General features: G+C 72.5%; 54 protein-coding genes (2 of these 54 only partly in view). 33 read left to right on the forward strand and 21 right to left on the reverse strand.

Translation table 11 applies throughout. The features are described from left to right. The 4 genes from tilS to folE all read left to right on the forward strand — a co-directional run. Positions 1–657, forward strand: partial view of a tRNA lysidine(34) synthetase TilS gene (tilS, locus tag ACZ7EC_RS15655; protein ID WP_471062778.1) — the 3' portion only. Its footprint begins 411 nt before the window's first position; the window shows 657 of its 1,068 coding nt (coding positions 412–1,068); its start codon lies off the left edge, out of view; its stop codon occupies positions 655–657. 89 nt (positions 658–746) lie between these two features. Further along, positions 747–1,307 (forward strand): hypoxanthine phosphoribosyltransferase, encoded by a 561-nt coding sequence (hpt, locus tag ACZ7EC_RS15660; RefSeq protein ID WP_397987222.1) that lies wholly within the window; start codon positions 747–749, stop codon positions 1,305–1,307. A 220-nt stretch (positions 1,308–1,527) separates the two neighbouring features. Continuing rightward, entirely contained in the window at positions 1,528–3,567 is a 2,040-nt protein-coding gene (gene ftsH, locus ACZ7EC_RS15665; protein ID WP_471062780.1) for an ATP-dependent zinc metalloprotease FtsH, read from the forward strand. 122 nt (positions 3,568–3,689) lie between these two features. Further along, a complete protein-coding gene (gene folE, locus ACZ7EC_RS15670; protein ID WP_471062781.1) occupies positions 3,690–4,295 on the forward strand; it encodes a GTP cyclohydrolase I FolE in 606 nt (201 codons plus the stop codon). A gap of 36 nt (positions 4,296–4,331) precedes the next feature. Here the strand turns inward: folE and ACZ7EC_RS15675 are convergent, their stop codons facing one another. The 6 genes from ACZ7EC_RS15675 to ACZ7EC_RS15700 all read right to left on the reverse strand — a co-directional run bounded on the left by ACZ7EC_RS15675 (position 4,332) and on the right by ACZ7EC_RS15700 (position 9,463). Further along, entirely contained in the window at positions 4,332–4,823 is a 492-nt protein-coding gene (locus ACZ7EC_RS15675; RefSeq protein WP_471062782.1) for a DUF3180 domain-containing protein, read from the reverse strand. An 80-nt stretch (positions 4,824–4,903) separates the two neighbouring features. After that, entirely contained in the window at positions 4,904–5,515 is a 612-nt protein-coding gene (gene folK, locus ACZ7EC_RS15680; RefSeq protein ID WP_471062784.1) for a 2-amino-4-hydroxy-6-hydroxymethyldihydropteridine diphosphokinase, read from the reverse strand. Continuing rightward, entirely contained in the window at positions 5,512–5,871 is a 360-nt protein-coding gene (folB, locus tag ACZ7EC_RS15685) for a dihydroneopterin aldolase (RefSeq protein ID WP_471062787.1), read from the reverse strand. Before folB ends, folK begins: the two co-directional genes overlap by 4 nt. A 270-nt stretch (positions 5,872–6,141) precedes the next feature. Continuing rightward, positions 6,142–6,681, reverse strand: coding sequence for a nuclear transport factor 2 family protein (locus ACZ7EC_RS15690; protein WP_471062788.1), 540 nt, complete (start codon positions 6,679–6,681; stop codon positions 6,142–6,144). Continuing rightward, the gene (gene folP, locus ACZ7EC_RS15695) at positions 6,678–7,580 is read right to left on the reverse strand and encodes a dihydropteroate synthase (RefSeq protein ID WP_471062790.1); all 903 of its coding nucleotides are present in this window, start codon (positions 7,578–7,580) and stop codon (positions 6,678–6,680) included. Before folP ends, ACZ7EC_RS15690 begins: the two co-directional genes overlap by 4 nt. A gap of 68 nt (positions 7,581–7,648) precedes the next feature. Then, complete coding sequence (locus ACZ7EC_RS15700; protein ID WP_471062792.1) at positions 7,649–9,463, reverse strand: phosphatidylglycerol lysyltransferase domain-containing protein; 1,815 nt, start codon at positions 9,461–9,463, stop codon at positions 7,649–7,651. Between the two features lie 227 nt (positions 9,464–9,690). On the opposite strand from ACZ7EC_RS15700, the gene ACZ7EC_RS15705 reads away from it, so the two are divergent. The 3 genes from ACZ7EC_RS15705 (at position 9,691) to ACZ7EC_RS15715 (ending at position 13,633) form a co-directional block, all read left to right on the forward strand. Next, positions 9,691–10,815 (forward strand): alpha/beta hydrolase, encoded by a 1,125-nt coding sequence (locus ACZ7EC_RS15705; RefSeq protein ID WP_471062794.1) that lies wholly within the window; start codon positions 9,691–9,693, stop codon positions 10,813–10,815. 96 nt (positions 10,816–10,911) lie between these two features. Then, positions 10,912–12,399 (forward strand): coiled-coil domain-containing protein, encoded by a 1,488-nt coding sequence (locus ACZ7EC_RS15710; protein ID WP_471062796.1) that lies wholly within the window; start codon positions 10,912–10,914, stop codon positions 12,397–12,399. Between the two features lie 82 nt (positions 12,400–12,481). Beyond that, positions 12,482–13,633, forward strand: coding sequence for an NADH-quinone oxidoreductase subunit D (locus ACZ7EC_RS15715; protein WP_471062798.1), 1,152 nt, complete (start codon positions 12,482–12,484; stop codon positions 13,631–13,633). Positions 13,634–13,642: 9 nt separating this feature from the next. Here ACZ7EC_RS15715 and ACZ7EC_RS15720 read toward each other — a convergent pair whose 3' ends face one another. After that, positions 13,643–14,647 (reverse strand): SAM-dependent methyltransferase, encoded by a 1,005-nt coding sequence (locus tag ACZ7EC_RS15720; protein ID WP_471062903.1) that lies wholly within the window; start codon positions 14,645–14,647, stop codon positions 13,643–13,645. A 181-nt stretch (positions 14,648–14,828) separates the two neighbouring features. Here ACZ7EC_RS15720 and ACZ7EC_RS15725 point away from each other — a divergent pair, with 181 nt between their 5' ends. Further along, a complete protein-coding gene (locus tag ACZ7EC_RS15725) occupies positions 14,829–16,034 on the forward strand; it encodes a sensor histidine kinase (RefSeq protein ID WP_471062800.1) in 1,206 nt (401 codons plus the stop codon). 30 nt (positions 16,035–16,064) lie between these two features. Next, complete coding sequence (locus ACZ7EC_RS15730; protein WP_471062802.1) at positions 16,065–16,736, forward strand: response regulator transcription factor; 672 nt, start codon at positions 16,065–16,067, stop codon at positions 16,734–16,736. A 34-nt stretch (positions 16,737–16,770) separates the two neighbouring features. On the opposite strand, the gene ACZ7EC_RS15735 is transcribed toward ACZ7EC_RS15730, so the two are convergent. Beyond that, complete coding sequence (locus ACZ7EC_RS15735) at positions 16,771–17,982, reverse strand: threonine aldolase family protein (RefSeq protein ID WP_471062803.1); 1,212 nt, start codon at positions 17,980–17,982, stop codon at positions 16,771–16,773. 188 nt (positions 17,983–18,170) lie between these two features. Here ACZ7EC_RS15735 and ACZ7EC_RS15740 point away from each other — a divergent pair, with 188 nt between their 5' ends. From ACZ7EC_RS15740 to ACZ7EC_RS15785, 10 genes are all read left to right on the forward strand, one after another. Continuing rightward, positions 18,171–19,181, forward strand: coding sequence for a Rossmann-like and DUF2520 domain-containing protein (locus ACZ7EC_RS15740; RefSeq protein ID WP_471062805.1), 1,011 nt, complete (start codon positions 18,171–18,173; stop codon positions 19,179–19,181). Next, positions 19,178–20,179 carry a pantoate--beta-alanine ligase gene (panC, locus tag ACZ7EC_RS15745; protein WP_471062807.1) on the forward strand — a complete coding sequence of 334 codons (1,002 nt, stop codon included), beginning with the start codon at positions 19,178–19,180 and terminating at the stop codon, positions 20,177–20,179. Before ACZ7EC_RS15740 ends, panC begins: the two co-directional genes overlap by 4 nt. Beyond that, positions 20,176–21,873, forward strand: coding sequence for an L-aspartate oxidase (locus tag ACZ7EC_RS15750; RefSeq protein WP_471062809.1), 1,698 nt, complete (start codon positions 20,176–20,178; stop codon positions 21,871–21,873). The genes panC and ACZ7EC_RS15750 overlap by 4 nt, the downstream gene beginning before the upstream one ends. Before the next feature lie 29 nt (positions 21,874–21,902). Further along, complete coding sequence (nadC, locus tag ACZ7EC_RS15755) at positions 21,903–22,880, forward strand: carboxylating nicotinate-nucleotide diphosphorylase (RefSeq protein ID WP_471062810.1); 978 nt, start codon at positions 21,903–21,905, stop codon at positions 22,878–22,880. 5 nt (positions 22,881–22,885) lie between these two features. Continuing rightward, positions 22,886–23,683, forward strand: coding sequence for a type III pantothenate kinase (locus ACZ7EC_RS15760; RefSeq protein WP_471062812.1), 798 nt, complete (start codon positions 22,886–22,888; stop codon positions 23,681–23,683). A gap of 112 nt (positions 23,684–23,795) precedes the next feature. Further along, complete coding sequence (locus tag ACZ7EC_RS15765; protein ID WP_471062905.1) at positions 23,796–24,401, forward strand: hypothetical protein; 606 nt, start codon at positions 23,796–23,798, stop codon at positions 24,399–24,401. A gap of 129 nt (positions 24,402–24,530) precedes the next feature. Beyond that, positions 24,531–24,710, forward strand: a complete 180-nt coding sequence (locus ACZ7EC_RS15770; RefSeq protein ID WP_471062814.1) for a hypothetical protein — start codon at positions 24,531–24,533, stop codon at positions 24,708–24,710. Between the two features lie 168 nt (positions 24,711–24,878). Continuing rightward, a complete protein-coding gene (locus ACZ7EC_RS15775) occupies positions 24,879–25,298 on the forward strand; it encodes a BlaI/MecI/CopY family transcriptional regulator (protein WP_471062815.1) in 420 nt (139 codons plus the stop codon). 9 nt (positions 25,299–25,307) lie between these two features. Further along, complete coding sequence (locus ACZ7EC_RS15780) at positions 25,308–25,841, forward strand: amino-acid N-acetyltransferase (protein WP_471062816.1); 534 nt, start codon at positions 25,308–25,310, stop codon at positions 25,839–25,841. A gap of 214 nt (positions 25,842–26,055) precedes the next feature. Continuing rightward, complete coding sequence (locus tag ACZ7EC_RS15785) at positions 26,056–26,391, forward strand: histone-like nucleoid-structuring protein Lsr2 (RefSeq protein WP_471062817.1); 336 nt, start codon at positions 26,056–26,058, stop codon at positions 26,389–26,391. A 43-nt stretch (positions 26,392–26,434) separates the two neighbouring features. On the opposite strand, the gene ACZ7EC_RS15790 is transcribed toward ACZ7EC_RS15785, so the two are convergent. Continuing rightward, on the reverse strand, positions 26,435–27,055 hold the full coding sequence (locus tag ACZ7EC_RS15790; protein WP_471062819.1) for an SCO3374 family protein: 621 nt from the start codon (positions 27,053–27,055) through the stop codon (positions 26,435–26,437). A gap of 430 nt (positions 27,056–27,485) precedes the next feature. On the opposite strand from ACZ7EC_RS15790, the gene ACZ7EC_RS15795 reads away from it, so the two are divergent. Next, positions 27,486–30,008, forward strand: coding sequence for an ATP-dependent Clp protease ATP-binding subunit (locus ACZ7EC_RS15795; RefSeq protein WP_397984716.1), 2,523 nt, complete (start codon positions 27,486–27,488; stop codon positions 30,006–30,008). Between the two features lie 95 nt (positions 30,009–30,103). Here the strand turns inward: ACZ7EC_RS15795 and ACZ7EC_RS15800 are convergent, their stop codons facing one another. Further along, entirely contained in the window at positions 30,104–30,736 is a 633-nt protein-coding gene (locus tag ACZ7EC_RS15800) for an HAD family acid phosphatase (RefSeq protein ID WP_471062820.1), read from the reverse strand. Between the two features lie 456 nt (positions 30,737–31,192). Here ACZ7EC_RS15800 and ACZ7EC_RS15805 point away from each other — a divergent pair, with 456 nt between their 5' ends. Continuing rightward, entirely contained in the window at positions 31,193–31,741 is a 549-nt protein-coding gene (locus ACZ7EC_RS15805; RefSeq protein WP_471062821.1) for a M23 family metallopeptidase, read from the forward strand. A gap of 50 nt (positions 31,742–31,791) precedes the next feature. On the opposite strand, the gene ACZ7EC_RS15810 is transcribed toward ACZ7EC_RS15805, so the two are convergent. Then, positions 31,792–32,391 (reverse strand): TetR/AcrR family transcriptional regulator, encoded by a 600-nt coding sequence (locus tag ACZ7EC_RS15810; RefSeq protein ID WP_471062824.1) that lies wholly within the window; start codon positions 32,389–32,391, stop codon positions 31,792–31,794. 125 nt (positions 32,392–32,516) lie between these two features. Here ACZ7EC_RS15810 and ACZ7EC_RS15815 point away from each other — a divergent pair, with 125 nt between their 5' ends. Then, positions 32,517–34,079 (forward strand): MDR family MFS transporter, encoded by a 1,563-nt coding sequence (locus ACZ7EC_RS15815; protein WP_471062826.1) that lies wholly within the window; start codon positions 32,517–32,519, stop codon positions 34,077–34,079. Positions 34,080–34,169: 90 nt separating this feature from the next. Here ACZ7EC_RS15815 and cseC read toward each other — a convergent pair whose 3' ends face one another. From cseC to ACZ7EC_RS15840, 5 genes are all read right to left on the reverse strand, one after another. Beyond that, on the reverse strand, positions 34,170–35,528 hold the full coding sequence (cseC, locus tag ACZ7EC_RS15820; RefSeq protein ID WP_471062828.1) for a two-component system sensor histidine kinase CseC: 1,359 nt from the start codon (positions 35,526–35,528) through the stop codon (positions 34,170–34,172). A 10-nt stretch (positions 35,529–35,538) separates the two neighbouring features. Beyond that, entirely contained in the window at positions 35,539–36,243 is a 705-nt protein-coding gene (gene cseB, locus ACZ7EC_RS15825; RefSeq protein WP_471062829.1) for a two-component system response regulator CseB, read from the reverse strand. A gap of 51 nt (positions 36,244–36,294) precedes the next feature. Next, entirely contained in the window at positions 36,295–36,954 is a 660-nt protein-coding gene (locus ACZ7EC_RS15830; protein WP_471062831.1) for a hypothetical protein, read from the reverse strand. Then, a complete protein-coding gene (locus tag ACZ7EC_RS15835; RefSeq protein WP_471062833.1) occupies positions 36,942–37,481 on the reverse strand; it encodes a SigE family RNA polymerase sigma factor in 540 nt (179 codons plus the stop codon). Before ACZ7EC_RS15835 ends, ACZ7EC_RS15830 begins: the two co-directional genes overlap by 13 nt. Before the next feature lie 280 nt (positions 37,482–37,761). Further along, the gene (locus tag ACZ7EC_RS15840) at positions 37,762–38,637 is read right to left on the reverse strand and encodes an HhH-GPD family protein (protein ID WP_471062835.1); all 876 of its coding nucleotides are present in this window, start codon (positions 38,635–38,637) and stop codon (positions 37,762–37,764) included. A 179-nt stretch (positions 38,638–38,816) separates the two neighbouring features. On the opposite strand from ACZ7EC_RS15840, the gene ACZ7EC_RS15845 reads away from it, so the two are divergent. After that, positions 38,817–39,650: a hypothetical protein gene (locus ACZ7EC_RS15845; protein ID WP_471062836.1), complete on the forward strand. Its 834-nt coding sequence runs from the start codon at positions 38,817–38,819 to the stop codon at positions 39,648–39,650. 46 nt (positions 39,651–39,696) lie between these two features. Here ACZ7EC_RS15845 and disA read toward each other — a convergent pair whose 3' ends face one another. Together disA and radA are read right to left on the reverse strand one after the other, a co-directional pair. After that, positions 39,697–40,821 (reverse strand): DNA integrity scanning diadenylate cyclase DisA, encoded by a 1,125-nt coding sequence (disA, locus tag ACZ7EC_RS15850; protein ID WP_471062838.1) that lies wholly within the window; start codon positions 40,819–40,821, stop codon positions 39,697–39,699. Between the two features lie 80 nt (positions 40,822–40,901). Further along, positions 40,902–42,311, reverse strand: coding sequence for a DNA repair protein RadA (gene radA / locus ACZ7EC_RS15855; protein WP_471062839.1), 1,410 nt, complete (start codon positions 42,309–42,311; stop codon positions 40,902–40,904). A gap of 312 nt (positions 42,312–42,623) precedes the next feature. On the opposite strand from radA, the gene ACZ7EC_RS15860 reads away from it, so the two are divergent. Further along, positions 42,624–44,312: a BACON domain-containing protein gene (locus tag ACZ7EC_RS15860; protein WP_471062907.1), complete on the forward strand. Its 1,689-nt coding sequence runs from the start codon at positions 42,624–42,626 to the stop codon at positions 44,310–44,312. Between the two features lie 25 nt (positions 44,313–44,337). Here the strand turns inward: ACZ7EC_RS15860 and ACZ7EC_RS15865 are convergent, their stop codons facing one another. After that, a complete protein-coding gene (locus ACZ7EC_RS15865) occupies positions 44,338–45,177 on the reverse strand; it encodes a DUF3109 family protein (protein ID WP_471062840.1) in 840 nt (279 codons plus the stop codon). Between the two features lie 71 nt (positions 45,178–45,248). Between ACZ7EC_RS15865 and ACZ7EC_RS15870 the strand changes: the two genes are divergently transcribed. From ACZ7EC_RS15870 to ilvD, 4 genes are all read left to right on the forward strand, one after another. Next, on the forward strand, positions 45,249–46,181 hold the full coding sequence (locus ACZ7EC_RS15870) for a Ppx/GppA family phosphatase (protein WP_471062841.1): 933 nt from the start codon (positions 45,249–45,251) through the stop codon (positions 46,179–46,181). A 122-nt stretch (positions 46,182–46,303) separates the two neighbouring features. Further along, positions 46,304–47,116: a sugar phosphate isomerase/epimerase family protein gene (locus ACZ7EC_RS15875; RefSeq protein WP_471062842.1), complete on the forward strand. Its 813-nt coding sequence runs from the start codon at positions 46,304–46,306 to the stop codon at positions 47,114–47,116. Then, the gene (locus tag ACZ7EC_RS15880; protein ID WP_471062843.1) at positions 47,113–47,778 is read left to right on the forward strand and encodes a TetR/AcrR family transcriptional regulator; all 666 of its coding nucleotides are present in this window, start codon (positions 47,113–47,115) and stop codon (positions 47,776–47,778) included. The genes ACZ7EC_RS15875 and ACZ7EC_RS15880 overlap by 4 nt, the downstream gene beginning before the upstream one ends. A 137-nt stretch (positions 47,779–47,915) precedes the next feature. Then, positions 47,916–49,769, forward strand: coding sequence for a dihydroxy-acid dehydratase (ilvD, locus tag ACZ7EC_RS15885; protein ID WP_471062844.1), 1,854 nt, complete (start codon positions 47,916–47,918; stop codon positions 49,767–49,769). Between the two features lie 88 nt (positions 49,770–49,857). Here the strand turns inward: ilvD and ACZ7EC_RS15890 are convergent, their stop codons facing one another. Further along, positions 49,858–52,014 (reverse strand): protein kinase domain-containing protein, encoded by a 2,157-nt coding sequence (locus tag ACZ7EC_RS15890; protein WP_471062845.1) that lies wholly within the window; start codon positions 52,012–52,014, stop codon positions 49,858–49,860. A gap of 146 nt (positions 52,015–52,160) precedes the next feature. On the opposite strand from ACZ7EC_RS15890, the gene ACZ7EC_RS15895 reads away from it, so the two are divergent. The 5 genes from ACZ7EC_RS15895 (at position 52,161) to ACZ7EC_RS15915 (ending at position 55,615) form a co-directional block, all read left to right on the forward strand. Continuing rightward, positions 52,161–52,415, forward strand: a complete 255-nt coding sequence (locus ACZ7EC_RS15895) for a peptidase (RefSeq protein ID WP_471062846.1) — start codon at positions 52,161–52,163, stop codon at positions 52,413–52,415. Between the two features lie 103 nt (positions 52,416–52,518). Continuing rightward, the gene (locus ACZ7EC_RS15900; protein WP_471062847.1) at positions 52,519–53,025 is read left to right on the forward strand and encodes an EamA/RhaT family transporter; all 507 of its coding nucleotides are present in this window, start codon (positions 52,519–52,521) and stop codon (positions 53,023–53,025) included. 52 nt (positions 53,026–53,077) lie between these two features. Continuing rightward, complete coding sequence (locus ACZ7EC_RS15905; RefSeq protein ID WP_471062849.1) at positions 53,078–53,848, forward strand: class I SAM-dependent methyltransferase; 771 nt, start codon at positions 53,078–53,080, stop codon at positions 53,846–53,848. Positions 53,849–54,026: 178 nt separating this feature from the next. Continuing rightward, complete coding sequence (locus ACZ7EC_RS15910; RefSeq protein WP_471062851.1) at positions 54,027–54,845, forward strand: ABC transporter ATP-binding protein; 819 nt, start codon at positions 54,027–54,029, stop codon at positions 54,843–54,845. Further along, the gene (locus ACZ7EC_RS15915) at positions 54,842–55,615 is read left to right on the forward strand and encodes an ABC transporter permease (RefSeq protein WP_471062852.1); all 774 of its coding nucleotides are present in this window, start codon (positions 54,842–54,844) and stop codon (positions 55,613–55,615) included. The genes ACZ7EC_RS15910 and ACZ7EC_RS15915 overlap by 4 nt, the downstream gene beginning before the upstream one ends. A gap of 32 nt (positions 55,616–55,647) precedes the next feature. Here ACZ7EC_RS15915 and ACZ7EC_RS15920 read toward each other — a convergent pair whose 3' ends face one another. Then, positions 55,648–56,233: the 3' portion of a lamin tail domain-containing protein gene (locus tag ACZ7EC_RS15920; protein WP_471062854.1), read on the reverse strand. The gene runs 1,379 nt beyond the window's last position; the window shows 586 of its 1,965 coding nt (coding positions 1,380–1,965); its start codon lies beyond the right edge, outside the window; its stop codon occupies positions 55,648–55,650.

Consider the following 56,233-nt stretch of genomic DNA (forward strand, 5'->3'; position numbering starts at 1 on the left):
TACGCCGCCCTGGACGCCGCGCTCGACCGCCACGGCGCCGCCGCCATCCTGCTCGGCCACACCCGCGACGACCAGGCCGAGACCGTGCTGCTCGGCCTCGCCCGCGGCTCCGGCATCCGCTCCCTGTCCGGAATGGCCGCGGTCTCGGGGGCCGGCGGCCGTTACCGGCGCCCCTTCCTGCACCTGGACCGGCAGACCGCCCGCAAGGCCTGCATGGTCCAGTCCCTGCCCGTCTGGGACGACCCCCACAACACCGACCCCGCCTACACCCGCTCCCGGCTGCGCCACGAGGGCCTGCCCGCCCTGGAGAAGGCCCTCGGCAAGGGCGTCGTCGAGGCGCTCGCCCGCACCGCCCAGCTCTCCCGCGACGACGCCGACGCCCTGGACTCCTGGGCCAGCCAGGCCGAGGCGTCCGTACGCGACGCCGCGGGAGAGCTGGAGTGCGCCAAGCTCTACGCCCTGCCGCCCGCCGTGCGCCGCCGGATCCTGCGCCGTGCCGCCATCGAGGCGGGCGCCCCGGCCGGCTCCCTGTTCGCCCGTCACATCGAGGAAATCGACCGTCTGATCACCGGCTGGCGCGGCCAGGGGGCCATCAATCTGCCGGGCCGGGTCGTCGCCCGGCGGCAGGGTGGCAGACTGGTGATTCGGCAAGGCTGATCCCGACCGTTCGGAGCGACCCTCCGGCAGCCGGCACGGGGCAGCCGGAGGCCGTGATGACGGCCGTAAGTGCGGGACGACCGAAAGTGATGCGGGTGGACGCGAAAGACATGGGTGCCGACCTCGAGAAGGTGCTCATCAGCAAGGAAGAGATCGACGCCAAGCTGGCCGAGCTGGCCGCGAAGATCGACGCGGAGTACGCGGGCAAGGACCTGCTGATCGTCGGCGTCCTCAAGGGCGCGGTGATGGTCATGGCGGATCTCGCGCGGGCGCTGTCCACCCCGGTGACCATGGACTGGATGGCCGTGTCCTCGTACGGCGCGGGCACCCAGTCCTCCGGAGTCGTGCGCATCCTCAAGGACCTCGACACCGACATCAAGGGCCGCGACGTCCTGATCGTCGAGGACATCATCGACTCCGGGCTGACCCTGTCCTGGCTGATCAACAACCTCGGTTCGCGCGAGCCCGCCTCCCTCAAGGTGTGCACGCTGCTGCGCAAGCCGGACGCCGCGAAGGTCGCCATCGACGTGGAGTGGGTCGGCTTCGACATCCCGAACGAGTTCGTCGTCGGTTACGGCCTGGACTACGCCGAGAAGTACCGGAACCTGCCGTTCGTCGGTACGCTCGCGCCGCACGTCTACGGCGGCTGACCCCGTCACCGGGCTCGCGGGCTGAGCCACTCGGCCCAAGCCCGGTGGGGTGATCGGGAACCCCGGCGGGTCCCGTGCCGTTGAAGCTTGCAGAGACGGGTTTCCCGGCTCTCGAAACGGCTTCGCGCGGCTTCGGGCGCCAAGGCTGGGGTACCGTCGGAAGAACTGTCTTATCAAACTCACTATGGCAGGAGGGACGGGGCGGCACCGCTCCGTATGGATGGACGTGAAGCGATACTTCCGTGGGCCGGTCATGTGGATCGTGCTGGCCGTCCTTGCCGTGGTCGTGTTGATGCAGGTCGTCGGCTCGTCCGGCGGCTACAAGTCGGTGGACACCGGCCAGGTCGTCGCGGCGATCAATGCCAACAGGGTCCAGTCGGCCAAGCTGACCACCGGCGACGAGCAGACCATCAAGGTCACGCTCAAGAACGGTCAGAAGGTCGAGGGCAGCTCCAAGATCCAGGCGAGCTACATCGGCGACCAGGGCGCTCAGCTCGCCGACAATCTCCAGACCAGGTACCAGAACAAGCAGATCCCCGACGGCTACACCATCTCGCCGTCGAAGCAGAACCCGTTCGTCGGTGTCCTGCTCTCCCTGCTGCCGTTCGTTCTGATCGTCGTCGTCTTCCTGTTCCTGATGAACCAGATGCAGGGCGGCGGCTCCCGAGTCATGAACTTCGGGAAGTCCAAGGCCAAGCTGATCACCAAGGACACCCCGAAGACGACCTTCTCCGACGTCGCCGGCTGTGACGAGGCCGTCGAGGAGCTCCACGAGATCAAGGAGTTCCTCCAGGAGCCGGCCAAGTTCCAGGCCGTCGGCGCCAAGATCCCCAAGGGCGTGCTGCTCTACGGCCGTCCGGGTACCGGCAAGACCCTGCTGGCGCGTGCCGTCGCGGGCGAGGCCGGGGTGCCCTTCTACTCGATCTCCGGTTCGGACTTCGTGGAGATGTTCGTCGGTGTCGGCGCCTCCCGCGTCCGCGACCTGTTCGAGCAGGCCAAGGCGAACGCCCCGGCGATCGTCTTCGTGGACGAGATCGACGCGGTCGGCCGCCACCGCGGTGCCGGCCTCGGCGGTGGTCACGACGAGCGCGAGCAGACCCTCAACCAGCTGCTGGTCGAGATGGACGGCTTCGACGTCAAGGGCGGCGTGATCCTGATCGCGGCGACCAACCGGCCCGACATCCTGGACCCGGCGCTGCTGCGTCCCGGCCGGTTCGACCGCCAGATCGCCGTGGACCCGCCGGACCTCCAGGGCCGCCTGGAGATCCTCAAGGTCCACCAGAAGGGCAAGCCGGTCGCGCCCGACGTCGACCTGTCGGCCGTCGCCCGCCGTACCCCCGGCATGACCGGCGCCGACCTGGCCAACGTGCTGAACGAGGCGGCGCTGCTCACCGCCCGCAGCGACCAGAAGCTGATCGACAACAAGGCGCTGGACGAGGCGATCGACCGCGTGGTCGCGGGCCCGCAGAAGCGGACCCGGATCATGTCGGACAAGGAGAAGAAGATCACCGCGTACCACGAGGGCGGTCACGCCCTGGTCGCGGCGGCCTCGCCGAACTCCGACCCGGTGCACAAGATCACCATCCTGTCCCGCGGCCGTGCCCTCGGCTACACCATGGTCCTGCCGGACGAGGACAAGTACTCGACCACGCGCAACGAGATGCTCGACCAGCTCGCCTACATGCTGGGCGGCCGGGCGGCCGAGGAACTGGTCTTCCACGACCCGACCACCGGCGCCGCCAACGACATCGAGAAGGCCACCAACCTGGCCCGCGCGATGGTCACCCAGTACGGCATGACCGAGCGGCTCGGCGCCATCAAGTTCGGCGGCGACAACAGCGAGCCCTTCCTCGGCCGTGAGATGGCGCACCAGCGCGACTACTCGGAAGAGGTCGCCGCGCTGGTGGACGAAGAGGTCAAGAAGCTCATCGAGACGGCGCACAACGAGGCCTGGGAGATCCTGGTCGAGAACCGCGACGTGCTCGACCACCTCGTCCTCCAGCTGCTGGAGAAGGAGACGCTGGGCAAGGAAGAGATCGCCGAGATCTTCTCCTCGATCGTCAAGCGCCCGGCCCGGCCCGCCTGGACCGGCTCCTCGCGCCGCACCCCGTCCACCCGCCCGCCGGTGCTCTCCCCCAAGGAGCTGGCACTGACCAACGGTGCGAACGGCACGACCGCCGCGATCAGCACGGTCAAGACCACCACCACCGAGTCCGCCCCCGTGACGGACCAGACCCCGGAGGAGCGCCCGGAGAGCTGACCGCACCGGTCGCTTCCCGGCCACTGGGGCCCGGAATGAAGGCCGCGCCCCCCAGGTTCTAGCCTGGGGGGCGCGGCATTTTTCGTATGCACGCACGTGGGACGACAGGAACGAGGCACCCCATGACCGACCCGGTGACGCTGGACAGCGAGCGCCCCGTCGGCGAGTTCGACGAGAAGCGCGCCGAGAACGCCGTACGCGAGCTGCTGATCGCCATCGGTGAGGACCCCGACCGCGAAGGGCTGCGGGAGACGCCGGCGCGGGTGGCGCGTGCCTACCGGGAGATCTTCGCCGGCCTGTGGCAGCAGCCCGAGGACGTCCTCACCACCACGTTCGACCTGGGCCACGACGAGATGGTCCTGGTCAAGGACATCGAGGTGTACTCCACCTGCGAGCACCACCTGGTGCCGTTCCGGGGCGTCGCGCACGTCGGCTACATCCCGTCGGTCTCCGGGAAGATCACCGGTCTGTCGAAGCTGGCCCGCCTGGTGGACGTCTACGCCCGCCGACCGCAGGTGCAGGAGCGGCTCACCACGCAGATCGCGGACTCCCTGATGCAGATCCTGGAGCCGCGCGGCGTGATCGTGGTGGTCGAGTGCGAGCACATGTGCATGTCGATGCGCGGCATCCGCAAGCCGGGCGCCAAGACCATAACGTCCGCGGTGCGCGGTCAGCTGCGGGACGCGGCGACCCGCAACGAGGCCATGAGCCTGATCATGGCCCGCTGAGCCGGGGTTTCGCGGCGGGGTCCCGGAAAGCGGCGGTCACGCCGCCGGTTCCGCGCCCTGCGGATGGTCCTGGTCGTCGTCCTCGGGGAGCTTGCAGACGCGCTCCAGGAAGAGGGCGGCCGCTATGACGGCGAGTCCGGCGAGGACGGAGAACCCGGCGTAGAAGGCCTGGTCGCGGCGGGCCGGGAGGTCGAGCAGCTCCAGCAGGAACACGCCCGTACCGCCGTACATCCCGGCGACGAGGGCGGCGACCAGGGCGCTGGCCTGCGCGAAGACGACCGCGCGGGCCGCCATCAGGGGGTCGACGCCCTTGGCGCCGGGGCGCCGCTCGCGCTGGGCCCTGAAGCGGGCCCGCAGCGAGAGCGCCGTGGCCAGCAGGACCACGGCGATCAGGGCGAGCACGACGGGTGCGGCCAGGGGGACGCTGGGCAGGGTCCCGATCGAGTTCCAGAGGCGGGCGCCCGCCCAGGACAGGATGCCCGCCACGACGAACACGCCGACCAGCACCCTGATACGCAGCTCTCTCACGGTGTCCCTTCAGTTCCCCCGGACCGGGTCCCGGATGATGCCCGGATGTGCGACTGCCGGGTCGTCGTCGACCTTAACGACTACTCGGGCAGTCGGAGTTCCAGGTCCGCGCGTGGCTCGACACCTTCGCGGGTGACGGCCGCGAGCAGTTCGGCCACGGGGCCGCGGCCGGGGAGCTGGGCGGCGGGGTCCACGTCGTGCCAGGGGGCGAGCACGAAGGCGCGCTCGTGGGCGCGCGGGTGGGGCAGGGTCAGCTGCGGGTCGTCGGAGGTGACATCGGCGTAGGAGACGATGTCCACGTCCAGGGTGCGCGGGCCCCAGCGCTCGTCGCGGACGCGGTTGAACGCCTCCTCGATGGCGTGGCCCCGCTCCAGCAGGGAGGACGGCGGCAGGGTCGTCTTCAGGGCCACGACCGCGTTGAAGTACGACGGCTGGCTGCCGGGCTCGACGCCCCAGGGCTCGGTCTCGTAGACCGGCGACACGGCCTTCACGCGGACGCCGGGCGTGTCCTCCAGCGCGTCCACGGCGCCCTGGAGGGTCTCCAGGCGGTTGCCGAGGTTGGAACCGATGGAGATCACGGCCCACTTGGGGTTCTGGAGAGTGGTGTCCGCCGCGTCCACCCGCTCGACGACCGACTGGGGCACCGGCTGGACGGTCGGGTCACTGTGACCCTGGACGAAAGGTCGGGTCATACTCGGCTCCGGGTGATGGTGACGGTCACGTCGTCGAAGGGGACGGTGATCGGGGCGTCCGGCTTGTGGACGCAGACCTCGACCTCCTGGACCCCTTCGTGCTTCAGGCAGGTCTGGGCGATCCGCTCGGCGAGGGTCTCGACGAGGTTCACCGGCTCGCCCTCGACCACGGCCACGACCTCTTCGGCCACGACGCCGTAGTGCACGGTCTTCGTCAGGTCGTCGTCGGCCGCGGCGGGCCGGGTGTCCAGGCCCAGGACGAGGTCCACGAGGAAGGTCTGGCCCTCCTCGCGCTCCCTGGGGAACACACCATGGTGCCCGCGGGCCTTCAGGCCGCGCAGCGCGACACGATCCACGCGAATCACTCCTGCAATCGTCGGGAACGACCGGCCGTACCGCGTGCGTGCGAGACACCGGTCGCACACGAATCTACCTGCGGGCACCGACAGCGCCGGGCTCCAGGGGCGCGGGTCCGGCCACGGATGGCCCGGCTCACCGACCGTTTTCCCTGGTGAACCCGGCCGCGTCAAGGGCTGGTGGCCGGTCGAACCCAGGGGTAGGTGATTCCAGCCACTTCCGGGAACCGACCGGACGCCCGCCCTCTTCCGGGCCCGGTTCCCGCTCGTTCAGGCGAGGGGGCCGTCGTCCGGATCCAGGCCGCCGGCGCCGTCGTCGTCGGCCTCGGCGTCGTCGTCGGTCTCGGCGAGCACAGGCGAGGCGTGGTGCGACCAGAGCTTCCAGCCCTCGGGCGTGCGCCGGAACACGTTGGTGGCGACGACGAGCTGGCCGACCAGTGGCCCGAGTTCATCGCCCTCCGCCGGGGCGGGGCCGCCGCTGAGGATGTTCTCGGTGCAGGTCACCAGCGCGGTGTCGCCGGTGACGGAGACATGGACGTCGGTGAGGAAGAACTGGATGTAGTCGGTGTTCGCCATGATCAGGGCGTACGACCTGAGGACCTCGCCGCGCCCGGTCAGCACCGGCCAGCCCGGATGCACGCAGGAGATCACGCCGCTGTCCGCGGGGTCGTGGTACTCCTCGTCCACGCCCAGGTCGGCGGGGGTGAGCCAGAGGGCCGAGACCTCCTCGAAGTCGCCGCGCTCCAGGGCCTCGTAGAAGGCGGTGTTGGCGGCCTCGACCTGTTCGACGTCGGTGTGCGGGGCGCTCACCGGGCTCCGTCCGTCGTCCGGCCCGTCGTACCGTCCGCCGTCCGGGCCGCTTCGACCGCGCGGGCCACCCGTACGGCGTCCGCGGTGGCACGCACCTCGTGCACGCGTACGGCCCAGGCGCCGGCCCGCGCGGCGAGCGCGGAGACGGCGGCGGTGGCGGCGTCGCGTTCGCGGGCGGGCGGGGGAGCGCCCTCGGGTCCGGCGAGGACGCGGCCGAGGAACCGCTTGCGGGAGGCGGCCACCAGCAGCGGGTGACCGAGGGAGTGCAGCCGGTCGAGGTGGGCGAGGAGGGCGAGGTCGTGCTCGGCCTCCTTGGAGAAGCCGAGGCCGGGGTCGACCACGATCCGGTCGGGCGCGATGCCGCCGGCCAGCACGGCGTCCACCCGGTCGCGCAGTTCGCCGACGACTTCGCGGACGACGTCGTCGTAAACCCCGTGGACGGCCGATCCCTCCAGGAGGCCGCGCCAGTGCATCACGACGAAGGGGGCGCCGGCGTCGGCGACGACCGGGATCATCTCGGGGTCGGCGAGCCCGCCGCTGACGTCGTTGACCAGGGCCGCGCCGGCCTCCAGGGACCGGGCCGCGACCGAGGCGCGCATGGTGTCCACGGAGACCACGACGCCCTCGGAGGCGAGTCCGCGCACGACCGGGACGACCCGCCGCAGCTCCTCTTCCTCGTCCACGCGGGTGGCGCCCGGACGGGTGGACTCGCCGCCCACGTCCACCAGGTCGGCGCCCTCGGCCACCAGGTCGAGGCCGTGCTTGACGGCCGCGGTGGTGTCGAACCAGCGGCCGCCGTCGGAGAAGGAATCGGGGGTGACGTTCACGACCCCCATGACCGCGCACCGGTCCCATGCCGGAAGGCCCGCCACTCGGCCGCGCCCGCTGTGGTTGTTCATACGTTCAGCGTAGGCCCCGGACGGCGCCGCCACGGCCCGGAGTGCTCGGGCGGCGCCGGGAAGGGTGATCACGCCGCACGGGCGTCCCGTTCGGTCACCGCGTGGGCGCACGGGCGTTCGGCGGCCGAGCGGCGGCGGCGCAGGAAGCGGGGCAGCGGCAGGGCCAGGGTGACGAAGCCCTCGGCCTGCATGGTGGCGAAGCCGATGCGGGGCAGGTCGGTGGTGGCGCGGTAGACGATGAAGCGGGGCTCCCAGCGCGGCTGGAACTTGGCGTTGAACTTGTACAGCGACTCGATCTGGAACCAGCGCGAGAGGAACACCAGCAGCCCGCGCCAGGCGCGCAGCACCGGGCCCGCGCCGATCTTCTCGCCGCGCGCGAGGGCGGAGCGGAACATGGCGAAGTTCAGCGAGACACGGGTGATGCCGAACTTGGGGGCGGCCTGGAGGGCGGCCACGATCAGCAGTTCGTTCATGCCGGGGTCGGCGCTGCGGTCGCGGCGCATCAGGTCGAGCGAGGCGCCGTCCTCACCCCAGGGCACGAAGTGCAGGATCGCCTTCAGGTCGCCGTACTCGCCCGTCTCCTCGTCCGCCTTGTGGGCGGTGGCTATGAGGCAGTCGCCGTCGGAGGGGTCGCCGATGCGGCCCAGCGCCATGGAGAAGCCGCGCTCGGTGTCGGTGCCGCGCCAGTCCTCCGCGGCCCGCCGGACGCGCTCCAGTTCCGTGTCGCCGAGGTCACGGACACGCCGTACCCGCGTTTCGTAGCCGGCCCGCTCGATGCGCTTGACCATCTGCCGGACGTTGCGCATGGCGCGCCCGGCGAGCGAGAAATCCGCCACGTCCACCACCGCCTCGTCGCCCAGTTCCAGGGCGTCCAGGCCGGTCTCGCGGGTCCACACCTCGCCCCCGGTCTCCGAGCAGCCGACGACCGCGGGGGTCCAGGAGTGCGCCTTGGCCTCGTCCATGAAGCGCTCGATGGCGCCCGGCCAGGCCTCGACGTCGCCGATGGGGTCGCCGCTGGCGAGCATCACGCCGGAGATGACGCGGTAGGTGACCGCCGCCTTGCCGCTGGGCGAGAAGACGACCGCCTTGTCGCGGCGCAGCGCGAAGTGCCCGAGGGAGTCGCGGCGGCCGTGCTTGGCGAGCAGCTCCCGCAGCCGCGCCTCGTCGTCCTCGGTGAGCTGGGCGGCCGGGTGCTCGGGGCGGAAGGCCAGGTAGATCGTGGTGACGGCGGTGAGCCAGCCGAGTGCGCCGAGCGAGAAGGCGACGGTCCAGGAGGTCGCGCCCTGGTAGTCGACCGGGCCTTCGAAGCCGACCAGTCCGTACACGACATGGGTGAGCCGGTCGGCCAGGCTCGGGTCGCCCACCGTGCGGTGCGGGTGGACGCTGACGATGACCAGCCCGAGCGCCACCGAACCGGCGCTCATCAGCACGAAGTTGGCGAGCGCCCGCCAGCGGCTGCGCGGGTCCGGCAGGGCCGCGAACTCCCGGCGGTGCCACACCAGCGGCACCAGCAGCACGATCGCGATCAGCAGGCCCATCAGCGAGTGGCGGTAGGCCAGTTGGGCCATCGCGCCGGCCGGGAGCAGCGCGACCGCCGCCCGCCAGGCCCGGCGCTTGCGCCGCCGGAGTCCGTGCGCGAGCAGCAGCAACAGCACACCGGCGCTCAGCGAGAGCGCCGCCGCGAACGGCCCGAAGGAACCGGGCAGCACCTCGGCGATGGCGTGCATACGGCTGTGCCGGAAGCGCGGGAAGACCCCGGCGGCGATGTCCAGGAGGCCGACGAGGGCGACCGCCCTGCCGACCAGGCCGGGGACGGCCTCGGGGCGCGGGCCGCGCAGTATGCGCCGCGCCCGGCTTGATCGGCCCGGAACCCCGCCCGACATTTCCCCATCTATCCTGACAGACATCGCATCCCGTAGTTCTGCGAGAGACCTTGAAGCCGGGCCCGATCGGGCATCCGGTGACATTGCGCCCTCTAGGACGGTGTCTCGGGGAGAGAGGTTCACTCCCCACCGGAAAGTCGGGCCAAAGGCCGAGGAAAGCTCCGGGCAAACCCACGCGGCGAAGCGTGGCGGCGCACCGGGCGAGAGCGCAGGCAGGAACAGTTTTCATGGGTCTCACGAGCAACAAGGTCCTGATGCTGGCGATCGTGTTCGCCGTGGTGCTGTTCGCGGGCACCGTGTGGCTGTGGCCGCGGCTCGCCCGGCAGAACTGGAGGGCGATCGGCGGGCGCGTCGGACTGCTGCTCGCCACTCAGGTCGCCGTGTTCGCCTCGGTGGGCCTCGCGGCCAACCAGGCCTTCGGCTTCTACGCCACCTGGGCGGACCTGTTCGGGCAGGAGAACGGCCAGGGCGTGGTCGTCGACCACATAGCGGACGGCGCCGGCAGCCCGGTCCGGGTGGTCTCCACCGCACGGGTCCTCGGGATGGGCAGCGGGGCGCCGCAGATGTCCGGGCAGGTGCAGCAGGTGGACATCCTGGGCCGGACGACGAAGATCTCGGCGCCGGCGTACGTGTACCTGCCGCCGGAGTACTTCCAGCCGGGCGGGAGCCACCGTAAGTTCCCGGTCTCCGTCGTGCTGACCGGCTACCCCGGCACCGCGCAGGCGCTGGTGGACAAGCTGCACTACCCGACCACGGCGCAGCGGCTCGCCAGGGGCGGCAAGATGCAGCCGATGATCCTGGTGATGCTGCGCCCGTCGGTGGCGCCGCCGCGGGACACCGAGTGCGTGGACGTGCCGGGCGGCCCGAAGGTGGAGACGTTCTTCGCCAAGGACCTGCGGGACTCGGTGATGAGCCGCTACCGGGTGGACCCCACGCCCGCGAGCTGGGGCATCATGGGCGACTCGACCGGCGGGTACTGCGCGCTGAAGATCGCCATGCACCACCCGAAGTCGTACGGCGCCGCCGTGGGCCTGTCGCCGTACTACAAGGCGCCGATCGACCCGACCACCGGTGACCTGTTCCACGGTGACAAGAACCTGCGCGATCGTGCCAACCTCTTCTGGGTGCTCAAGCACCAGTCGGCCCCCGAAACGTCACTGCTGGTCACCAGCAGCAAAATCGGCGAGCACAACTACAAGGACACGCTCCGGTTTATCAAGAGCGTCCAGGACACGAACGTGACCAGGGTTTCTTCGATCATCCTCCCGAGCGGCGGCCACAACTTCAACACCTGGCGACGGGAGATCCCGGCGGCCCTCCAGTGGCTCGGCGCCCGGCTCGTCTCGCACTGAGCGTGTGGATCCTGACGCCCTGTGAAGCGCGCGTGATGGCCGTGTTTTTGCGGGGCGGGGGCCCATCATTCGCCTACGCGCGGTAAGTTTCTGGCCATGCCACGTGGACGCCACCGCCATTCCCCGCCTCTGCACCGGCTGTTGCCCCCCTCCGCGATCGCCGGCGTATCCGCCGCGTGCGCGCTGGGCCCCTGGGTTTTCTCCGAGGCCGCGGTATTGCGCGTGCTGGCCGGGGCCGCCGCGGCGACCGCGATCGCCGGCGCGTTCGTGATGCGCCGCTGGGACATCCACGCGGGCAAACAGGTCGCCGACCTCACCCGCGCGCGGGCCGGCGACGAATGGCGCTTCGAGGAACGGGTCGCCGAACTGGAGTCCGACCTGGAGGAGTCGCGCGAACTGCGCGTCAAGCTGGAGCAGCGGCTGCGCGCCAAGCGCGCCGAACTGGCGGGCCTGCGCAACGAGCACGCCGCCCTGCTGCGCCGCTACGCCACCGCGGAGACCGAGCGCGCCAGCGCGCTGGAGGGGCGCCGCCTGCTGGAGCTGGAGTCGGGGGTGCCCGCGCTGGAGCCGGCCGGGCGCACGGCGCCCGCGCGGACGGCCTCCCCGGCCCTGCCGCCGGCCCGTGGCGGGGAGCCGGAGGCCGTCGCCGGGACCGAGAAGGCGTACGACGTCTTCTCGGCCGAGGGCGCCAAGCTGTACGGGCAGGCGCTGCGGGCGCTCGCGGCGTTCGAGCGGGACTCCGCCGGGAGCGCCGGTTCCGCCACTGCCGACGAGGCCGGTGCCAAAGGGGAGGACGCCGAGGGGGGCATAGCCGGGCGGGGCGAGTCCGCACCGGAGGCCGGGGCCGGGGACACGCCGGAGGCCGCGGGCGCCGTGGACGCTGGGGACTCCGGGAACGCCGGGGGCAGTGAGGACGTACCGGGCGGCGGGGCGGCGCAGGACCGGCCGCTGACGGCCGGGGGACACGCGACGGCCGGGGGACACGCCGAGGCCGAGGGCCGCGCGATGCCCGAGAGGCACGCGGAGGCCGGTGCCGGTGAGCACGCGGCGTCGCAGGCCGCGGAGACTCCGGAGGCCACCGAGCGCGCTCTGGCCCCCGAGGCCCCGGCGACCGCCGAGGCGTCCTCGGTCTCCGGGGCTCGCACGACCGCCGAGGCTTCCGCAGTCCCCGCGGCTTCTGCAGTCCCCGCGGCTTCCGCCGCCGGTCCCGCCGCGTCCGCCGCCGCCACTGGTTCCGCCGCTGCCGAGGCGCCCGTGGGGCCGACCGCCGGGCAGCACTTCACCGTGCCGACCGCCGTCGCCGTCGTACCGGCCACGCCCGCGCGGCGCCCGCTGGCCGAGGGTGGTTTCGACTTCTTCGGCACGCAGAAGGCGGCGCCGAAGGCCGCGCTGGACGCCGTGCAGAACGAGGACCTCGCCGATGTCGTCGGCCAGGAGGCGCTGGCCGTGCACAAGGCCGAGGCGGAGGCGGAGTTCAAGCCCGCAGCCGACGGCGCGCGCGGTGTCGGCCAGGTCATCGACCTGACGGCCCACGACGAGACCGAGGTGATCGACCTCCAGGGGCTGCGCAGCGCGGTCTCCTGACGACGGCACGTCCACGGCGAAGGCCCGGCTCCGCACAGGGAGCCGGGCCTTCGCGCGTCCGGGCATGGGGGAGACTGGGGGCATGAGTCCTACGACGCAGACCACGGTCGGGATCGGCGGTGCCGCGGAGAGCACCGACATGGTGCTCAACATCGGGCCCCAGCACCCGTCCACGCACGGCGTACTGCGGCTCAGGCTGGTGCTGGACGGTGAGCGCATCGTGCGGGCCGAGCCGGTGATCGGCTATATGCACCGCGGTGCCGAGAAACTCTTCGAGGCGCGGGACTACCGGCAGATCATCATGCTGGCCAACCGCCACGACTGGCTGTCGGCGTTCTCGAACGAGCTGGGCGTGGTCCTCGCCGTGGAGCGGATGCTCGGCATGGAGGTCCCCGAGCGCGCGGTGTGGACGCGCACCCTGCTCGCCGAGCTGAACCGGGTGCTCAACCACCTGATGTTCCTCGGCTCCTACCCGCTGGAACTGGGCGGCATCACGCCGGTGTTCTACGCGTTCCGCGAGCGCGAGGTGCTCCAGAACGTCATGGAGGAGATCTCCGGCGGACGCATGCACTACATGTTCAACCGCGTCGGCGGCCTCAAGGAGGACCTGCCCGCCGGGTGGACGACCCGCGCCCGAGCCGCCGTCGCCGCGGTGCGCTCGCGCATGGACGTCTTCGACGACCTGGTGCTCGGCAACGAGATCTTCCGGGGGCGCACGCGCGGGGTGGGCGCGCTCGCTCCCGAGGCGGTGCACGCCTACGGCGTGAGCGGGCCCATCGCCCGCGGCTCGGGCGTCGACTTCGACCTGCGCCGCGACGAGCCGTACCTGGCGTACGGCGACCTCCAGGACACGCTGGCGGTCGTCACCCGGAGCGAGGGCGACTGCCTCGCCCGCTTCGAGGTGCTGCTGGCGCAGACGCACAACGCGCTGGACCTCGCGGACGCCTGCCTGGACCGGATCGCCGAGCTGGCGCCCGGACCGATCAACCAGCGCCTGCCGAAGGTGCTGAAGGCGCCCGAGGGCCATACGTACGCCTGGACCGAGAATCCGCTCGGCATCAACGGCTACTACCTGGTCAGCAAGGGCGAGAAGACGCCGTACCGGCTCAAGCTGCGCTCGGCGTCGTACAACAACATCCAGGTGCTCACCGAGCTGCTGCCCGGCACGCTGGTGGCGGACATGGTGGCGATCCTGGGTTCGATGTTCTTCGTGGTCGGGGACATCGACAAGTAGCCGGCCGGCTCAGGCCAGCGGGTCCGTGATGGCCACCGGCTGGACCAGCCAGCCGAAGTCGCCGAGGCCGCCCGTGGCGGTGAGTTCGGCGGCCTCCCCGGCGCTCGCCAGGGCGCGCACATACCCGGCGGGGTCGCGGGAGGCGAGCGCGAGCGGGGGGCGCCCGCCGGTGATGCCGAGGGAGTGCAGGGCGGCGCGCTGGGTCAGCAGACGCGCCGGGGCCGGGGATGCCGCCGCGCACGCGTCCAGGGCGACATGGGCCGTGATGTCGCAGGTCCCGTCCGGTACCGGGATCGTCTCGCGGCCCGCCCGGAAGCCGGTGAGGGTGCCGAACGGGGGGCGCGCGTCGGTGGTGTGGGCGTAGTCCACGGCCACCGCGAGCCCGCGCGTCACCCGGCCCGCGACCGCCGCCCACGCCCGGTCGCGGGGCAGCCCGATCTCCGCCCGCGCCCCCTCCTCGCCCGCCGGCCACCAGCGCGCCAGCCAGTCCGCGTCCGCGCCGGTCACCGGTGCGCCGAGGCGCTCGGTGCCGTCGGCGCCGACCAGCACGTACCGGGGCACGCCCGCCGGGTCCGTCTCCGCCACGTCCACGGGCACGTTGTCGAGCCACTCGTTGGCGAACAGCAGCCCGGTGACCTCCCGCGGCGGTTCCGCGCGCCAGGCGACGCGTTCGTCCAGGTCCGCGGGGCGGCCGGCGATCTCGACGGCGTACGGCCGCACGCGCGAGGCCAGCTCGTCCGGCAGGGCGGCGAGCACCCCGGCGACCAGCTCGCCCCGCCCGGCGGCCATGTCCACGAAGTCCAGCCGCGCGGGCCGTCCCAGCGCCGTGTCGACCCGGCGGAGCAGTTCCGCCACGGCCCGCGCGAACAGCGGCGAGGCGTGCACGGACGTACGGAAGTGCCCGGCGGGCCCCTCCGGTCGCCGGTAGAAGCCGGCGGGGCCGTACAGGGCCGCCTCGGCCGCCGCCCGCCAGCCCCGCGGGCCCGCGCCCCGCGACGCCTCCCGCTCCTGCACCGACGCCTCCCGCTCCTGCACCGGCCTCTGCTGCGTCACCGCACCAGACTAGGGGCTTGCGTCCGGAAGACGCCGGGCGCCGAGGTGATCATCGCCTCCACCTTGGGGAGTACGTCCGCCGGGCCCGGATCGGCCCTCCGGTTGACCCGTTTGGGCATTCCATTTCCCTACTCTGGGTTACGTGCAGCGCCTCTACGACTTCTTCCGCCGCCACCCGACCGGGGTCGACTCCTTCTGGGCCGTCGTCCTGTTCGGGCTGTCGGTGCTCAGCGAGGTCAATCTGCGCGGCACGCCCGGCCACAGGACGTCGCTCGGCGCGGGGATCGCCGTCTCCGCCGTGCTGTGCGTCGTCGTCGCGCTGCGCCGCCGGTTCCCGGAGCCGATGCTGCTGCTGGCGCTCGCCACCGGCCTCGCCCAGCTCGTGCTGGACGTGGAGACGGGCGTCGCCGATTTCGCGCTGCTGGTGATCGCCTACACGGTCGCCACGACAGGCGCGCGCTGGGCCTCCCGGCTCGCCCTGGCGGCCAGTTTCTGCGCCGCGGCCATGGCCCAGCTGCGCTGGCCGGCGCAGCACTCCAGCTTCGCCGGGCAGCTCGCCATCGTGGTCTTCCAGACCGTGCCGTTCACGCTCGCCTGGGTGCTCGGCGACTCCATGCGCACCCGGCGCGCCTACTTCGCCCAGCTGGAGGAGCGCGCGGCCCGCCTGGAGAGGGAGCGCGAGGCGCAGTCGAAGGTCGCGGTCGCCGCCGAGCGCGCCCGGATCGCCCGCGAACTGCACGACGTCGTCGCGCACAACGTGTCCGTGATGGTGGTCCAGGCCGACGGCGCCGCCTACGTTCTGGACGCCGCCCCCGACCAGGCCAGGAAGGCCCTGGAGACGATCTCCTCGACCGGCCGGCAGGCCCTCGCCGAGATGCGCCGCCTGCTGGGCGTGCTGCGCACCGGGGAGCACCAGGAGAGCGGGGAGTACGTCCCGCAGCCCGACGTCGAGCAGATCGACGAGCTGATCGAGCAGTGCCGCAGCTCGGGCCTGCCCGTCGACTTCAAGGTGGAGGGCACCCCGCGCCCGCTGCCCAGCGGGGTGGAGCTGACCGCGTACCGGATCGTGCAGGAGGCGCTCACCAACACCCGCAAGCACGGTGGGCCGAACGCGGGTGCGAGCGTGCGTCTGGTGTACTTCGACGACGGTCTCGGCCTGCTCGTGGAGGACGACGGCAGGGGAGCCCCGCAGGAGATGTACGAGGAGGGCGGCGCCGACGGCCGGGGGCACGGACTGATCGGGATGCGCGAACGCGTCGGCATGGTCGGCGGCACCCTGGACGCCGGGCCGCGACCCGGCGGAGGCTTCCGCATCAGCGCCCTTCTGCCGCTCAAACCGGCGCACTGAGTCACCGAAACGGATGGAAGAAGGACCCCGATGACGATCCGCGTGATGCTCGTCGACGACCAGGTGCTGCTGCGCACCGGGTTCGGGATGGTGCTCGCCGCCCAGCCGGACATGGAGGTCGTCGCCGAGGCGGGGGACGGCGTCGAGGCCCTGGAGGCGCTGCGCTCCACCGCGGTCGACGTCGTCCTGATGGACGTCCGCATGCCCAAGCTCGACGGCGTGGAGGCCACCCGGCGCATCTGCGCGCAGCCGGACGCGCCCAAGGTGCTGATCCTGACCACGTTCGACCTGGACGAGTACGCCTTCTCCGGGCTGAAGGCGGGCGCGTCCGGCTTCATGCTCAAGGACGTGCCGCCCGGCGAGCTGCTGGCCGCCATCCGCGCCGTGCACAGCGGTGACGCGGTGGTGGCGCCCTCGACCACGCGGCGCCTGCTGGACCGGTTCGCGCCGATGCTGCCCTCCGGCGCCGGGGACCCTGCGCACAAGGAGCTGGAGCGGCTCACCGAACGGGAGCGCGAGGTGATGGTGCTGGTCGCGCAGGGCCTGTCCAACGGGGAGATCGCGGCGCGGCTGGTGCTGTCCGAGGCGACCGTGAAGACCCATGTGGGCCGCATCCTCACCAAGCTGGGGCTGCGGGACCGGGTGCAGGTGGTGGTGCTGGCCTACGAGACCGGCCTGGTGCGGGCCGGCGGCCACGGCTGACACCCGCCACCGCCCGCGGTTCCCTGCCGCCGGATCACCCGGCGGCTCCCGGCGAGCCCCCTTCCCGCCCCGGCAGCCGCCGCGCGAACTCCCGTACGGCGGCCCGCACGTCCCCCGCCGTCCACTCCAGGCCGGACGCCCGCACGGAGACCTCCGTGCGGGCCGTGCCGGGGGCCGCGCCGCCGGACCAGCCGCCGGGGAAGAGGGCCACCGAGGTCTCCTCGGCCTGCCGCAGCGCCGCCTCGGCGAGCACCTCGGGCTCGTACGGCAGCCAGACCTGGAACTCGTGGGTGTGCGGCACCTCCGGGTGCACCCGCGCCCAGGCGAGCCCCGCTTCGGCGAACCCCTCGCGCAGCGCGGCGGCGACCACGCGCGCGTGGCGGACGTACTCGGGCAGCCGGGGCAGCGCGCGCTCCAGGCCGATCAGCGCGGACAGCGCGGTCGGGAACTGCTGGAAGATCTGCCCGCCGTACCGGTGCCGCCAGGTCCGCGCCTCCTCGACCAGCGAGCGCGGCCCGGCGAGCGCGGCGCCGCCGAGGCCGTCGAGGGACTTGTAGAACGACACGTAGACGCTGTCGGCCAGGCCCGCGATCTCCGCCAGGGGGCGCCCGAAGTGCTCGGTGCACTCCCACAGGCGCGCGCCGTCGAAATGCACCACCGCGTCGCGCTCCCGCGCCGCCTCCACCAGCTCGGTCAGCTCCTCCCAGCCGGGCAGCACGAAACCGGCGTCCCTGAGCGGCAGTTCGAGCATCAGGGTGCCGAAGGGCTCCGCCAGGTCGCGTATCTCCGCGGCCGTCGGCCGGCTGCTCCCGCCGCCCACGTGGACCGGGCGCAGCCCGCTGACCTGGCTGAGGGCGTCGCGTTCGTGCACCTCGGGGTGGGACAGCGGGTGCAGGGCCACCGCGGGGTTGCCGGTACGGCCCGCCCAGCAGCGCAGCGCCACCTGCTGGGCCATGGTGCCCGTGGGGAAGAACGCGGCGTCCTCGGTGCCCAGCAGCGCGGCGACCCGCTCCTCCAGGGCGGCGACGATCCGGTCGCCGTAGACGTCGGCCGGTTCGTCCAGGTCGTACACCTCCGCGCCCGCCTCCGCCAGGTCCGCCAGGCGGTCGCGGACCGAGTCGCCCGCGGGCGACCGGCTCAGCCGGCGCGCGCCCCGCCGCCGCACGGCCGCCCACCGCTCCCCGGCCGTGGGCTCCGCCCGCTCGCCGGCCATCGCTTCCGTGTCCTGCCCGGATGTCTCGGTCATGCCGCGATCATGCCGCGCCGGAGCCGCGCGTGGCACCGGGGATTCCCGGCCCGTCCGCGGGCGTGTCGAAACCCACAGCCTGTGGACGACCGCTCGGCGGCGGACCGAGATAGCGTTAACATGACGAGAAATCGTCCGGTACATCGTCCGGTACCCGAAGCGGACTGGAACGGGAAGGCCGTCGTCGCGTGAGTACAGTCCACCAGCAAGACCACCGGGACCGCCCCGCGCGGCTCACCGTCGGCGTCGTGGGCGCCGGCCGGGTGGGCCCCGCGCTGGCCGCGTCCCTCCAGCTCGCCGGGCATCGGCCGGTGGCCGTCTCCGGTGTCTCCGACGCCTCCCGCAGGCGCGCCGAGGCCCTGCTTCCGGGCGTGCCCCTGGTGCCGCCCGCCGAGGTCCTGGAGCGCGCCGACCTGGTGCTGCTCACCGTCCCCGACGACGTGCTGCCCGCCCTGGTCACGGGGCTCGCCGAGACCGGTGCCGTACGGCCGGGGCAGCTGCTCGTGCACACCTCCGGCCGGTACGGCGCCAAGGTGCTCGACCCCGCCCTGCGCTCCGGTGCCCTGCCGCTCGCGCTGCACCCCGCGATGACCTTCACCGGCACCCCCGTGGACGTCCAGCGCCTCGCGGGCTGCTCCTTCGGCGTCACCGCGCCCGAGGAACTGCGGCTGGCCGCCCAGGCCCTGGTGATCGAGATGGGCGGCGAGCCGGAGTGGATCAGCGAGGAGAACCGCCCGCTCTACCACGCGGCCCTCGCGCTCGGCGCCAACCACCTGGTCACCCTGGTCGCCCAGGCCATGGAGCTGCTGCGCACGGCCGGTGTCGAGGCCCCCGACCGGATGCTCGGCCCGCTGCTCGGCGCCGCCCTGGACAACGCCCTGCGCTCCGGTGACGCGGCCCTGACCGGGCCGGTCGCGCGCGGGGACGCCGGGACCGTCGCCGCGCACCTCGTGGAGCTGCGCACGCACGCCCCGGCGGCCGTCGCGGGCTACGTCGCGATGGCCCGCGCCACCGCCGACCGCGCCCTCGCGCACGGCCTGCTCAAGCCGGAACTCGCCGCGGACCTGCTCGGCGCGCTGGCCGACGGCACGGCCACGGGCGCTCCCGGCGCACCAGGGGCACCCGGCACGCCCGGCACCGAGCGTGACGACAACGACGGCACCGACGGCCCGACCGGCACCGAGGGGAACGACCGATGACCACCGCCCTGCTCAGCACCGCGCGAGAGCTGCACGCCCGCCCCCGCACGGGCCGCCGCGCCGTCGTGATGACCATGGGCGCGCTGCACGAAGGCCACGCCACCCTCATCCGCTCCGCGCGCGAGATCGCCGGCCCGGACGGCGAGGTCGTCGTCACCGTCTTCGTCAACCCGCTCCAGTTCGGCGCGGGCGAGGACCTGGACCGCTACCCGCGCACCCTGGACGCGGACCTGAAGGTCGCCGAACAGGCCGGTGCGGACGCCGTGTTCGCGCCCTCCGTGGACGAGGTCTACCCCGGCGGCGACCCCCAGGTACGCGTCACCGCGGGCCCGATGGGTGAACGCCTGGAGGGCGCCTGCCGCCCCGGCCACTTCGACGGCATGCTCACCGTCGTCGCCAAGCTGCTCCACCTCACCCGCCCCGACGTCGCCCTCTACGGCCAGAAGGACGCCCAGCAGCTCGCCCTGATCCGGCGCATGGTGCGGGACCTGAACTTCGGCATCGAGATCGCCGGCGTGCCGACCGTGCGCGAGGAGGACGGGCTCGCGCTGTCCAGCCGCAACCGCTTCCTGTCGGTCGACGAGCGCCGCACCGCCCTCGCCCTGTCCCGCGCGCTGTTCGCCGGCCGCGACCGGCACGCCGCCCAGGAGGCGCTGCGCGCGCGGGCCCGCGAGGTGCCGGCCACGCAGGCGCGCGCGGAGGCGCTGAGCGCGATAGGGGAGTCCCGCGCGGCCGCCGACGCGCACGCGGTGGCCACCGCCGCGCCGGGCGGTCCGGCCGCCGTCCGCGCCGCCGCCCGCCAGGTCCTGGACGAGGCCGCGCACTACGACCCGCCGCTCGAACTGGACTACCTCGCCCTGGTCGACCCGTCCGACTTCACCGAGATCGGCGACGACTTCGCCGGCGAGGCCGTGCTCGCCGTCGCGGCGCGGGTCGGCGCCACCCGGCTGATCGACAACATCCCGCTCACCTTCGGCACCCTCGGAGCCGCCTCGTGACCAGCACCGGCATACGACTGCACGCGCCCGCCCCCGGCTGGGCCATCACCGCGGACGTCGTCGTCGTCGGCTCCGGCGTGGCCGGGCTGACCGCCGCCCTGCGCTGCGAGGCCGCCGGGCTGAGCACGGTGGTCGTCACCAAGGCCCGCCTGGACGACGGCTCCACCCGCTGGGCCCAGGGCGGCATCGCGGCCGCCCTCGGCGAGGGCGACACCCCCGAACAGCACCTGGACGACACCCTGGTGGCGGGCGCCGGCCTGTGCGACGAGTCGGCCGTACGCCTCCTGGTCACCGAGGGTCCGGACGCGGTACGACGGCTCATCGAGACCGGCGCGCACTTCGACGAGTCCGACGGGGGCGGCCTCGCCCTCACCCGCGAGGGCGGCCACCACCGGCGCCGGATCGCGCACGCGGGCGGCGACGCCACCGGCGCCGAGATCTCCCGCGCGCTGGTCGAGGCGGTCCGCGCGCGCGGCCTGCGCACCATCGAGAACGCGCTCGTCCTGGACCTGCTCACGGACGCCGGGGGCCGCACGGCCGGTGTCACCCTGCACGTCATGGGCGAGGGCCAGCACGACGGCGTGGGCGCGGTGCACGCCCCCGCGGTGGTCCTCGCCACCGGCGGCATGGGCCAGGTGTTCGCCGCCACCACCAACCCGTCGGTGTCCACCGGCGACGGCGTGGCCCTCGCGCTGCGCGCCGGCGCCGAGGTCAGCGACCTGGAGTTCGTGCAGTTCCACCCGACCGTGCTGTTCCTCGGCACCGACGCCGAGGGCCAGCAGCCGCTGGTCTCCGAGGCGGTGCGCGGCGAGGGCGCCCACCTGGTCGACGCCGGTGGCGCCCGCTTCATGCTCGGCCAGCACGAACTGGCCGAGCTGGCCCCGCGGGACATCGTGGCCAAGGCCATCATGCGGCGGATGCAGGAGCAGGACGCCGAGCACATGTTCCTCGACGCCCGCCACTTCGGCGCCGAGATGTGGGCGCACCGCTTCCCGACCATCCTGGCCGCCTGCCGGGCCAACGGCATCGACCCGGTCACCGAGCCCATCCCGATCGCCCCGGCCGCCCACTACGCCTCCGGGGGCGTGCGCACCGACGCGCACGGCCGCACCACCGTGCCGGGCCTGTACGCGAGCGGGGAGTGCGCCTGCACCGGCGTGCACGGCGCCAACCGGCTCGCCTCCAACTCCCTCCTGGAGGGCCTGGTCTACGCCGAGCGGATCGCCGCGGACATCGCCGCCGAGCGCGCCGCCGACGGCCTGCGCGCGCGGGTGCCCGAGCCGGTGCCGCACCCCGGCAGGCCCGCGCACCCGCTGCTCGCCCCCGAGTCCCGGTTCGCCATCCAGCGGATCATGAGCGAGGGCGCGGGCGTGCTGCGCAGCGCCGAGTCCCTCACGCGGGCCGCCGAGCAGCTCCAGCGGCTGCACACGGACGCCCGCGACGCGCTGGACGTGCACGGCAAGACCGCCGAGCCCGGCGTGGACACCTGGGAGGCCACCAACCTCCTGTGCGTGGCCCGCGTCCTGGTTGCCGCCGCCCGGCTGCGCGAGGAGACCCGCGGCTGCCACTGGCGCGAGGACTTCGCCGGGCGCGACGACGCCAACTGGCGCCGGCACATCGTCGTCAGGCTCGATCCGGACCGTTCGCTGGCGGTGCGCCCCACCGACACCGCAGACTTCCCCCCTACCCGGTAACGCCCAGCGCTTCAGGAGCAGTGACAGACGTGAGCACCGACGACCTTCCCCTCGTGACGACCGGCGGCTGCGGCGACGGCTGCGGCTGCGGCGCGGAGCACGACGAGGAGTACCTGGAGTGCGGGCTCGACCCCGTGCTCGCCGAGCTGCTGGCCGCCGCCGGGCTCGACCCGGTCGAGGTCGAGGACATCGCCACCGTGGCCGTCCAGGAGGACCTGGCCGGCGGGGTGGACGTGACCACGGTCGCGACCATCTCCGAGGAGGCCGTCGCCACCGGTGACTTCACCGCGCGCGAGGCGGGCGTCGTGGCCGGGCTGCACGTCGCCGAGGCCGTGCTCTCCGTGGTCTGCACGGACGAGTTCGAGGTCGAGCGGCACGTGGAGGACGGCGACCGGGTCGAGGCCGGGCAGAAGCTGCTGTCCGTCACCACCCGCACCCGCGACCTGCTCACCGCCGAGCGCAGCGCGCTGAACCTGCTGTGCCGCCTGTCCGGCATCGCGACCGCGACGCGCGCGTGGGCGGACGCCCTGGAGGGCACGAAGGCCAAGGTCCGCGACACCCGCAAGACGACGCCGGGCCTGCGCGCCCTGGAGAAGTTCGCGGTCCGCGCGGGCGGCGGCGTCAACCACCGCATGTCCCTGTCGGACGCGGCCCTCGTCAAGGACAACCACGTGGTCGCGGCCGGCGGCGTCGCCGAGGCGTTCAAGGCTGTACGGGAGTCCTTCCCGGACGTGCCGATCGAGGTCGAGGTCGACACGCTGCACCAGCTGCGCGAGGTCGTGGAGGCGGGCGCCGACCTGATCCTGCTGGACAATTTCACGCCCGGCGAGTGCGCGGAGGCCGTGGGCATCGTGGACGGCCGGGCGCTCCTGGAGGCCTCCGGCCGCCTGACGCTCGCCACCGCGCGCGCCTACGCCGACACGGGCGTCGACTTCCTCGCCGTCGGCGCGCTCACCCACTCCTCGCCGATCCTGGACATCGGCCTGGACCTGCGCGAGGCGGAGTAACGGCCATGCTGCTCACGATCGACGTCGGCAACACGCAAACCGTCCTCGGCCTGTTCGACGGCGAGGACATCGTGGAGCACTGGCGCATCTCCACCGACGCCCGCCGCACGGCGGACGAACTGGCGGTGCTGCTCCAGGGCCTGATGGGCATGCACCCGCTGCTCGGCGACGAACTGGGCGACGGCATCGACGGGATAGCGATCTGCGCCACCGTCCCCTCGGTCCTGCACGAGCTGCGCGAGGTCACCCGGCGCTACTACGGCGACGTCCCGGCGGTCCTGGTCGAGCCGGGCGTCAAGACCGGCGTGCCCATCCTCACCGACAACCCCAAGGAGGTCGGCGCCGACCGCATCGTCAACTCGGTCGCGGCGGTGGACATGTACGGCGGCCCGGCGATCGTCGTCGACTTCGGTACGGCGACCACCTTCGACGCGATCTCCGCGCGCGGCGAGTACGTGGGCGGTGTCATCGCCCCCGGCATCGAGATCTCCGTCGACGCGCTCGGCGTCAAGGGCGCCCAGCTCCGCAAGATCGAGGTGGCCCGGCCGCGCAGCGTGATCGGCAAGAATACGGTCGAGGCCATGCAGGCGGGCATCGTGTACGGGTTCGCCGGCCAGGTCGACGGGGTGGTGGGCCGGATGGCGCGCGAGCTGGCCGACGCCCCGGACGACGTGACGGTGATCGCGACGGGCGGGCTGGCGCCGATGGTGCTCGGCGAGGCATCGGTGATCGACGAGCACCAGCCGTGGCTGACGCTGATCGGACTGCGGCTGGTGTACGAGCGGAACGTGGCGCGGCTTTGACGTGGCGCGGCTTTAGGGGGAAACCCTCGCGACACATCATCCCGTTGTGACGCTTTTGTCCGATTAGCGGTAGCGTCGCCGCATGCCCACGCCATACGGATCCCGCGGCGGCATGGCGTTCGGCGCGGAGGAGCTGCGTGTGCTCCGCCGCGCCCTCGCCCTCGCCCTTCACCCCGGCCGCACGTCCGCCCAGGACGTACAGGACTGCCTCCGCCTCGCCGAGTCGCTCGACGAGGCGATCCACGAGGGGGTGAGACTGCGCGCCTTCCTGCTGGCCGATCTGGACCGCTACCGGGCCGCGCTGCCGGGCACCGCGGCCGGCTACTTCACCCTTCTGGAGGAGGCGCTGGGCGCCGCGTACCGGCCGCTGCCGGACGACCTCGCGGCGCTGCGGGCGCTGCGCGGGAACCCGAGGGCGGCGGCGCTGCTGGAACGCTGCCAGGCGCTGGCGGAACAGGACGTACGGGCCCGCTTCGCCCAGGGTGCGCGCAGGGTCCCGGCGCCGGCGGTGCCGCCCGCGCGCACCCGCCTGCTGGCCCTGTCGGGCGGCGCGGGGCGCCAGTCGGAGGACGCGGGCAAGCGGCCCCCCGAGCCCGCCCCCAAGCCGGCCCCCGCCGAGCGGCCCGACCCCGCCGCCCCCAAGCGCCCCATCCCCACCCCCGGCGAGGTCTTCCCGCGCCGCAAACCCCCGGCCCCGCCGCACCAGCTGGTCTGCTGATCCCGACCGGGCGCCCACCGGCGGCGGGCGCCCGCCCGGTGACCCTTTGCTCCGGGGTCGGCGGCATGCCCCTCCGGGCAACGCCCACCCCGCCCGATTCGCCCGGTAGGGCATGGCTACTCTGGTCGCATGGACTATGTCTCCGCGCTTGTGCCCCCGGTCGTGATGGCCGTGTTCTTCATCGGTGTGGTCCGGGTGATCGTGAAGACCCAGGGCGGGGCGGCCAAGGCCAAGGAGGACGCGGCCGTCGACGCCGCGATCGCGCGGGCGGAGGCGGCGGGCGGCACGTCCGCCGCGGCCGACGCCTGAGCCGCCCGAGGGATCGCCGCGGGCCGGGGGGGAAGTGCCGCTTTCCCCGGATGCGCCCTTTTTGTCTGGGTTAGCAAGGTTCAGCCACGTCTGGCAGGTCTTTGTCCGGATCTCCCACTATTGTTCTGAGTTGTGCCTCGCCCCTTGGGAGAACTCGAAGACGCGGTCATGACGCGGGTGTGGAAGTGGAACCGCCCGGTGACCGTTCGGGAAGTCCTGGAAGACCTCCAGCAGGAACGCACCATCGCGTACACCACCGTGATGACGGTTTTGGACAATCTCCATCAGAAGGGCTGGGTCCGCCGCGAGGCGGAAGGCCGGGCCTATCGATATGAGGCCGTCTCCACCCGCGCCGCCTACGCCGCCGCCCTCATGAACGACGCCTGGTCGCAGAGCGACAACCCCGCCGCCGCACTCGTCGCGTTCTTCGGGATGATGAGCGAGGAACAGCGCCAGGCCCTTCGGGACGCCGTACGCATCGTCCAGGGACCGGAAACCCGGCAAGCCCCCGAAGCCGCGGAACCGCGAGCCGCACAAGCGGAGCAACAGGAGAACCCCGGCTCGGCTCAGGACACCGCCGGGCGATAGCGTCCGCCCATGTCCGCGAAGCGCCCCGAAGTCTCCGCAAAAGCCATCACCGTCCGCCGGGCCAGGACCGGCGATGTGCCGGCCGTGCGCCGGCTCCTCGACGCCTACGTCCAGGGCCGCATCCTGCTCGACAAAGCCACGGTCACGCTTTACGAGGACATCCAGGAGTTCTGGGTCGCGGAACGGGACGACAACGCCGAGGTCGTCGGCTGCGGCGCGCTGCACGTCATGTGGGAGGACCTCGCGGAAGTCCGCACTCTTGCGGTGAAGCCCGGTCTCAAGGGCGCGGGCGTCGGCCACCAGTTGCTGGAGAAGTTGCTCCAGACCGCGCGCTGGCTCGGTGTTCGCCGGGTATTCTGCCTGACCTTCGAAGTCGACTTCTTCGGGAAGCACGGCTTCGTCGAGATCGGCGAGACGCCGGTCGACACCGATGTCTACGCGGAGCTGCTGCGTTCCTATGACGAGGGCGTCGCGGAGTTCCTCGGACTCGAACGAGTGAAACCGAACACCCTGGGCAACAGCCGGATGCTTCTGCATCTGTGATCGTCTTTGCCCGGCGACTATGCGCGGTGCCCTATGTCCGAAACGCGTATCTTTCCGGCCGGTGCGCCCTCCCCACCGCTCTCCCAGGGGTTTGTGTTTTTCCCGCAAAAGCGGTTTGCTTTCCGATGTATCGCAGTACTGCATATAACAGGGGCGGCGAAACGGGCGGACGCACGCACCCTGACCCTCAACGTTATCGATGAAAGGAAATCCGGTGGCACAGAAGGTTCAGGTCCTTCTTGTCGACGACCTCGACGGCGGCGAGGCGGACGAGACGGTGACGTTCGCGCTGGACGGCAAGACGTACGAGATCGATCTCACGACCGCCAATGCGGACAAGCTGCGCGGCCTTCTCGACCCTTATGTCAAGGGTGGCCGTCGTACCGGTGGCCGTGCTTCCGGTGGCCGCGCAAAGACGCGCGCCGCCTCCAGCGGCAACCAGGACACCGCGGCGATCCGCGCCTGGGCCAAGGAGAACGGCCTGGAGGTCAACGACCGCGGCCGTGTTCCCGCCTCCATCCGCGAGGCGTACGAAAAGGCCAACGGCTGACCGGTCGAATCGGCCGGATATCGGTACGACCATCAGTACGGCGCTACGGCGAGACCGGCACCCCGCCGCATTCCCGCCGCAGCCGGACGCGGTGACACCACGCCGCCACCGTGTCCACCAGCCGTACGAGATCCGGGGCGCTCCCCTCGCGCCCCGCACCCGGCATCGCGGGCAGCGAGGCAGCCGCCTCGCCTCCCGGCACAGGGGGCCGCAGCCACACGGCGGCCCCCTTCGGGCCGCCGGACGGCGGCAGCGGCCGACCGGGCGGCAGGGGCGCCTCCAGGACGTCCCCCGCCCCCAGGGCCCGCAGATCGAGCGCCACGGCGCCCCACTCCAGCCAGTCCAGCAGCCCCGGCAGCTCCTCCGCGCAGCCCGCGGCCACCAGCAGCCGCATCCGGCCCCCTTGCAGGGCCACCGGCGAGCCCGGCGCCAGATGCCGCAGCGCCCGCGCGCCCGCCTCGGCCGGCACGTCCAGGACGTCGAAGCGCACCCCGGCCGGCAGCCCCGGCGGCGGTCCGGGCACGGTCGGCCAGCCCAGCTCCCGCTCGTACCAGCGCCGCACCCGGCGCCATCCCGGCCCGCACCCGCGCGCGCCGGGCGCTCCCGGTTCGACGGGGCGGCGGGGAAGGGGGACCGTGGAGGTCGTGGGGACCGTGCCAGTCATGCCGGGTGCAACAGGCGGGACAGGCGGCGAGTTACGCTGAGTGCCCCACCGATCGCACATCGTGCCGAAAAAGCGGGCGCTCGGTGGTGTGGGGGACCGCAAGGTTGTTCGCCCATAGCGGAGGGAACCGGTGCACTCGGCATGGAGTGTCAGTCCTCGCGGGTAAGACATGCCTAGTGGGAGGGGGCGACGCGTGGGCGCGGCGGTCTCCCGTTCGCCATCGGCGTAGTGGCGAGTGGGGTAACTGCCTGGCCTGCGGGAACATCGTCTCGCACCATCGGGTTGGAGCAGATGTCGGCGTTCGCGGTCAGGAGGCCAAGGACGGTGTCGGCAGTTGGAATGAGCGGTCCCCGCTTGCGGGACTAAGCTGCGGAAGGACAGGGAGGGGAAGTTCCCCCCACTGCCTGACCGCTCTGAGGAGCGATTAACGATGTTCGAGAGGTTCACCGACCGCGCGCGGCGGGTTGTCGTCCTGGCTCAGGAAGAAGCCCGGATGCTCAACCACAACTACATCGGCACCGAGCACATCCTCCTGGGTCTCATCCACGAGGGCGAAGGTGTCGCCGCTAAGGCCCTGGAGAGCCTCGGCATTTCGCTCGAGGCGGTCCGTCAGCAGGTGGAGGAGATCATCGGTCAGGGCCAGCAGGCCCCGTCCGGCCACATCCCCTTCACCCCCCGTGCCAAGAAGGTCCTGGAGCTGTCGCTCCGCGAGGCCCTTCAGCTGGGCCACAACTACATCGGCACGGAGCACATCCTGCTCGGCCTGATCCGTGAGGGCGAGGGCGTCGCCGCCCAGGTCCTGGTCAAGCTGGGTGCCGACCTCAACCGGGTGCGGCAGCAGGTCATCCAGCTGCTCTCCGGCTACCAGGGCAAGGAGACCGCCACCGCCGGCGGCCCGGCCGAGGGCACCCCCTCGACCTCCCTGGTCCTGGACCAGTTCGGCCGGAACCTCACCCAGGCCGCCCGCGAATCCAAGCTCGACCCGGTCATCGGGCGCGAGAAGGAGATCGAGCGGGTCATGCAGGTGCTCTCCCGCCGCACCAAGAACAACCCGGTGCTGATCGGTGAGCCCGGCGTCGGCAAGACCGCCGTCGTGGAGGGCCTCGCCCAGGCCATCGTCAAGGGCGAGGTGCCCGAGACGCTGAAGGACAAGCACCTCTACACGCTGGACCTCGGCGCCCTGGTCGCCGGCTCCCGCTACCGCGGTGACTTCGAGGAGCGCCTGAAGAAGGTCCTCAAGGAGATCCGCACCCGCGGCGACATCATCCTGTTCATCGACGAGCTGCACACGCTGGTCGGTGCGGGTGCCGCCGAGGGCGCCATCGACGCGGCCTCCATCCTCAAGCCGATGCTGGCCCGCGGTGAACTCCAGACCATCGGTGCGACCACGCTGGACGAGTACCGCAAGCACCTGGAGAAGGACGCGGCCCTGGAGCGCCGCTTCCAGCCCATCCAGGTCGCCGAGCCGTCCCTGCCGCACACCATCGAGATCCTCAAGGGCCTGCGCGACCGGTACGAGGCGCACCACCGCGTCTCCATCACCGACGAGGCGCTGGTCCAGGCCGCCACCCTGGCCGACCGCTACATCTCGGACCGCTTCCTGCCGGACAAGGCCATCGACCTGATCGACGAGGCCGGCTCCCGGATGCGCATCCGCCGGATGACCGCGCCGCCGGACCTCCGCGAGTTCGACGAGAAGATCGCCGGCGTCCGCCGGGACAAGGAGTCCGCGATCGACTCGCAGGACTTCGAGAAGGCCGCCTCGCTGCGCGACAAGGAGAAGCAGCTCCTGGCCGCCAAGGCCAAGCGCGAGAAGGAGTGGAAGGCCGGCGACATGGACGTCGTCGCCGAGGTCGACGGCGAGCTGATCGCCGAGGTCCTCGCCACGGCCACCGGCATCCCGGTCTTCAAGCTGACCGAGGAGGAGTCCTCCCGCCTGCTGCGCATGGAGGACGAGCTGCACAAGCGGGTCATCGGCCAGGTCGACGCCGTCAAGGCGCTGTCCAAGGCGATCCGCCGTACGCGTGCCGGTCTGAAGGACCCGAAGCGCCCCGGTGGCTCGTTCATCTTCGCCGGCCCCTCCGGTGTCGGTAAGACCGAGCTGTCCAAGGCGCTCGCCGAGTTCCTCTTCGGCGACGAGGACGCGCTGATCTCCCTCGACATGTCGGAGTTCAGCGAGAAGCACACGGTCTCGCGTCTCTTCGGCTCGCCCCCCGGCTACGTGGGCTACGAAGAGGGCGGCCAGCTGACCGAGAAGGTGCGCCGCAAGCCGTTCTCCGTCGTGCTGTTCGACGAGGTCGAGAAGGCCCACCCGGACATCTTCAACTCGCTGCTGCAGATCCTGGAGGACGGTCGCCTGACCGACTCCCAGGGCCGGGTCGTGGACTTCAAGAACACGGTCATCATCATGACGACCAACCTCGGCACGCGGGACATCTCCAAGGGCTTCAACCTGGGCTTCGCCGCCTCGGGTGACACGAAGACCAACTACGAGCGCATGAAGAACAAGGTCCAGGACGAGCTGAAGCAGCACTTCCGGCCCGAGTTCCTCAACCGTGTGGACGACGTGGTCGTCTTCCCGCAGCTCACGCAGGAGGACATCCTGCGGATCGTCGACCTGATGATCAGCAAGGTGGACGAGCGCCTGAAGGACCGGGACATGGGCATCGAGCTCTCCCAGTCCGCCAAGGAACTGCTGTCCAAGCGGGGCTACGACCCCGTGCTGGGCGCCCGGCCGCTGCGCCGTACGATCCAGCGCGAGATCGAGGACAGCCTCTCCGAGAAGATCCTCTTCGGCGAGCTGCGCCCCGGCCACATCGTGGTCGTGGACACCGAGGGCGAGGGCGACTCCGCGACCTTCACCTTCCGCGGCGAGGAGAAGTCCGCTCTGCCGGACGCCCCGCCGATCGAGCAGGCGGCGGGCGGCGGCCCGAACCTGAGCAAGGACGCGTAAGTCCTCGGCGTTTCAGCCGAAGGGGCCGGTGCTTTTGGCACCGGCCCCTTTCGGTTTTCCCGCGCGGCGGGCAACGGCCGGCTTCGGAATGCGACTTACGAGAGCTGGCCGTCGTAGTCGGGCAGTTTGAAGGTCTGGTCCGCGTGGCCGCCGGAGAGGTCGGTCGTGCTGTTGCCGATGTTGGCGATGATGTCGTAGCCCTTGTTCTCGATGGCGACGCGCTGGGCCGTCTTGTAGTCCGCGACGTTCTTGAAGAGGTCGAAGAAGCCGCGCACGGAGATGCCGGAGACCTTGTAGCCGTCGTACTCGAGATTCCACTTGGTGGGCGCCTCGATGATGCCCGGTCGGGCGGTCACGAAGAAGAGGGCGACGCCGTGCTCCTGGGCGTACTGGGCGACGTCGAAGACCGGCTTGTTGGCCGTCTGGGGGACCGTGAAGCCCAGGTCGGTGTCCAGCGTGGTGTTGTCGATGTCGAAGACGATGGCCTGCTTGTCGCCCGGCCCGGCGGCGGCGATGCGCTGCTTCAGGTAGGGCAGGGCCTGGTCCATCACGGTCTGGCAGTCGTTCTGCCAGGTGGCGAAGTCGACCTTGCCGGTCGCGGCGCTCGCCGCCGCGGTGGCGGCCGGGGCCGTGGTGGCGTCCGCCGCACGGGCCGGGCCGGCCACCGCGGCCAGGGCGGCCACGGAGACGGCGGTCACGGTGAGGCGGCGCGCCAGGGGGCTGGTCATCGGTGGGGGTTCCTCTCACGTCACGTACGCGGTGCCGGATGGCAGGTGCATGATCTGTGGTGCGGATGGCGCGAGGGGAACCGTAGGGTTACCGAACGGTAGGTGGATAGGGGTCTGCATCACATTCACAGCCCCGCCGGGTCGCGGAGCCGGTGACATGCCGCACAGGCGATTTATCCCTTACTAGCCCCGATAGTGGGATGTTCCCGCGGGTAAAGGGTGGGCAAAGCACTCGTAGATCCCTGGTTCCGGGTGGAAACGGGCACGTCGGGTGGGGGGCTTCCGGGTCGGTGCGGGGGCTGTCAAGGCGATGGATGGTTTTCGCCTCATCTACTACCGGACGCCGTAGATGCCCCACTTCCGCCCGGAAGGGGCGATCGGTTACCAAGGGATGGCCGCCCTGGCGAACACCTGTCCGCCGGGCGGCCGATCTGTCCCCGAGTTCACGAGGTCTCGATGTCCAAGCGCTTCACGTCCCGTGCCCCCCGTACGTCCTCGCTCCGTACCCGCGCCGCCTTCCTGGCCGCCGGTGTCGCTGTCCCGGTCGTGCTGGGTGCCGGAGTCGCGAGCGCCGCTCCGTCGGCGGCCTCCTGGGTCGACCCGGTGAAGAAGTACTCGCTCTCCGCGGGCTTCAACCAGTCCGGCGCCCACTGGGTCGCCAAGCACAGCGGCCAGGACTTCGCCGTGGCCACCGGGACCGAGGTCGTCGCCGTGCACGGCGGAACCGTGGTCAAGGCCGGCCCCAACGGCGCCGGTGACGGTCCCGCGTACGGCAACGCCGTCGTGATCAAGCACGAGAACGGCGTCTACTCCCAGTACGCGCACCTGTCCCGCGTCGACGTCCGGATCGGCCAGAAGGTGAAGACCGGCCAGCACATCGCCCTGTCCGGCTCCACGGGCAACTCCACGGGCCCCCACCTGCACTTCGAGATCCGCAAGACCCCGAACTACGGCTCCGCCCTCAACCCGGTGCCGTTCCTGAAGGGCAAGGGCGTCCGCGTCTGAGCCGGCCGAGTCCTGAGAGCCGTCCGTGTCGAGTGAGCCGACCGGGCGGCTCAGTCGTCGGCGTGGGCGTGCTCGTGCGCCTGGGTGACCAGGTCGAGGGCGACCTCCAGCACCGCCTGGCGCCGCTTCTCCACGTCGCCCACCAGGTCCTGCATCACGAACATCCCGGCGTGCAGGGTGAACAGCGCGCTGAGCGAGCGCACCTGGTCGACCAGCTCGGCGTCCGGGTCCACGAGGATTTCCCGCAGCCCGTGCATGCGGTCCTTGAAGGTCTCGCCGATGCGCAGCTCCCGCACCGTCGCCTGGTTCTCCTGCATGAAGCGGAAAAGCGGCTCGGCGTGCGAGAGCGCCTCGCTGTAGCGCCGTACGATCTGCTGCTTCGTCTCCAGGGTGTGCGGCTGGCCGCGACCCCACTCGATCAGGTCGGTGATCGGCTGCGTCAGATCCTCGAAGAGGCTGACGATGATCTCTTCCTTGGTCTTGAAGTGGTAGTACAGGGCCGCCTTGGTGACGTCGAGGCGCTCGGCGATCTCGCGCAGCGAGGTCTTCTCGTACCCCTGCTCGGCGAAGAGTTCGATCGCGACGTCCTGGATGCGCTGGCGGGTGTTGCCGCGGCGCTGCTGCTTGGTGCCGTCCATGGTGACGCCCATCCTCGTACTCCTCGCGCTTCCGCGGAAACTTACTTGACGCCCGGCTAGTTAGCCGTCTACTTTACGCAGTGTACTAACTAGCCGGGCGGCAAGTAAGTAGCCGACCAGGGGGAAGCAGGGAAGAGATGGCGGACACAGTGGCAGGGCCCCAGGGGGGCAAGAAGCAACGGAGCGTGCGCGTCGTACTGCTCGCGCTCATGATCGCGATGATGCTCGCGATGCTCGACAACATGATCGTGGGCACCGCGATGCCCACCATCGTCGGCGAGCTGGGGGGCCTGGAACACTTGTCCTGGGTGGTCACCGGCTACACGCTGGCCACCGCCGCCTCCACCCCGATCTGGGGCAAGCTCGGCGACATGTACGGGCGCAAGGGCGCCTTCCTCGGCTCGATCGTGATCTTCCTGATCGGCTCCGCGCTCAGCGGCATGGCCCAGAACATGGGCGAGCTGATCGGCTTCCGTGCCGTGCAGGGCCTCGGTGCCGGCGGTCTGATGGTCGGCGTCATGGCGATCATCGGCGACCTCGTGCCGCCGCGGGAGCGGGGCAAGTACCAGGGCATGATGGCCGCCGTGATGGCGCTGGCGATGATCGGCGGACCGCTGGTCGGCGGCACCATCACCGACAACTGGGGCTGGCGCTGGTCCTTCTACATCAACCTGCCGCTCGGCGCGGTCGCGCTGGTGCTGGTCAGCGTGGTGCTGCACCTGCCGAAGAAGCGGGCCAAGGCGGGCATCGACTACCTCGGTGTCATCCTGCTGACCGTCGGTATCACCTCGATCGTGCTGGTCACCACCTGGGGCGGCAGCGAGTACGCCTGGACCTCCGCGCGGATCATGGAACTGATAGCCATCGGCGTGGTGGCGCTGGCCGGGTTCGTGTTCTGGCAGACGAAGGCCGCCGACCCGGTGCTGCCGCTGCACATCTTCCGCAGCCGCAACTTCACCCTGATGTCCGTGATCGGCTTCATCACCGGTTTCGTGATGTTCGGCGCGACGCTGTTCCTGCCGCTGTACCAGCAGGCGGTGCAGGGCGCGTCGGCGACCAACTCCGGACTGCTGCTGCTGCCGATGCTCGGCGCGATGCTGGTGACGTCGATGGTCGCCGGGCGGGTCACCACCAACACCGGGCGCTACAAGGTGTTCCCGATCGCCGGCGGTGTGCTGATGATCGCGGGTCTGTACCTGCTGTCGCTGATGGACACCGGTACCAGCCGTTTCACCTCCGGCGTCTACATGGCGGTCCTCGGCCTCGGCATGGGCTGCCTGATGCAGATCACCATGCTGGTGGCGCAGAACAGCGTGGAGATGAAGGACATGGGCGTGGCGTCCTCCTCGACGACGCTGTTCCGTACGCTCGGCTCCTCGTTCGGTGTCGCCATCATGGGCGCGCTGTTCAACAACAAGGTCAAGGACGTCATGGCCGAGCGGGCGGGCTCGCTGGGCAAGGGCATCACCGAGAAGTCCGCGCAGCTGGACGCCAAGAGCCTGGCGAAGCTGCCGCCGCTGGCCCGTGAGGCATACCAGCACGCGGTCTCCGCCGGCACGCACTCCGCGTTCCTGCTGGGCTCCGTGATCGCCGTCCTGGTCCTCGTCGGCGCCCTCTTCGTCAAGGAGGTCCCGCTGCGGGGCGGCCCGCAGGCGGCCAAGCCGGAGGAGAAGGCCGTTCCGCTGGTCGAGGCGGTCTGACGCGAGGCGCGGTACGGCGAAGGCCCCCGGCGGTGTCCGCCACGGGGGCCTTCGTCATGTGCGGGGTCTGTCCGAGGGCGGCGCCCCCGCTCAGCCCGCGCCCCCGGACAGCGGCAGCATCGGATAGCTCCCCGTATTCGTCGGCGCATGCTCCGGCAGCCACAGCACCGCCACCGCCCCCTCCGCCGGGAGGTCCGTCGGGACGCCCGTGGGGCGGATGTTGCGGAAGGTGAGGCGGGCGCCGAGCACGCGGGCCTGGCCCGCGGCGATGGTCAGGCCCAGGCCGTGGCCCTGGCCGGCGCGGTCCATGCTGCCGGTGCGGAAGCGGCTCGGCCCCTCCGCCAGGAGTTCCTCGGGGAAGCCGGGGCCGTGGTCGCGGACCCGGATCACCCGGCCCTCGACGCTCACCTCGATCGGCGGCCGTCCGTGCCGCGCGGCGTTGGCCAGCAGGTTGAACAGCACGCGTTCGAGGCGGCGCGGGTCCGTCGTCACCTCCGACTCGTGCACCACCCGTACGACGATGTCCGGATCCTTCGCCGCCACCCGCCGCGCGACGAACTCGCCCAGCATGATGTCCTGGAGCTCGGCCCGTTCCGAGGCGCTGTCCAGGCGGGCCACCTCCAGCACGTCCTCCACCAGCGTGCGCATCGCCTTGGCCCGGTCCAGGACCAGCTCCGTGGGCCGGCCCGGCGGCAGCAGCTCGGCGGCCGTCAGCAGCCCGGTCACCGGGGTGCGCAGCTCGTGCGCGATGTCCGCGGTGACCCGCCGCTCGGCCTCCAGGCGCTGGCGCAGCGCGTCCGCCATGGCGTCCACCGCCCGCGCGAGATCGTCGGTCTCGTCCCGTACGACCCCGCCGATGGCCTCCCGCACCCGGACCTCGGTCTCGCCCCGCGCGACCCGGTTCGCGGCGACCGCGGCCTTGCGCAGCCGGCCGGAGAGCTGCCCGCCGATCAGTACGCCGAGCGCACTGCCGCCGAGGACGACCGCGATGGACCCGATGACCAGGGCCTGGTCCAGGTCCTTCATCACGTCCATGGAGCGGTCCGGGAAGTGGCTGTGCAGCGACAGCACATGCCCGTCCTTGGCCGGCACCGCCGCCCAGATGTCCGGCGCCCCCGAGCCGCGGTCGGAGACATCGCTCGCCCGGCGCCCGGCCATCACCTTCTCGCGCACCGCCGGCGGTATCGCCGGATCGTCGATCTTTATGTTCGGGAAGTTCGTCCGCCCGTACAACTCGTAGTTGCGCTGGGCCAGTTGGACCCGGTCATTGGCCAGGTCGCGCGCGTTGTCCAGCATCGAGACGCGGGCCGCGTTGTGCACGACCAGGCTCAGTGCGATCGCCACGAGCCCGGCGACCAGCGCGATCGCCGCACTGAGCTTCCACCGGATGCCGGTGTGCAGGCCCACGCGCTCCATGCGCCGGACCGGGTGGCGCAGAAACCCCCGCATGCCGCTCCGTTCAGGCCTTCAGCTTGTAGCCGAAGCCGCGGACCGTCTCGATGCGGTCCTGGCCGATCTTCTGCCGCAGCCGCTGCACATGGACGTCGACCACGCGGGTGTCCCCGCCCCAGCCGTAGTCCCACACCCGCTCCAGCAGCTTGTCGCGGGAGAGCACGGTGCCGGGCGCGGAGGAGAACTCCAGCAGCAGCCGCATCTCCGTCGGGGTGAGCGCCACCGGCTGACCGGCCCGGCTCACCTCCATGCCGTCGGTGTCGATCCGCAGCTCGCCGAAGGTCAGCGTGCCGCCCTGCACCGCGGACGCGGGCTCCTCCGGGTGCGCGGAGCCGCCGGCGTGCCCGAAGCGGCGCAGCACCGCACGGATCCGGGCGACCAGTACGGCACCGTCGAACGGCTTGGTCACATAGTCGTCCGCGCCGGCCTCCAGGCCGAGGACGACGTCGATGGAGTCGGCGCGCGCCGACAGCATGATCACCGGGACCGTCGACTCGTCCCGGATCCGGCGGCACAGGCTGACCCCGTCGAGGCCCGGCACCATCACGTCGAGCAGGGCGATGTCCGGGCGGTTCGCGCGGAACGCCTCAAGGCCCGACAGGCCGTCGGGCATGGCGGTGACCGCGAAGCCGTCCCGCTCCAGGGCGAGCTGCGTGGCCTCGCGGATGACGTCGTCGTCCTCGACGAACAGAACGTGGGTCTGGTCTGCCATCCCGGTGCTCTCTGTCCTCGTGAAGTGCTGGTGGTCCGGTCGGAGCGCGGTTCAGCTGTCCGGCACGGGCGTCGGGACCTGCCCGGCCGACTTGCTGTACTCGTTGCGCACACTCTTGCCCGGCGTGAACCGTCCCGCCTTCCAGCTGTACGGCGTCACGATCTCACCGGACGGGCTGGAAATGGGATCGCCCTTCTCGTAATACTGCCTGGTGACCGACAGCCGGCCCTGATCGATCTCGGCGTAGACCGGCGATTCCTCGGTGCGGAAGACGTTCGTGAAGGTCCCGGCGTCGTCACGGTAGACGTACGAGCCGATCCCGACCGCGTCCGCGCAGGTCAGCACGTTGATCACGACGTCGTCCACCGGGGACCCGGTCAGGTCGCCGTAGCTGACGTCCACCGGGTACTCGTTGCCGCTGCACGGCTTGAGCTCCCGCTTCACGGTGGCGGACACCGCCGGGTCGTTCTTGATCAGCTGGACGGCGTCCACCTTCCGGTACTTGTCCGGATCGCTCGGCGAGGGTGCCGGCGACGCCACGGCACCGGCCACCGCCGAGGCGTGCGCCGGGCCCTCGTCCCGTGCGCCCAGGCCGCCCGTGCCGCAGGCCGCGACGAAAAGGGCGAGGGCGGTGACCGAGGCCACCGCCGCGATCACCGCCAGCCAACTCCCACGGGCCCGTGTGGGCCCGAGCCCTGTCAGGCCGCGCAACGCTCCCGCTCCTCACGCTCCAGCGCCCGTGCGTCCAGGTCGCGGGCCTCCAGCTCCTCGCGGAGCCGGGCGAGCGCCCGGTGCAGCGTGCTCTTGACCGTACCGGCCGACATGCCCAGGGCCGCGGCCGTCTCCTCGGTGGACATCTGCTCCCAGTGTCGCAGCACCACGACACTGCGCTGCTTGGGGGCGAGGACTTTCAGGATGTCCATCAGCAGGGCCCGGTCGGCGTGCTGCTCGGCGGAGTCGTCCACGCTGGCGTCCGGCAGCTGCTCGGTGGGGACCTCCTCCAGCTTGCGGGCCCGCCACCACTCGGTACGCGTGTTGATCATGACCCGGCGCAGATAGGCGTCGGCGAGCCGCTTGTCGGCGATGCCGTCCCAGCGGCCGTACGTCCGTACCAGCGCGGTCTGGAGCAGGTCCTGCGCGTCCACGGGGTCCGGCACCAGCCGACGCGCACTGCGCAGCAGCGCGTCCTGTCGTGTGCGGACGTACTCCTCGAATGCGAGCACCTCGCCCTGCGCCATGTTCAACCGCCTCCGTTCCCCGTGTGCTCCGGCTCCGCCGAAGTCCCGCTGTCCTGCCGGCCCGTGGTCTGTCGGGCACGGAAATGAAGGTAGGCAGTCGTTGTCACGGGGCTGTGCGGACCAGCCTTCGGCTGGCAATCGGCTATCCGTCGGTTGTGTAACGGCCGTAGGGACGGGGTAAAGAGTGCGGCCCGTATGTCCAGTTATGAGGCTTTTGTGGTAGACCGGTTGGGCGACGGGCGCCGTAACAGTGCGGGGGAAAGCGTGACCTGACCGCGGGTCAGGTCAGCGGCAGCCGGTACAGACCACCCGGCAGCGGCTCCACCAGACCGTCGGCGACCAGCCCGTCCAGCGCGCGGGCCCGCTGCACCGGCTCGTGCCACACCCGGTCGAGCAGTGCCTGCGGCACCGGCGTGTGCGCCTCCCGCAGCACCGCGAGCAGCTTGCCGCGCACCTGCCGGTCCGTGCCGGCGTAGGTCTGCCCGCGCCGCGGCGGCCCCTGGTGCTCGGGCTTGCCCGCCTGCCGCCAGGCGCACTGCGCGGCGATCGGGCAGCGCGCGCACCCCTCGTTCTTCGCGGTGCACACCAGCGCGCCCAGCTCCATGGAGGCGGCGGCCCAGCGCGCGGCCGTCCGCTCGTCCTCGGGCAGCAGTTCGCGGGCCAGCCGCCGCTCGGCCGCGGTCGTCGCGTTCGGCGGGTACTGCACACCCGTCACCGCCCGCGCCAGCACCCTTCGCACATTCGTGTCCAGTACCGGGTGCCGCTGCCCGTAGGCGAACGAGGCCACCGCGGCGGCCGTGTACTCGCCGATGCCGGGCAGCGCGAGCAACTGCGCGTGCTCCGCCGGTACGTCGCCGCCGTGCCGTTCCGTTATGGCGACCGCGGCGCCGTGCAGCCGCAGCGCGCGGCGCGGATAGCCGAGCCGGCCCCAGGCGCGCACCGCCTCGCCGGGCGCCTCCTTCGCCAGGTCGGCGGGGCGCGGCCAGCGGGCGAGCCACTGCTCGTAGACGGGCAGCACCCGGTTCACCGGGGTCTGCTGAAGCATGAACTCGCTGACCATCACGCCCCACGCGCCCGCCTCCGGGCGGCGCCAGGGGAGGTCGCGGGCATGGGCGTCGAACCAGGCGATCACGGGGGCGTGGAGTTTCTCGGTCATGGCCTTCCGATCCTGCCACGCCGCGCGGGGTGGCGCGGGTGACCAGGCCGTCACTCAGCGTGCCGAACGCTGAAGAACCGTGCCTGCGCGGGCAGTTGCCGGAATGATGATCCGGAAAAGTTGCCGCGTGGTCGGCGGGTGGGGCAAGGCCGCGCGCCGAACTCTCGTAGAGTTTGGGCGTGGGATCTCTGCGCAATCCGGTCGGGCCGCTTCCCTCCTCCATCTACTGGCGCAGGAGGGTCGTACTGCTGTCGGTGGTCGTCGTCTCGGCGCTGCTGATCACGTGGATCGTCACCGCGGGGGGCGGCGGAGGCGGGAAGAAGGGCGGCAGCGCGTCCGGCGGCAAGAACCCCACGAACACGATCACTCCGGGGCCGTCCGGCTCGGGTCCCGCGTACAGCCAACATCCGGGCGGGCGGGACGAGTCGGGGGGAGCGGACTCGGGGTCCGGGTCCGCCGGTTCCGGGTCCGGTTCGGATCAGGGTGCCGGGTCCTCCGGTGCCGGGGACTCCGGTTCGGGCTCGGGCGGATCCGCCGGTTCGGGCGGCTCGTCCGCCGCGGGCGGCGGGGCGGTGGCCGCGGGTGACGCGCTGCCCGGCTCCTCCGCACTGGCCAACTGCACTTCCGGAGCGGTGTCGTTGGGCCTGCGCAGTGTGCACAACTCCTACTCGCCGGACCAGACGCCGGTGTTCGAACTGACCGCGAGGAACACGTCGTCCGCCGACTGCAAGGTCGATCTCGGGCCCCGGAACGCGGTGTTGACCATCACCCCGGCCGACGGCCACAACCCCTTCTGGTCCTCCGCCGACTGCCCCGAAGGCGCCGGCCACCTGCTGTTCCGGGTACCGGCCGGCAAGTCCATCACGTACACGGTGAAGTGGGACCGCCACCCGAGCGCCGCCCACTGCGCGACCCCGCCGAGTGGCACGGCGAAGCCGGGTACGTACCTGCTGGAGGCGAAGACACCGGGGTACGGGAAGCTTCAGGCGTCGTTCGTGCTGTCGGCGGACTAGCACCGCCGACCGCGAGGGATCGACGGGCCTGCCGGACGCCGAGAAATCAGACGTACCGCTCCAGGATCGAGGACTCCGCCAGCCGCGAGAGCCCCTCCCGCACGCTCCTGGCCCGCGCCTCGCCCACCCCGTCCACCGTCTGGAGGTCGTCCACACTCGCCGCGAGCAGCTTCTGCAGCCCGCCGAAATGCTCCACCAGCCGGTCGATGATCGCCCCCGGCAGCCGCGGCACCTTGGCCAGCAGCCGGAAGCCCCGCGGGGACACCGCGGAGTCCAGGGTCTCGGGCGACCCGGTGTAGCCCAGCGCCCGCGCCACCGTGCCGACCTCGATCAGCTCCGCCTGGGTCAGCGCGTTCAGCTCCGCCAGGGCCTCCTCCACGGTGCGGGAGCGCTTCGCGGTCGGCTCGGGCACGTAGTCCCGCACCACCAGCTCGCGGTCCGGCTCGACCCCCGCGATCAACTCCTCGAGCTGGAGCGAGAGAAGACGGCCGTCGGTGCCCAGCTCCACCACGTACTCGGCGATCTCGGTGGCGATCCGGCGCACCATCTCCAGGCGCTGCGCGACGGCGGACACGTCCCGCACCGTCACCAGGTCCTCGATCTCCAGCGCCGACAGCGTGCCCGCCACCTCGTCCAGGCGGAGCTTGTACCGCTCCAGCGTGGCCAGCGCCTGGTTGGCGCGCGAGAGGATCGCCGCCGAGTCCTCCAGGACCCGGCGCTGACCGTCCACGTACAGCGCGATCAGGCGCATGGACTGGGAGACGGAGACGACGGGGAAGCCGACCTGCTTGCTCACCCGGTCCGCCGTACGGTGCCGGGTGCCGGTCTCCTCCGTCGGGATGGTCGGGTCCGGGACCAGCTGGACGCCCGCGCGCAGGATCTTCGACAGATCCGAGGAGAGCACGATGCCGCCGTCCAGCTTGCACAGCTCCCGCAGCCGGGTCGCGGCGAACTCCACGTCCAGCACGAACCCGCCCGTGCACATCGCCTCGACGGTCTTGTCGGAGCCGAGCACGATCAGGCCGCCGGTGTTGCCGCGCAGCACGCGCTCCAGGCCGTCGCGCATGGCCGTACCGGGAGCCACGGCGCTCAGCGCCGCGCGCATCAGGCCATCGGAACCGGCACTCCCACCGGACTTTCCGGGAGCTGCTGCCCGGTCGTTGGCTGCCACTGCACTCCTCCGGTCGGGGGTTCTCACGCGCACCCGTGCCCGCACTCGGTTCGTACGGACGGGCGAGACCTGGGCAAAGTCTACCGGCGCTGCTCCGTCTCCCGTGGGGCCTCCCGGCGACGGGAGCGGGGCAGCACCCGCAGCGCATCCCCCATGTCCGCGACTTCCAGCACCTTCATCCCCGCCGGGACCTTCCCCGGATCGCCCGGCACCAGGGCGTGCGTGAAGCCGAGCCGGTGCGCCTCGGCGAGCCTGCGCTGCACGCCCGTGACCCGCCGCACCTCGCCCGCGAGACCCACCTCGCCGATGGCCACCAGGTTCTTCGGCAGCGGGGTGTCGCTCGCGGCGGAGGCCAGCGCGAGGGCGATGGCCAGGTCGGCGGCCGGCTCGGACAGCTTCACGCCGCCGACCGTCGCCGAGTAGATGTCCCGCTTGCCGAGCGCGCTGATCCGGCCGCGCTGTTCGAGCACGGCCAGCATCATCGAGACGCGGGAGGTCTCCAGGCCCGAGGTCGTACGCCGGGGGGAGGGGATCTGGGAGTCCACGGTCAGCGCCTGCACCTCCGCGACCAGCGGGCGGCGGCCTTCCAGGGTCACGGTCAGGCAGGTGCCCGGCACCGGTTCGTCGCGCCGGGTCAGGAACAGGCCGCTGGGGTCGGCGAGGCCGGTGATCCCCTCGTCGTGCAACTCGAAGCAGCCGACCTCGTCCGTCGCGCCGTACCGGTTCTTCACGCCGCGCACCAGGCGGAGCCGGGCGTGCCGGTCGCCCTCGAAGTGCAGGACGACGTCCACCAGGTGCTCCAGCAGGCGCGGGCCCGCGATCGCGCCGTCCTTGGTGACATGGCCGACCAGCAGCGTGGACATGCCGCGCTCCTTGGAGGCGCGGATCAGCGCCCCGGCCACCTCCCGGACCTGGGCCATGCCGCCGGGCGCGCCGTCGATCTCCGGGGAGGCGACCGTCTGTACCGAGTCGAGGACCAGCAGGGACGGCTTGACCTCGTCCAGGTGCCCGAGGACGGCGGAGAGGTCGGTCTCGGCGGCCAGATACAGCTGGTCGTGCAGCGCGTTGATGCGGTCGGCGCGCAGCCGCACCTGGCTCGCCGACTCCTCGCCGGTGACATAGAGGGTGCGGTGCTCCTCGCTCGCCGCCTTGGCCGCCACGTCCAGCAGCAGGGTGGACTTGCCGACGCCCGGCTCGCCCGCCAGCAGCACCACCGCGCCCGGCACCAGCCCGCCGCCGAGCACCCGGTCCAGCTCGGGCACCCCGGTGGAGCGGGCGGTGGCCTGCCGGCCGTCGACCTGGCCGATGGGCAGCGCCGAGGTGACGACGCGGCCGGGTGCCGTGGTGCGGACCGCGGGCGCGCCGTACTCCTCGACCGTGCCCCACGCCTGGCACTCGGGGCAGCGGCCGAGCCACTTGGCCGTCTGCCAGCCGCACTCGGTGCAGCGGTAGGACGGACGGTCCTTGGTGGTCTTGGTACGGGCAGCCATGCGGAAACCGTAGCCCGCGGCACCGACAACGGGACCGGGGGCCGCCGATCGGGTGGCCGGGCGGCGGTCGCCGACCCGTGGAATCCGGCCACGGAACACAACGCTCGTGTCCCCTTATGAGGGATCGTTTCACCCGTACGGATTAAAAGTGCTCAAGGCTCCGGAGCGGGCGCTGCCCCGCCGCCTACGGTCGCACGGGTGATGAGCAGCAGCCCGGAGACCACCACCCGCACCGGCGCGCACCGGGCGTACGGCACGGCGCGCGAAGCACGAGAGGCGAGCGAGGGGCGTGAACCGCGCGAAGGGGCGCGGATGCCCGCTGTGTTCGAGTCACGTGAGGCCGACGAGGCGCGGGGGGCACGTGAGGCGCGTGAGGCGCGCGACCGTGCCGCCGCCCGCACCCTCGCCCGGCGGGCCTCGGCCCGCCAGGAGCCGGATGAGCCGTACGTGTCGTACGTGGACGGCCTGTTCACCTACTGCCTGTCCGTGCTGTGCGACCACGACGCGGCCACCGCCGCGCTCCGCGACGCCCTCGCCCTGGCCGGGCGGCGGACCCACCGCGCGCCCGCGACCGGCGGCGAGCGCAGGGCCTGGCTGTACGCGCTGGCCCGCTGGGCGTGTCTGCGCAGACTGGCCGAGGCGAAGCAGAAACGTCAGGCCGCGCACGCGGCGGGCCGCACGGGCGGCACGGACAAGGGGCAGGGGACCGGGCCGCAGACGCCCGATCCCGCGCTCCCCCCACAGGTGCGGGAACGCCGGCGCCGTGAACTGTCCCTGCTCGCCTGGCCGGAGGCGGCCGGCACCACGCCCGAGCAGCGCGAGGCCCTGGAACTCGCCGTCCGGCACCATCTGACCGCCTCCGAGGTCGCCGCCGTCCTCGGCATGGCACCGGCCGCCGCCCGCGAGCTGCTCGCCACGGCCGCCTGCGAGGTCGAGCGCACTCGGGCCGCGCTCGCCGTGGTGGAGAGCGGCGGCTGCCCGAGCGTCGCCCACCTCACCGGCGACAGCAGGCTGATCCTCAGCACCGCGCTCCGCCGCGAGCTGGTCCGGCACGTCGACGACTGCCCGCGCTGCCGCCGCAGTGCCGAACGCGCGGCCCCCGGCCGCTGGCCCGGCACCTCGGTCACCCCCGCCGAACTGCCCGTCCTGGCGGCGCCCCGCGCGGCCCTCGTCCCGCGCCCCCGCGCGAAGGTCGCGGACGCGCCCCGCTTCGACCGGCGGGGCTTCCCGATGGACCCCGGCGACCGCGCGGCCCGCCGCGACCGGCTGCGCGCCCGCGCGGTGACGACGACCGTGGTGGCGACGGTGGTGGCGGCCCCGGTGCTGGCCCTGTGGGCGGCGTACCGGGGCGCGCCGACGGGGGAGCCGGACGGCCGCCCCGGCACCGCGCGCGAGGAGCGGGGCCCGGACGCGGCCGGCGGGGACGGCACGGGCGGGGCGTACGAGAACGCGGCCAGCGCGAGCCGGAAGCCGGGCGCGGGCAGGAACGGCAAGCCGGACGTCTCGGTGGAGGTGATGAGCACGGCGCCCGGCACGGCGGACGGCTCGGCCGGGAGCCTGTCGGTGACGGCGGCGAACGACGGCGACACCACGCTGATCACGCTGACCGCCACCGGGCCCGACCCGGTCCGCTGGTCCGCCGTCACCGGTTCCGCGTGGCTCTACCTGAGCCGGTCCTCGGGCACCCTCGCCCCCGGCGCGAGCGTGACCCTGAAGGCGTACGTCGACCACCTCCACGAGCCCAGGGGGGCCTGGCGGGCCCGGATCTCCCTCGCGCCCGGCGGCGCCGTGGTCACCATCACCGGCTACGGCCCGCTCCCCACGCGCCCGACCCAGGCTCCGCCACCGCCGGCGACCACCGCGCCGACCTCCCCGGCGACCCCGCCGCCGACCACCCAGCCGACGCCCCCGCCGACCCCGACCGACCCGCCGCCGTCCACGACGCCCCCGCCGACGCCGACCCCGACGGACAGCGGGACACCGACTCCGTCGGGTGGCTAGGGTCTTCCGTTTGGATCAGGCCGGATCAGGGCGCGGGGTCGGCCGGGTGGGGGGCCAGCAGGGGGAGCTGGGCCGACAGACGCTGTTCGCAGAGCTCGGCCAGCCGGTCGTAGCCCTCCTTGCCCATCAGCTCCGTCAGTTCCGCCCGGTACGAGACGTACACCGGATCGCCCGCGCCGTGCGCCGACGTGGCCGAGGTGCACCACCAGTGCAGGTCGTGGCCACCGGGACCCCAGCCCCTGCGGTCGTACTCCCCGATGGAGACCTGGAGCACCCGCGTGTCGTCGGGCCGGTCGATCCACTCGTACGTCCGGCGGACCGGCAGCTGCCAGCACACGTCCGGCTTGGTCTCCAGCGGCTCCCGGCCCTCCTTGAGAGCGAGGATGTGCAGCGAGCAGCCCGCGCCGCCCGCGAAACCGGGCCGGTTCTGGAAGATGCACGACCCCTGGAAGGGCCGCGTCTGCCGGGACCCCTCCTCGTCCTCGGAGACCCAGCCGTCCCGCGTGCCCTCCGCGTGGTGCTGCCAGATCTCCGGCGTGAGCCGCGCCACGTGCTCGGCCACCCGCTTCTCGTCGTCCTCGTCGGAGAAGTGCGCCCCCAGCGTGCAGCACCCGTCGTCCGCGCGCCCCGCCTTGATGCCCTGGCAGCCGCTGCCGAAGATGCAGTTCCAGCGCGAGGTCAGCCAGGTCAGATCGCAGCGGAAGACCTGCTCGTCGTCCGCCGGGTCCGGAAACTCCACCCACGCGCGCGCGAAGTCGAGCCCCTGCTCGTCGCTCACCTTCGCCCCCTTGGCAGCTTTGACGGCCTTGTGAGCCTTGTCCGTCTTACCGGCTTTCGCGGACTTCGCCTTTTTCGTCTTTGGCACCCGTCCAGGGTAAGTGTCCCGCCCCCGGTCCGGGGACCGTCGGGCCGCGTTCTGGCAGTAGCGTTCCGTACATGAGACTCGGTGTCCTGGACGTGGGTTCGAACACGGTGCATCTGCTGGTGGTGGACGCCCACCCCGGCGCGCGCCCGCTGCCCGCGCATTCGCACAAGGCCGACCTTCGGCTCGCCCAACTCCTCGACGGCAGCGGTGCCATCGGCGACGCCGGCATCGAGAAGCTCGTCGACGTCGTGCGGGACGCGCTCCAGGCAGCCGAGGACAAGGGCGTCGAGGACCTGCTGCCCTTCGCCACCTCCGCCGTGCGCGAGGCGAGCAACGCCGACGAGGTCCTCGCCCGCGTCGCCGACGAGACCGGGGTACGGCTCCAGGTCCTCTCCGGCGCCGAGGAGGCCCGCCTCACCTTCCTCGCCGTACGCCGCTGGTTCGGCTGGTCGGCCGGGAAGCTGCTGGTCCTGGACATCGGCGGGGGCTCGCTGGAGATCGCCTTCGGCATCGACGAGGAGCCGGACGCCGCCGCCTCCCTCCCGCTGGGCGCGGGCCGCCTCACCGCCGGCTGGCTGCCCGGCGACCCGCCCGCCCCGGACGACGTGCGCGCCCTGCGCCGCCATGTCCGCGCGGAGATCGCCCGCACGGTCGGCGAGTTCGCCCGCTTCGGCGCCCCCGACCACGTCGTCGCCACCTCCAAGACCTTCAAGCAGCTCGCCCGCATCGCCGGCGCCGCCCGCAGCGCCGAGGGCCTCTACGTCCAGCGCGAGCTCAAACGCGAATCCCTGGAAGCCTGGGTCCCGCGCCTGTCCGGTATGACCATCGACCAGCGCGCCGAACTGCCGGGCGTCTCCGACGGCAGGGCGGGCCAGCTCCTCGCGGGCGCCCTGGTGGCCGAGGGCGCGATGGACCTGTTCGGGGTGGAGAGCCTGGAGATATGCCCGTGGGCGCTGAGGGAGGGCGTGATCCTGCGGCGCCTCGACCACATGGGGACGGCCTGAGCGCCCGAAGGGGCGCACGGCCGGGGTCGCCGAAAGGCGCCCGCACCCGCCCCCATGGCAAACCTCACACCGGCGAACAGGCGCCCGGCGCCCGCACCGCACCACCCCTTAAGGTGTCGGACGTGGCTGAACCAACGACCGTTCCGGTAGCGCTGTCGACAGCCTCCGTCTACCCGGAGTCCACGGCGACGGCCTTCGAGATCGCCGCGCGCCTCGGCTACGACGGCGTCGAGGTCATGGTCTGGACCGACCCGGTCAGCCAGGACATCGACGCGCTGCGCCGCCTCTCGGACCACCACGGCATCCCGATCCTCGCCGTGCACGCCCCGTGCCTGCTGATCACCCAGCGCGTCTGGTCCACCGACCCGTGGACCAAGCTGCGCCGCGCCCGTGCCGCCGCCGAGAAGCTGGGCGCCTCCACCGTCGTCGTCCACCCGCCGTTCCGGTGGCAGCGGCAGTACGCGCGGGACTTCGTCACGGGCATCTGGCGGATGGCGGACGAGACGGACGTGCGGTTCGCGGTCGAGAACATGTACCCGTGGCGCTACCGCGACCGCGAGATGCTCGCCTACGCCCCCGCCTGGGACGTCAGCCAGGACGACTACCGGCACTTCACCATCGACCTCAGCCATACGTCGACGGCCCGTACCGACGCCCTGGAGATGATCGGCCGCATGGGCGACCGGCTCGGTCACGTCCACCTCGCCGACGGGCGCGGCTCGGCCAAGGACGAGCACCTGGTGCCGGGGCGCGGCGACCAGCCCTGCGCCGAGCTGCTGGAGCACCTGACCGTCTCCGGTTTCGCCGGCCATGTCGTCATCGAGGTCAACACCCGGCGGGCGATGTCCGGCGCCGAGCGCGAGGCCGATCTCGCCGAGGCCCTCGCCTTCGCCCGCAAGCACCTGGCCGCCGCCGACCGCCTCCCTCGCCGATGACCGGCCCCACCGACTCCACGGGTCCCACCGACCCCACCGGCCCCACCCCGCCGCCCCTCCCCGAGCCGTCCCCCCGCCGCCGCGGACGCCCTTCCCGCGCCGCCTCCGCCGGCACGCGGGACCGCATCCTCACCGCCGCCCGCGAGGAGTTCTCCGTGCGCGGGTACGACAAGACCTCCGTACGCCAGATCGCCAAGGCGGCCGGCGTGGACTCCGCGCTGGTCCACCACTACTTCGGCACCAAGGAACAGGTCTTCGCGGCGGCCGTCGAGGTCGCCTTCGCCCCAGCCCTCGCCGCCCCCGCCGCCCTCGCCGAGGGCGCGCCGGACGAGGTGGGGGAGCGGCTGGCCCGCTTCGTGCTCGGCGTCTGGGAGAACCCCACGACCCGCGCCCCGCTGCTCGCGATCCTGCGCTCGGCCCTCACCAACGACACCGCCGCCGCCGTCTTCCGCCGCCTGGTCGCCGCCCAGCTGGTGCGCCGCGTCGCCGCCCGCCTCGACCTGCCGGACGCCGAACTGCGCGCCGAACTGGCCGCGGCCCAGCTCGTCGGCACGGCCATGATGCGCTACGTCCTCAAGCTGGAGCCGCTGGCCTCGGCGGACATGGAGGAGATCATCGCGCGGGTGGCACCCGTCGTGCAGAAGCACCTCACCCAGCCCTGACCGGCACCCCCGGCCACGGCCGCCGGTCGGGCGCCGGTGAAATGCCCGTCCCGCATTCCGGACAAGCGTGTCCATTCCTTGGAGCCCCGGCGTAGTCTCGGAGAAAGTCAGAACTGTTCATCGAGGAGCGAGCGACGATGCCCGAGCTGAGGTCCCGCACAGTCACCCACGGCCGCAACATGGCGGGCGCCCGCGCCCTTATGCGCGCCTCCGGTGTACCCGGTGCGGACATCGGCCGTAAGCCGATCATCGCCGTCGCCAACTCCTTCACCGAGTTCGTGCCGGGCCACACCCACCTCCAGCCGGTCGGCCGGATCGTCAGCGAGGCGATCACCGCGGCGGGCGGCATCCCGCGCGAGTTCAACACCATCGCCGTGGACGACGGCATCGCCATGGGCCACGGCGGCATGCTGTACTCGCTGCCCTCCCGCGACCTGATCGCGGACTCCGTGGAGTACATGGTCGAGGCCCACCGCGCCGACGCCCTGGTCTGCATCTCCAACTGCGACAAGATCACTCCGGGCATGCTGATGGCGGCCCTGCGCCTGAACATCCCGACGGTCTTCGTCTCCGGCGGCCCCATGGAGGCCGGCCGCGCCACCCTGGTCGACGGCACCGTGCGCTCCCTCGACCTGATCGACGCCATCTCGGAGGCCGCCAACGACAAGGTCTCCGACGCCGACATCCTGCGCATCGAGGAGAACGCCTGCCCGACCTGCGGCAGCTGTTCCGGCATGTTCACCGCCAACTCGATGAACTGCCTGACCGAGGCCATCGGCCTCTCCCTGCCCGGCAACGGCTCGGTCCTCGCCACCCACACCGCGCGCAAGCGGCTCTACGTGGACGCCGCCCGCACGGTCATGGACCTCACCCGGCGCTACTACGAGCAGGACGACGAGACCGTCCTGCCCCGCTCCGTCGCCACCTTCCAGGCCTTCGAGAACGCCATGGCCCTGGACATCGCGATGGGCGGCTCCACCAACACGATCCTGCACCTGCTGGCCGCCGCCCAGGAGGCCGGCGTCCCCTTCGGCCTGGAGCAGATCGACGCCGTCTCGCGCCGCGTGCCCTGCCTCGCCAAGGTCGCGCCGAACGTCGGCAAGAACCGTACGTACTACATGGAGGACGTGCACCGCGCCGGCGGCATCCCCGCCCTCCTCGGCGAACTGCACCGCGCGGGCCTGCTGAACGAGGACGTGCACGCCGTGCACAGCCCCTCCCTCGCCGACTGGCTGAAGACCTGGGACGTGCGCGGCGGCTCCCCGTCCCCCGAGGCCGTCGAGCTGTGGCACGCGGCGCCCGGCTGCGTCCGCTCCGCCGAGGCCTTCTCCCAGTCCGAGCGCTGGGACTCCCTGGACGACGACGCCGAGGGCGGCTGCATCCGCTCCGCCGAGCACGCCTACTCCAAGGACGGCGGCCTCGCGGTGCTGCGCGGCAACCTGGCCGTCGACGGCTGCGTGGTCAAGACGGCCGGGGTGGACGAGTCGATCTGGACCTTCGAGGGCCCGGCCGTGGTCTGCGAGTCCCAGGAGGAGGCCGTCCAGCGCATCCTCACCCAGGAGGTCAAGGAGGGCGACGTCGTCGTCATCCGCTACGAGGGCCCCAAGGGCGGCCCCGGCATGCAGGAGATGCTCTACCCGACCTCGTACCTGAAGGGCCGCGGCCTCGGCAAGAGCTGCGCGCTGATCACCGACGGCCGCTTCTCCGGCGGCACCTCGGGCCTGTCCATCGGCCACGCCTCCCCGGAGGCGGCCTCGGGCGGCACCATCGCCCTGGTCGAGGACGGCGACCGCATCCGCATCGACATCCCGAACCGCACCATCGAACTGCTGGTGGACGACGCCGAACTGGCCCGCCGCGAGCAGGCCCTGAACGGCGTGTACGCGCCGAGGGACCGCGACCGCAAGGTCACCGCCGCCCTGCGCGCCTACGCCGCGATGGCGACCAGCGCGGACAAGGGCGCGGTGCGGGACGTGAGCAAGCTGGGCTGACCGCCCCCCGATGTCCTCGTGACGCCCGCACGACGAAGGGGCCGCCTCCACCAGGGGGCGGCCCCTTCTCGCTCGCGACCGGGGCCGTTCACCAGGCCGACGGAGCCCGTCCGTCGAGCGCGAACACCGAACCGTCCGGAGCGGTCGCGTACACCTGCGGGGCGGCGAGCACCGGCGCGGCCCGCAGCGCCGCGACCCGCCCGGTGCCGTCCCCCGGCCGGGCCGGCGTCTGCCCCGCGAGCCGTCCGCCCCGCGCGTCCACGGCGAGCAGCCGCCCGTCACCGGCCGAGAAGTACAGGTACCGGTCCCCGGCGACCAGCGCCGAGCCCCGGCTCACCGAGGTCTCCAGGTGCCACAGCCGCTTGCCGGCTCCGGCGTCAACGGCGTCCAGGCCGCCGTTGACGTCCAGCAGATAGACCACGCCCCGGCGCACGACGGCGTGGGCATCCGGCCGGGGCGCGGGCAGCGGCACCCGTCGTAGGGTCCCGGACGCGCCGTCGTACCGCACCACCGCGTCCGTGTCGCCGTACACCGGGTCGGCGGACAGGAAGAACACGGCGGAGTCCTCGGCGCCGACCGGTCGCAGCAGCCCGGTCAGCACCGTGTCCCAGCGCACCGCGCCGGTCTCCGGGTCGAAGGCGACGACCCGTGTGCTGCGGCCGTCCGCGGAGGTGGTCGAGGCGTAGGCGGCGGCGCCGCCCGGATACCAGTCGACGCTCGGCCGGCCGGTCCCCGGCAGCCGCCGGCTCCACCTCGTACGACCGGAGGAGCCGTCCACCCCCGTGACCGTGCCGTCGGCGGCAGTGATCAGCAGCGTCTTGTCCGTGTACTGCGTCCCGGCGCCCGCAGGCAGGGTGCGCCGCCAGCGGGTACGGCCCGTGTCCGGATCGAGGGCCACCACCGTCCCGGCCGCGTCGCGCACCTGCGCGAGACCGCCCGACACCGCGGGCGCCGCGCTCCAGCGCGCCCCCGCGAAGGAGTGCCGCCACCGCACCCGGCCGCCGCGCGGATCGAGCGCGTACGCCTGCCCCGCGCCGGCGCACAACACCTTGCCCGCGCCGACGGCACACCGGGGCGCGTCGCGCTGCCCGGCGACCGGCACCGTACGCCACCCCGCGAACCCGACCGCCGCCGTCCGGGGGTCCTTCGCCGCGGGGACGTCGGCACCCGGCCACCCCGCCCAGGCGAGGGCCCCGCCGACGACCAGCGCGAGCGCCCCGGCCGCGACGGCGGCGATCCGGCCGGGCCGCGGGGCGCGCCTCTCCGGCTGCGGCGGCGCGTGCTCCGCAGCCCGTGGATCCGTACCCCACGGATCCTTCGCCGCCGGTACGCCCCTGCTCCCGGAGGCACCGCTGCTCCCGGCACCCGCCGGGCCGGCCCCGCGCTGTGCCGGTATGAACGCCTGGGTGTCGTACGACGCCGCCACCGACCGCAGTTGCCGCATCAGCTCGTCCGGCGTCGGCCGCTCGTCCGGGTCCTTGGCCAGACAGCGCCCGATCAGCGGCGCGAGAGTCGCCGGCACCCCCGACAGATCGGGCTCGTCGTGGACGACCTGGTAGGCGACGATGTACGGGCTGTCGGAGTCGAACGGCCCCCGCCCGGTCGCCGCGTGCACCAGCACCGAGCCCAGCGCGAAGACGTCCGCGGCCGGGCCCACCTCCCGCGGCCGCCGGAACTGCTCGGGCGCCATGAACGGCGGCGTGCCGATCAACTTGCCGGTCTCCGTGCGCAGTTCGCTGTCCGTGGGCCGGGAGATACCGAAGTCGATGACCTTCGGGCCGTCCTCGGCGAGCAGGACGTTGCTCGGCTTGAGGTCCCGGTGCACCACGCCCACGCGGTGTATGTCGCGCAACGCCTCCGCGAGCCCCGCCATCAGCCGCCGCAACTGCCCGGCGTCCAGCGGCCCGTGTTCCTTCACCTGCTCGGAGAGGGTCGGGCCGGGGATGTAGAGCGTGGCCATCCAGGGCCGTGCCGCCTCCGGGTCGGCGTCCACCACGGGCGCGGTGAACGCACCGCTGACCCGGCGCGCCGCGGCCACCTCCTGCCGGAACCGGCCCCGGAACTCCCGGTCCCGCGCGAACTCCGCGTGGACGACCTTCACCGCGAGCCGCAGCCCGGACGTGCTGCGGGCGAGGTGGACCACACCCATGCCGCCGGAGCCCAGCCGGGACTCCAGGTGGTAATGCCCGGCGTACTCGGGCATATCGTTCTCCGCGCTCGCTCCGGTGCTGCGCTGTGGCGTCATCGACTGGACCGCCCCCCGTGCTCCTCGTCCGCGCGCGACGCACGGAGCCTAGTCGATGGCTCGTACGAGACCGAGGCGGCTTGCTAACCTCCGTTCGCATTCGACGGTCCCCGTCTTCCGGCGGGGCTTCACGGGGGAGAATCCGCATGTCCGTCCGCTACTACTCCGTCGCTCCGGGCGTCCGCGTCAACGTCCGCAGCGGCCCCGGCACCGGGTACGGCATCGTCCGCACCCTCGCCGAGGGCGCCCGGATCCCGATCTACTGCCAGACCTCGGGCACCACGGTCACCGGCACCTACGGCACCTCCGGCATCTGGGACAACATCAGCGACGGCGAGTTCGTGGCGGACGCGTACGTCCACACGGGCAGCGACGGCTACGTGGCGGACCGCTGCGGCTGACACCCCGCGGCGCGGCTCCCGGGCGGGGGTGCGCTGACCCAGGGCCTTCCCCAGCCCACGCCCCGCCCATGAGTCCGCCGGCGTCCGGCGCCATAATCGTCCCGTGAGCGACGAAACCGGCGCCCCGCGCGCCCCGGAGCGATCCGTCGGCGGACCCCGGCCCGAGCCCCTGCGCTTCTTCGGCACGTCCTGGGTGAACCACGACGACGGCTACGCCGCCCGCCGTGCCGGTGTCGCCGTCGGCTCCCTCGTCGCGGCGGTCGCCTCCTGCTTCGTGCTGCGCTTCGCCTTCCAGGGCCTGCAGATCGCCGACACCGGCGCCTTCGTGACCGTCCTGGTCGTCGCCATGTTCGCGATCTGCACCGCGCTCGCCTTCGCCAACACCCTGGCCGGCTTCGGCAAACGCCAGGACCCGCAGCGCCAGGCGTCCCTGCGCGGGCTGCTCGCCATCGGGTTCGTCGGCACCCTCCTCGCCTACTTCGTCCGCTCCCTCACCGAGGCTCCGGGCGAGAAACTGCACCGTGCGGAGTACGAGGAGGCCCGCGCCGGACACGCCGCGCGCACCACCCGCCGCTCCGGCAACCCCGCGAAGAAGAAGCGCCCCCGCTGACGTCCGGGCAAACCCGCTGTCGTACCCCGCGTCCACCGGCGACCATGGCCGTATGACGACCACGCGACCCGCCGAGTCCGACCGCGCCCATTCCTTCAACGCGGCCGCCGCCCAGTACGCCGCCAACCGCCCCTCCTACCCGCCCGCCCTCTTCGACACCATCGAGAAGGCGGCAGGCCGCTCGCTGGCCGGCGCGCGGGTCGCGGACGTCGGAGCGGGCACGGGCATTTCCACGAGCCTGCTGCACGCGCGCGGCGCGGACGTCCTCGCGGTCGAGCCCGGCGAAGGCATGGCCGCCGAGTTCCGCCGCGGCAACCCGGACATCCCCCTGGTCCGCGGCAACGGCAACGCCCTGCCGCTCGCGGACGCCGGCCTCGACTTCCTCACCTACGCCCAGTCCTGGCACTGGACCGACCCGGCCCACTCGGTGCCGGAGGCGCTGCGCGTGCTGCGGCCGGGCGGGACGCTCGCCCTGTGGTGGAACAAAAGCGCCCTGGACATCGAGTGGGCTGCGGCGGCGTCCGAGCGCGTGTACCGCGCCGCCGGCCTGGACTCCTCGCAGGCCAACCGCGACGACCGCGTGGAGCTCGCCGACCCCAGTGGCCGCCTCGGCCTCGTCAAGCACAAGCTGCGCTGGAGCCGCCGGGTCGCCCTCGACACCCACCTGGCCAACATCGGCAGCCACTCCCACTTCCTCGTCATGGACGCCGCCGCCCGCGACGCCTTCCTGACCGAGGAGCGCGGCCACCTCCTGAAGGTCTTCCCCGACGGCGTGGTCGAGGAGACGTACGACGTGCTCCTCCTGGTGGCCCGCACCCACTGACGACCACCCACCGCCGGACCGGCACGGCCGCGCCCCGCCACGGACTGTTCCCCGCGTGTGGGGTGCGTGGCCGCCGTCCCTTGCCTGCCCTCCGCCCTCCCCAAGGCCGGCCGTCCGGCAAGCGCACGGGGGCGACCGGCTCTTGACGGCCCGCCCCTCCGGGCTAATTATTCACCGCGTGATGAATTATGTGCCGCCGGCCGCGGCCCCTGTGCCGTCCCCGCCCGCCGCCATCCACGCCCGCCACCTCACCGTCGTCCGCGGCACCCGCACCGTCCTGCGCGACCTCTCCTTCACCGTCCCGCCCGGCCGGATCACCGGACTCCTCGGCCCCTCCGGCTGCGGCAAGTCGACGCTGATGCGCGCCATCGCCGGCACCCAGGCGAACGCCACCGGCACCCTCGACGTCCTCAACCGCCCGGCCGGCCACCCCACCCTGCGCACCCGCATCGGCTACGTCACCCAGGCCCCCTCCGTCTACGCGGACCTGACCGTCCGCCAGAACCTGGAGTACTTCGCCGCCGTCCTCGACCCCGGCCGCGCCGCCGCCGACCGCCGCCGGGCGGCCATCACCCGCGCCCTCGCCGACGTCGACCTCACCAGCCACGCGGACACCCTCGCCGGCTCCCTCTCCGGCGGCCAGCGCGGCCGGGCCTCCCTCGCCGTCGCCCTGCTCGGCACTCCCGAACTGCTGGTCCTGGACGAGCCGACCGTCGGCTTGGACCCCGTACTCCGCCGCGACCTGTGGCAGCTCTTTCACGAGCTCGCCACCACCCGCGGCACCACCCTCCTCGTCTCCTCGCACGTCATGGACGAGGCCGAGCGCTGCGACCGCCTGCTGCTGATGCGCGAGGGCGGAATCCTCGCCGACGGCACCCCCGAGGCGCTGCGCACCCGCACCGGCACCGAGACGGTCGAGGCCGCCTTCCTGCACCTGGTCGACGAGGCCACGACCGCGGCCCGCACCGGGGAAACCGCCAAGGAGAGCACCCGATGAACCCGACGCCCGCGCCCCGGCCCGCCGCCGCCTTCAGCCCCGCCCGCACCCTCGCGACGGCGGCCCGCGTCCTGCGCCAGCTGCGCCACGACCCCCGCACCATCGCGCTGATGATCGTCGTCCCGTGCCTGATGCTGGTCATCCTGCGCTACGTCTTCGACGGCGGCGCGCACACCTTCGACACCCTCGGCGCCTCGCTGCTCGGGATCTTCCCGCTGATCACGATGTTCCTGGTGACCTCCATCGCCACCCTGCGCGAACGCACCTCGGGCACCCTGGAACGCCTTCTCTCCCTCCCCCTCGGCAAGGCCGACCTCATCGCCGGCTACGCCCTGGCCTTCGGCGCCTTCGCCGTCCTCCAGTCGGCCCTCGCCACCGGCCTCTCCGTCTGGCTGCTCGGTCTCGACGTCACCGGCTCACCGTGGCTGCTCCTGCTCGTCGCCCTCCTGGACGCCCTGCTCGGCACGGCTCTCGGCCTCTTCGTCTCGGCCTTCGCGGCCTCGGAGTTCCAGGCGGTCCAGTTCATGCCGGCCGTGATCTTCCCCCAGCTCCTCCTCTGCGGCCTCTTCACCCCCCGCTCCGCCATGCACCCCGTCCTCGGCGCCGTCTCCGACGTCCTCCCCATGTCCTATGCCGTGGACGCCATGACCCAACTCCTCCACCACCGCGACCCGACCCCGGCCTTCGCCCGCGACACCCTGATCGTGGCCGCCTGCGCCCTCCTGGTCCTGGCCCTGGGCGCGGCGACGCTACGACGCCGCACTCCATGACCGGACGGCCGCGGGACGGGAACGGCGGGAGCTCAGCAGGGGAAGGTGCCGCTGTAGAGGGCGTGTCCGTACGACGGGCTTCCGGAACCGAAGCCGTAGACGCCGTCGTCCGCCCAGACGGCCTCGCGGGAGCCGGCGACGCAGGTGGAGGCCGGTGCGAGGGCGAAGCCCTCCAGGTTGTCGACGGGCATGACGGCCGGGTTGGTGTAGGCCACGTCGGGGACGATCGCGCCCGCGGCGCCGACCTTCAGGAAGGTGTGGGTCTCGCCGCAGACGTTGTCGCAGGTGGCGACGATGCGCTGGGTTCCGGCGTCGAACGTCACGTCCACCACGGAGGTCTTGCCCGTGGAGATCGCGCCGAACGTGGTGAAGGTGCCGTCGGAGTTCAGGCCGTAGGCGTGCAGCGTGCCGTCCCACTCCAGGCCGGCGAAGAACAGACCCGAGCCGTGCAGCGGGTAGTTCGCCGGGTCGTAGGCGGCGCCGGTACGCGGATCGGTCCAGCCGTTCGCGGTCAGCCAGCCGTCCGGCACGTAGGCGACGCCCTCGAAGCCCAGGTTGGCGTCGTCCTTGTCACCGGTGTCGAGCTGCGGGAACTGCGCGGTCATGTCCCACTGGTGG

This window comes from Streptomyces sp. NPDC037203, from assembly GCF_055605065.1.

Excerpts from the sequence above, each read along its gene's own strand:
- cseC (WP_471062828.1), bottom strand. The coding sequence starts at position 35,528 with ATGCGGGGGTTTCTGCGCCACCCGGTCCGGCGCATGGAGCGCGTGGGC.
- ACZ7EC_RS15895 (WP_471062846.1), top strand. The coding sequence starts at position 52,161 with ATGTCCGTCCGCTACTACTCCGTCGCTCCGGGCGTCCGCGTCAACGTC.
- ACZ7EC_RS15815 (WP_471062826.1), top strand. The coding sequence starts at position 32,517 with ATGGCGGACACAGTGGCAGGGCCCCAGGGGGGCAAGAAGCAACGGAGC.
- ACZ7EC_RS15835 (WP_471062833.1), bottom strand. The coding sequence starts at position 37,481 with ATGGCGCAGGGCGAGGTGCTCGCATTCGAGGAGTACGTCCGCACACGA.
- ACZ7EC_RS15840 (WP_471062835.1), bottom strand. The coding sequence starts at position 38,637 with ATGACCGAGAAACTCCACGCCCCCGTGATCGCCTGGTTCGACGCCCAT.
- ACZ7EC_RS15705 (WP_471062794.1), top strand. The coding sequence starts at position 9,691 with ATGGGTCTCACGAGCAACAAGGTCCTGATGCTGGCGATCGTGTTCGCC.
- ACZ7EC_RS15715 (WP_471062798.1), top strand. The coding sequence starts at position 12,482 with ATGAGTCCTACGACGCAGACCACGGTCGGGATCGGCGGTGCCGCGGAG.
- panC (WP_471062807.1), top strand. The coding sequence starts at position 19,178 with ATGACCACCGCCCTGCTCAGCACCGCGCGAGAGCTGCACGCCCGCCCC.
- cseB (WP_471062829.1), bottom strand. The coding sequence starts at position 36,243 with ATGGCAGACCAGACCCACGTTCTGTTCGTCGAGGACGACGACGTCATC.
- ftsH (WP_471062780.1), top strand. The coding sequence starts at position 1,528 with ATGGACGTGAAGCGATACTTCCGTGGGCCGGTCATGTGGATCGTGCTG.
- ACZ7EC_RS15735 (WP_471062803.1), bottom strand. The coding sequence starts at position 17,982 with ATGACCGAGACATCCGGGCAGGACACGGAAGCGATGGCCGGCGAGCGG.
- ACZ7EC_RS15795 (WP_397984716.1), top strand. The coding sequence starts at position 27,486 with ATGTTCGAGAGGTTCACCGACCGCGCGCGGCGGGTTGTCGTCCTGGCT.
- ACZ7EC_RS15880 (WP_471062843.1), top strand. The coding sequence starts at position 47,113 with ATGACCGGCCCCACCGACTCCACGGGTCCCACCGACCCCACCGGCCCC.
- folK (WP_471062784.1), bottom strand. The coding sequence starts at position 5,515 with ATGACCCGACCTTTCGTCCAGGGTCACAGTGACCCGACCGTCCAGCCG.
- ACZ7EC_RS15870 (WP_471062841.1), top strand. The coding sequence starts at position 45,249 with ATGAGACTCGGTGTCCTGGACGTGGGTTCGAACACGGTGCATCTGCTG.
- ACZ7EC_RS15760 (WP_471062812.1), top strand. The coding sequence starts at position 22,886 with ATGCTGCTCACGATCGACGTCGGCAACACGCAAACCGTCCTCGGCCTG.
- ACZ7EC_RS15860 (WP_471062907.1), top strand. The coding sequence starts at position 42,624 with ATGCCCGCTGTGTTCGAGTCACGTGAGGCCGACGAGGCGCGGGGGGCA.
- radA (WP_471062839.1), bottom strand. The coding sequence starts at position 42,311 with ATGGCTGCCCGTACCAAGACCACCAAGGACCGTCCGTCCTACCGCTGC.
- ACZ7EC_RS15800 (WP_471062820.1), bottom strand. The coding sequence starts at position 30,736 with ATGACCAGCCCCCTGGCGCGCCGCCTCACCGTGACCGCCGTCTCCGTG.
- ACZ7EC_RS15730 (WP_471062802.1), top strand. The coding sequence starts at position 16,065 with ATGACGATCCGCGTGATGCTCGTCGACGACCAGGTGCTGCTGCGCACC.
- ACZ7EC_RS15790 (WP_471062819.1), bottom strand. The coding sequence starts at position 27,055 with ATGACTGGCACGGTCCCCACGACCTCCACGGTCCCCCTTCCCCGCCGC.
- ACZ7EC_RS15710 (WP_471062796.1), top strand. The coding sequence starts at position 10,912 with ATGCCACGTGGACGCCACCGCCATTCCCCGCCTCTGCACCGGCTGTTG.
- ACZ7EC_RS15890 (WP_471062845.1), bottom strand. The coding sequence starts at position 52,014 with ATGACGCCACAGCGCAGCACCGGAGCGAGCGCGGAGAACGATATGCCC.
- ilvD (WP_471062844.1), top strand. The coding sequence starts at position 47,916 with ATGCCCGAGCTGAGGTCCCGCACAGTCACCCACGGCCGCAACATGGCG.
- hpt (WP_397987222.1), top strand. The coding sequence starts at position 747 with ATGCGGGTGGACGCGAAAGACATGGGTGCCGACCTCGAGAAGGTGCTC.
- ACZ7EC_RS15780 (WP_471062816.1), top strand. The coding sequence starts at position 25,308 with ATGTCCGCGAAGCGCCCCGAAGTCTCCGCAAAAGCCATCACCGTCCGC.
- ACZ7EC_RS15700 (WP_471062792.1), bottom strand. The coding sequence starts at position 9,463 with ATGTCGGGCGGGGTTCCGGGCCGATCAAGCCGGGCGCGGCGCATACTG.
- ACZ7EC_RS15915 (WP_471062852.1), top strand. The coding sequence starts at position 54,842 with ATGAACCCGACGCCCGCGCCCCGGCCCGCCGCCGCCTTCAGCCCCGCC.
- ACZ7EC_RS15770 (WP_471062814.1), top strand. The coding sequence starts at position 24,531 with ATGGACTATGTCTCCGCGCTTGTGCCCCCGGTCGTGATGGCCGTGTTC.
- ACZ7EC_RS15775 (WP_471062815.1), top strand. The coding sequence starts at position 24,879 with ATGACGCGGGTGTGGAAGTGGAACCGCCCGGTGACCGTTCGGGAAGTC.
- ACZ7EC_RS15810 (WP_471062824.1), bottom strand. The coding sequence starts at position 32,391 with ATGGGCGTCACCATGGACGGCACCAAGCAGCAGCGCCGCGGCAACACC.
- ACZ7EC_RS15805 (WP_471062821.1), top strand. The coding sequence starts at position 31,193 with ATGTCCAAGCGCTTCACGTCCCGTGCCCCCCGTACGTCCTCGCTCCGT.
- ACZ7EC_RS15905 (WP_471062849.1), top strand. The coding sequence starts at position 53,078 with ATGACGACCACGCGACCCGCCGAGTCCGACCGCGCCCATTCCTTCAAC.
- folE (WP_471062781.1), top strand. The coding sequence starts at position 3,690 with ATGACCGACCCGGTGACGCTGGACAGCGAGCGCCCCGTCGGCGAGTTC.
- folP (WP_471062790.1), bottom strand. The coding sequence starts at position 7,580 with ATGAACAACCACAGCGGGCGCGGCCGAGTGGCGGGCCTTCCGGCATGG.
- ACZ7EC_RS15765 (WP_471062905.1), top strand. The coding sequence starts at position 23,796 with ATGGCGTTCGGCGCGGAGGAGCTGCGTGTGCTCCGCCGCGCCCTCGCC.